51 protein-coding genes (2 of these 51 cut by a window edge) are annotated in these 57,671 nt (G+C 63.0%); 31 read left to right on the top strand and 20 right to left on the bottom strand.

Translation table 11 applies throughout. The features are described 5' to 3' along the window. The 3 genes in view from AC04SF_RS30365 to lpxK are tightly spaced (at most 1 nt apart) and all read left to right on the top strand, a layout consistent with a single transcriptional unit that may run on beyond the window. Positions 1-652: the 3' portion of a lysophospholipid acyltransferase family protein gene (locus tag AC04SF_RS30365; RefSeq protein WP_488480786.1), read on the top strand. The gene continues 140 nt to the left of window position 1, outside the view; 652 of the gene's 792 nt are visible here — the last part of the coding sequence; its start codon lies off the left edge, out of view; its stop codon occupies positions 650-652. Beyond that, positions 649-1,965: a lipid IV(A) 3-deoxy-D-manno-octulosonic acid transferase gene (gene waaA, locus AC04SF_RS30370; RefSeq protein WP_488480787.1), complete on the top strand. Its 1,317-nt coding sequence runs from the start codon at positions 649-651 to the stop codon at positions 1,963-1,965. The genes AC04SF_RS30365 and waaA overlap by 4 nt, the downstream gene beginning before the upstream one ends. Position 1,966: 1 nt before the next feature. After that, entirely contained in the window at positions 1,967-2,992 is a 1,026-nt protein-coding gene (gene lpxK / locus AC04SF_RS30375) for a tetraacyldisaccharide 4'-kinase (protein ID WP_488480788.1), read from the top strand. A gap of 122 nt (positions 2,993-3,114) precedes the next feature. Here lpxK and AC04SF_RS30380 read toward each other — a convergent pair whose 3' ends face one another. Beyond that, entirely contained in the window at positions 3,115-3,348 is a 234-nt protein-coding gene (locus tag AC04SF_RS30380) for a DUF2093 domain-containing protein (RefSeq protein WP_096456798.1), read from the bottom strand. Positions 3,349-3,534: 186 nt separating this feature from the next. Here AC04SF_RS30380 and AC04SF_RS30385 point away from each other — a divergent pair, with 186 nt between their 5' ends. Continuing rightward, a complete protein-coding gene (locus tag AC04SF_RS30385) occupies positions 3,535-4,062 on the top strand; it encodes a hypothetical protein (RefSeq protein ID WP_488480840.1) in 528 nt (175 codons plus the stop codon). A 38-nt stretch (positions 4,063-4,100) separates the two neighbouring features. Here the strand turns inward: AC04SF_RS30385 and AC04SF_RS30390 are convergent, their stop codons facing one another. After that, a complete protein-coding gene (locus AC04SF_RS30390; protein WP_096456802.1) occupies positions 4,101-5,027 on the bottom strand; it encodes a LysR substrate-binding domain-containing protein in 927 nt (308 codons plus the stop codon). Between the two features lie 90 nt (positions 5,028-5,117). On the opposite strand from AC04SF_RS30390, the gene AC04SF_RS30395 reads away from it, so the two are divergent. After that, on the top strand, positions 5,118-6,011 hold the full coding sequence (locus tag AC04SF_RS30395) for a DMT family transporter (RefSeq protein ID WP_488480789.1): 894 nt from the start codon (positions 5,118-5,120) through the stop codon (positions 6,009-6,011). A gap of 109 nt (positions 6,012-6,120) precedes the next feature. Continuing rightward, positions 6,121-6,873, top strand: a complete 753-nt coding sequence (locus tag AC04SF_RS30400; RefSeq protein ID WP_488480790.1) for a hypothetical protein — start codon at positions 6,121-6,123, stop codon at positions 6,871-6,873. Between the two features lie 6 nt (positions 6,874-6,879). Here AC04SF_RS30400 and mutL read toward each other — a convergent pair whose 3' ends face one another. Beyond that, entirely contained in the window at positions 6,880-8,772 is a 1,893-nt protein-coding gene (mutL, locus tag AC04SF_RS30405; RefSeq protein ID WP_488480841.1) for a DNA mismatch repair endonuclease MutL, read from the bottom strand. Positions 8,773-8,831: 59 nt separating this feature from the next. Then, positions 8,832-9,734: a LysR substrate-binding domain-containing protein gene (locus AC04SF_RS30410; RefSeq protein WP_488480791.1), complete on the bottom strand. Its 903-nt coding sequence runs from the start codon at positions 9,732-9,734 to the stop codon at positions 8,832-8,834. Between the two features lie 91 nt (positions 9,735-9,825). Between AC04SF_RS30410 and AC04SF_RS30415 the strand changes: the two genes are divergently transcribed. The 5 genes from AC04SF_RS30415 to AC04SF_RS30435 all read left to right on the top strand — a co-directional run bounded on the left by AC04SF_RS30415 (position 9,826) and on the right by AC04SF_RS30435 (position 15,720). Beyond that, on the top strand, positions 9,826-11,376 hold the full coding sequence (locus tag AC04SF_RS30415; RefSeq protein WP_488480792.1) for a trimethylamine methyltransferase family protein: 1,551 nt from the start codon (positions 9,826-9,828) through the stop codon (positions 11,374-11,376). A gap of 44 nt (positions 11,377-11,420) precedes the next feature. Then, a complete protein-coding gene (locus AC04SF_RS30420; protein WP_488480793.1) occupies positions 11,421-13,070 on the top strand; it encodes an ABC transporter substrate-binding protein in 1,650 nt (549 codons plus the stop codon). A 96-nt stretch (positions 13,071-13,166) separates the two neighbouring features. Continuing rightward, complete coding sequence (locus AC04SF_RS30425; protein WP_202350655.1) at positions 13,167-13,646, top strand: DUF3828 domain-containing protein; 480 nt, start codon at positions 13,167-13,169, stop codon at positions 13,644-13,646. A 299-nt stretch (positions 13,647-13,945) separates the two neighbouring features. After that, entirely contained in the window at positions 13,946-14,911 is a 966-nt protein-coding gene (locus AC04SF_RS30430) for a right-handed parallel beta-helix repeat-containing protein (protein WP_488480794.1), read from the top strand. Positions 14,912-15,096: 185 nt separating this feature from the next. Beyond that, a complete protein-coding gene (locus tag AC04SF_RS30435; RefSeq protein ID WP_488480842.1) occupies positions 15,097-15,720 on the top strand; it encodes a hypothetical protein in 624 nt (207 codons plus the stop codon). A gap of 8 nt (positions 15,721-15,728) precedes the next feature. On the opposite strand, the gene queF is transcribed toward AC04SF_RS30435, so the two are convergent. Continuing rightward, the gene (queF, locus tag AC04SF_RS30440) at positions 15,729-16,190 is read right to left on the bottom strand and encodes a preQ(1) synthase (RefSeq protein ID WP_488480795.1); all 462 of its coding nucleotides are present in this window, start codon (positions 16,188-16,190) and stop codon (positions 15,729-15,731) included. A gap of 137 nt (positions 16,191-16,327) precedes the next feature. Between queF and AC04SF_RS30445 the strand changes: the two genes are divergently transcribed. Continuing rightward, positions 16,328-18,373: an oxidoreductase gene (locus tag AC04SF_RS30445; protein ID WP_488480796.1), complete on the top strand. Its 2,046-nt coding sequence runs from the start codon at positions 16,328-16,330 to the stop codon at positions 18,371-18,373. 12 nt (positions 18,374-18,385) lie between these two features. Here the strand turns inward: AC04SF_RS30445 and AC04SF_RS30450 are convergent, their stop codons facing one another. Continuing rightward, on the bottom strand, positions 18,386-19,405 hold the full coding sequence (locus tag AC04SF_RS30450) for a LacI family DNA-binding transcriptional regulator (RefSeq protein WP_488480797.1): 1,020 nt from the start codon (positions 19,403-19,405) through the stop codon (positions 18,386-18,388). A gap of 113 nt (positions 19,406-19,518) precedes the next feature. On the opposite strand from AC04SF_RS30450, the gene AC04SF_RS30455 reads away from it, so the two are divergent. Then, the gene (locus AC04SF_RS30455; RefSeq protein WP_488480798.1) at positions 19,519-20,712 is read left to right on the top strand and encodes a phytanoyl-CoA dioxygenase family protein; all 1,194 of its coding nucleotides are present in this window, start codon (positions 19,519-19,521) and stop codon (positions 20,710-20,712) included. A 139-nt stretch (positions 20,713-20,851) separates the two neighbouring features. Here AC04SF_RS30455 and AC04SF_RS30460 read toward each other — a convergent pair whose 3' ends face one another. Beyond that, on the bottom strand, positions 20,852-21,259 hold the full coding sequence (locus tag AC04SF_RS30460) for a hypothetical protein (RefSeq protein WP_488480799.1): 408 nt from the start codon (positions 21,257-21,259) through the stop codon (positions 20,852-20,854). 118 nt (positions 21,260-21,377) lie between these two features. Here AC04SF_RS30460 and AC04SF_RS30465 point away from each other — a divergent pair, with 118 nt between their 5' ends. After that, positions 21,378-21,806 (top strand): MarR family winged helix-turn-helix transcriptional regulator, encoded by a 429-nt coding sequence (locus AC04SF_RS30465; RefSeq protein WP_488480800.1) that lies wholly within the window; start codon positions 21,378-21,380, stop codon positions 21,804-21,806. Between the two features lie 18 nt (positions 21,807-21,824). Here AC04SF_RS30465 and AC04SF_RS30470 read toward each other — a convergent pair whose 3' ends face one another. Further along, complete coding sequence (locus AC04SF_RS30470; RefSeq protein WP_244734154.1) at positions 21,825-22,529, bottom strand: polysaccharide deacetylase family protein; 705 nt, start codon at positions 22,527-22,529, stop codon at positions 21,825-21,827. Positions 22,530-22,633: 104 nt separating this feature from the next. Next, a complete protein-coding gene (locus AC04SF_RS30475; RefSeq protein WP_488480801.1) occupies positions 22,634-24,706 on the bottom strand; it encodes a putative bifunctional diguanylate cyclase/phosphodiesterase in 2,073 nt (690 codons plus the stop codon). A gap of 319 nt (positions 24,707-25,025) precedes the next feature. Between AC04SF_RS30475 and AC04SF_RS30480 the strand changes: the two genes are divergently transcribed. Continuing rightward, positions 25,026-26,213 (top strand): glycine C-acetyltransferase, encoded by a 1,188-nt coding sequence (locus AC04SF_RS30480; protein WP_488480802.1) that lies wholly within the window; start codon positions 25,026-25,028, stop codon positions 26,211-26,213. A gap of 52 nt (positions 26,214-26,265) precedes the next feature. After that, complete coding sequence (tdh, locus tag AC04SF_RS30485; protein WP_488480803.1) at positions 26,266-27,300, top strand: L-threonine 3-dehydrogenase; 1,035 nt, start codon at positions 26,266-26,268, stop codon at positions 27,298-27,300. A gap of 11 nt (positions 27,301-27,311) precedes the next feature. Here the strand turns inward: tdh and AC04SF_RS30490 are convergent, their stop codons facing one another. Next, entirely contained in the window at positions 27,312-27,770 is a 459-nt protein-coding gene (locus AC04SF_RS30490) for a hypothetical protein (RefSeq protein ID WP_488480804.1), read from the bottom strand. Positions 27,771-27,849: 79 nt separating this feature from the next. Continuing rightward, the gene (locus AC04SF_RS30495) at positions 27,850-28,314 is read right to left on the bottom strand and encodes a MarR family winged helix-turn-helix transcriptional regulator (RefSeq protein WP_488480805.1); all 465 of its coding nucleotides are present in this window, start codon (positions 28,312-28,314) and stop codon (positions 27,850-27,852) included. A gap of 76 nt (positions 28,315-28,390) precedes the next feature. Here AC04SF_RS30495 and hmgA point away from each other — a divergent pair, with 76 nt between their 5' ends. The 5 genes from hmgA to AC04SF_RS30520 are packed head-to-tail and all read left to right on the top strand — an operon-like array spanning position 28,391 to position 32,463. Continuing rightward, positions 28,391-29,704 carry a homogentisate 1,2-dioxygenase gene (hmgA, locus tag AC04SF_RS30500; protein ID WP_488480806.1) on the top strand — a complete coding sequence of 438 codons (1,314 nt, stop codon included), beginning with the start codon at positions 28,391-28,393 and terminating at the stop codon, positions 29,702-29,704. Positions 29,705-29,715: 11 nt separating this feature from the next. Continuing rightward, positions 29,716-30,603, top strand: a complete 888-nt coding sequence (locus tag AC04SF_RS30505; protein WP_488480843.1) for an MBL fold metallo-hydrolase — start codon at positions 29,716-29,718, stop codon at positions 30,601-30,603. Beyond that, positions 30,600-31,613 carry a fumarylacetoacetate hydrolase family protein gene (locus AC04SF_RS30510; protein ID WP_488480807.1) on the top strand — a complete coding sequence of 338 codons (1,014 nt, stop codon included), beginning with the start codon at positions 30,600-30,602 and terminating at the stop codon, positions 31,611-31,613. Before AC04SF_RS30505 ends, AC04SF_RS30510 begins: the two co-directional genes overlap by 4 nt. A 15-nt stretch (positions 31,614-31,628) precedes the next feature. Next, on the top strand, positions 31,629-31,922 hold the full coding sequence (locus tag AC04SF_RS30515; RefSeq protein ID WP_488480808.1) for a hypothetical protein: 294 nt from the start codon (positions 31,629-31,631) through the stop codon (positions 31,920-31,922). A 4-nt stretch (positions 31,923-31,926) separates the two neighbouring features. Further along, positions 31,927-32,463 carry a DinB family protein gene (locus tag AC04SF_RS30520; protein WP_488480809.1) on the top strand — a complete coding sequence of 179 codons (537 nt, stop codon included), beginning with the start codon at positions 31,927-31,929 and terminating at the stop codon, positions 32,461-32,463. Positions 32,464-32,479: 16 nt separating this feature from the next. Here the strand turns inward: AC04SF_RS30520 and AC04SF_RS30525 are convergent, their stop codons facing one another. The 3 genes from AC04SF_RS30525 to hppD all read right to left on the bottom strand — a co-directional run bounded on the left by AC04SF_RS30525 (position 32,480) and on the right by hppD (position 34,264). Beyond that, positions 32,480-32,857, bottom strand: coding sequence for a type II toxin-antitoxin system VapC family toxin (locus tag AC04SF_RS30525; protein WP_488480810.1), 378 nt, complete (start codon positions 32,855-32,857; stop codon positions 32,480-32,482). Further along, positions 32,854-33,078 (bottom strand): type II toxin-antitoxin system Phd/YefM family antitoxin, encoded by a 225-nt coding sequence (locus tag AC04SF_RS30530; RefSeq protein ID WP_488480811.1) that lies wholly within the window; start codon positions 33,076-33,078, stop codon positions 32,854-32,856. Before AC04SF_RS30530 ends, AC04SF_RS30525 begins: the two co-directional genes overlap by 4 nt. Positions 33,079-33,148: 70 nt before the next feature. After that, a complete protein-coding gene (gene hppD / locus AC04SF_RS30535) occupies positions 33,149-34,264 on the bottom strand; it encodes a 4-hydroxyphenylpyruvate dioxygenase (RefSeq protein WP_488480812.1) in 1,116 nt (371 codons plus the stop codon). A gap of 137 nt (positions 34,265-34,401) precedes the next feature. Between hppD and AC04SF_RS30540 the strand changes: the two genes are divergently transcribed. Then, entirely contained in the window at positions 34,402-34,869 is a 468-nt protein-coding gene (locus tag AC04SF_RS30540; protein WP_488480844.1) for an Lrp/AsnC family transcriptional regulator, read from the top strand. Here the strand turns inward: AC04SF_RS30540 and AC04SF_RS30545 are convergent. The 4 genes from AC04SF_RS30545 to aztA form a co-directional block, all read right to left on the bottom strand. Next, positions 34,866-35,204, bottom strand: coding sequence for a protein tyrosine phosphatase family protein (locus AC04SF_RS30545; RefSeq protein WP_488480813.1), 339 nt, complete (start codon positions 35,202-35,204; stop codon positions 34,866-34,868). The genes AC04SF_RS30540 and AC04SF_RS30545 overlap by 4 nt on opposite strands. Before the next feature lie 227 nt (positions 35,205-35,431). Then, a complete protein-coding gene (gene aztC / locus AC04SF_RS30550) occupies positions 35,432-36,373 on the bottom strand; it encodes a zinc ABC transporter substrate-binding protein AztC (RefSeq protein WP_488480814.1) in 942 nt (313 codons plus the stop codon). Positions 36,374-36,403: 30 nt separating this feature from the next. After that, positions 36,404-37,279, bottom strand: a complete 876-nt coding sequence (gene aztB / locus AC04SF_RS30555; protein ID WP_475434429.1) for a zinc ABC transporter permease AztB — start codon at positions 37,277-37,279, stop codon at positions 36,404-36,406. Beyond that, positions 37,279-38,103, bottom strand: coding sequence for a zinc ABC transporter ATP-binding protein AztA (aztA, locus tag AC04SF_RS30560; protein ID WP_488480815.1), 825 nt, complete (start codon positions 38,101-38,103; stop codon positions 37,279-37,281). The genes aztB and aztA overlap by 1 nt, the downstream gene beginning before the upstream one ends. Positions 38,104-38,325: 222 nt before the next feature. Between aztA and AC04SF_RS30565 the strand changes: the two genes are divergently transcribed. Next, positions 38,326-38,670, top strand: coding sequence for a RidA family protein (locus tag AC04SF_RS30565; RefSeq protein WP_019857529.1), 345 nt, complete (start codon positions 38,326-38,328; stop codon positions 38,668-38,670). A gap of 169 nt (positions 38,671-38,839) precedes the next feature. Here the strand turns inward: AC04SF_RS30565 and hutC are convergent, their stop codons facing one another. Next, on the bottom strand, positions 38,840-39,586 hold the full coding sequence (gene hutC / locus AC04SF_RS30570) for a histidine utilization transcriptional repressor HutC (protein ID WP_488480816.1): 747 nt from the start codon (positions 39,584-39,586) through the stop codon (positions 38,840-38,842). 5 nt (positions 39,587-39,591) lie between these two features. Beyond that, positions 39,592-40,947, bottom strand: a complete 1,356-nt coding sequence (locus AC04SF_RS30575) for a formimidoylglutamate deiminase (RefSeq protein WP_488480817.1) — start codon at positions 40,945-40,947, stop codon at positions 39,592-39,594. A gap of 97 nt (positions 40,948-41,044) precedes the next feature. Here AC04SF_RS30575 and hutI point away from each other — a divergent pair, with 97 nt between their 5' ends. The 8 genes from hutI to AC04SF_RS30615 all read left to right on the top strand — a co-directional run. Continuing rightward, on the top strand, positions 41,045-42,274 hold the full coding sequence (gene hutI, locus AC04SF_RS30580) for an imidazolonepropionase (protein WP_488480818.1): 1,230 nt from the start codon (positions 41,045-41,047) through the stop codon (positions 42,272-42,274). Further along, complete coding sequence (gene hutH / locus AC04SF_RS30585; RefSeq protein WP_488480819.1) at positions 42,271-43,812, top strand: histidine ammonia-lyase; 1,542 nt, start codon at positions 42,271-42,273, stop codon at positions 43,810-43,812. Before hutI ends, hutH begins: the two co-directional genes overlap by 4 nt. Continuing rightward, positions 43,812-44,630 carry an N-formylglutamate deformylase gene (hutG, locus tag AC04SF_RS30590; protein ID WP_488480820.1) on the top strand — a complete coding sequence of 273 codons (819 nt, stop codon included), beginning with the start codon at positions 43,812-43,814 and terminating at the stop codon, positions 44,628-44,630. Before hutH ends, hutG begins: the two co-directional genes overlap by 1 nt. A 23-nt stretch (positions 44,631-44,653) precedes the next feature. Then, positions 44,654-45,028, top strand: coding sequence for a hypothetical protein (locus tag AC04SF_RS30595; protein WP_488480821.1), 375 nt, complete (start codon positions 44,654-44,656; stop codon positions 45,026-45,028). Next, positions 45,025-46,698: a urocanate hydratase gene (gene hutU, locus AC04SF_RS30600; protein WP_202350641.1), complete on the top strand. Its 1,674-nt coding sequence runs from the start codon at positions 45,025-45,027 to the stop codon at positions 46,696-46,698. Before AC04SF_RS30595 ends, hutU begins: the two co-directional genes overlap by 4 nt. A gap of 4 nt (positions 46,699-46,702) precedes the next feature. After that, positions 46,703-47,281, top strand: coding sequence for a HutD/Ves family protein (locus AC04SF_RS30605; RefSeq protein ID WP_488480822.1), 579 nt, complete (start codon positions 46,703-46,705; stop codon positions 47,279-47,281). Positions 47,282-47,569: 288 nt separating this feature from the next. Beyond that, the gene (locus tag AC04SF_RS30610; protein WP_488480823.1) at positions 47,570-56,173 is read left to right on the top strand and encodes a glycoside hydrolase family 94 protein; all 8,604 of its coding nucleotides are present in this window, start codon (positions 47,570-47,572) and stop codon (positions 56,171-56,173) included. Between the two features lie 372 nt (positions 56,174-56,545). Then, a protein-coding gene (locus tag AC04SF_RS30615) for a glucan ABC transporter ATP-binding protein/ permease (protein ID WP_096456869.1) crosses the window boundary here: on the top strand, positions 56,546-57,671 show its 5' portion. The gene runs 647 nt beyond the window's last position; only the first 1,126 of its 1,773 coding nucleotides appear in the window; it begins with the start codon at positions 56,546-56,548; the stop codon falls past the right edge of the window.

Consider the following 57,671-nt stretch of genomic DNA (forward strand, 5'->3'; position numbering starts at 1 on the left):
CCTGCTGGCGCAGTTCGTGCGGCTGGTTCGCCTGACCAGCCCTTTGGTCGCCGGATCGGCACGCTTTTCGGGCGGCGCCTATGCCGAATTCGAGCCCGGCATCATCGCTTTGTGGCACGGCCAGCATCTTTTGACGCCGGCCTATTATCCCAAGCGCAAACCGCTGGTCGCCATGGTGTCGCGCAGCGCCGATGCCGAACTCAATGCGCTGATGCTGGAGAAATTCGGTATCGAGGCGGTGCGCGGTTCGGGCGGGCGTGACAATGCCAGGCATCTCGACAAGGGTGGGGCCAAGGCCCTCATCGCCCTCAAAAAGTCGCTCACCGCAGGCAAGAACGTCGCCATGATCGCAGACATTCCGCACGGCACCCCGCGCGACGCAGGGCTCGGTATCGTTCTCCTAGCGCGCCTCTCGGGCCGGCCGCTGCTGCCGGTCGCCATCGCCACCTCCCGCCGCAAGGTGCTGGAAAAGAGTTGGGACAAGACCACCATCAACCTGCCGTTCGGCCGTTCCGCCGTGACCATCGGCGTGCCGATCTTTGTCGCGGCGGACGCCGACGACGCCGAAATGGAGCGCAAGCGCCAGGAAGTCACCACCGCGCTCAATGCCGCGACCGCCGAGGCCTACCGTCTCGTGGATGGCCGGCGATGAGCGGTCGCTGGGCGCGCACCATGCTGACGGCATACCGTTTCGCCGGTGCCGCGGCCTATCCGCTGGTCGGGCCCTATGTCGCCTGGCGCACCTCGCGCGGCAAGGAGGACCGCAACCGCCGTCGCGAGCGCTACGGCGTCGCCGGCCGGCCGCGCCCCGAAGGGCCTGTCATCTGGATCCATGCCGCAAGCGTTGGCGAGACCATTGCCGTCGTGCCGCTGGTCGAGAGCATTCTCGACTATGGCGTCAACATCGTGCTGACCACAGGCACGGTGACATCGGCCCAGGTTGCCGATGAGCGGCTCGGTGACCGCATCATCCACCAATATGTGCCGCTCGACCTGAAGCCGGCGGTCAGCCGGTTCCTCGACCACTGGCGGCCGGATCTGGCGATCATCGCCGAATCCGAGATATGGCCGATGACCATCCTCGAGCTTGGCGCGCGCCATGTGCCGCAGGTGCTGGTCAATGGCAGGCTTTCCGATCGCTCGTACTCTTCGTGGAAGAAGCGCGCCAACATCGCCGAAGCGCTGTTCGAGAACCTGGCCCATGTCGTTGCCCAGTCCGACGTCGACGGCGAGCGTTTTCGCGCGCTTGGTGCCCGGCCGGTCACCGTGTCGGGCAATCTCAAGGTCGACACCAACCCACCGCCGGTCGACGAACGGGTACTGGCCACCTTGCAGCGGCAGATCGGCGGCCGCCCGACCTGGGCGGCGATCTCGACTCATGATGGCGAGGAAGTGGTCGCGGCGGAAGTCCATGCGACGCTGCACAAGCGTCACCACGGCCTGCTGACGATCGTCGTTCCGCGCCATCCCGATCGTGCCGAGGCGCTTGCCGCGCAGATTTCCGGCATGGGGCTGAAGGTCGCGCGGCGCAGCAAGGGCGACCGCATCGGGCCCGACACCGATATCCTGCTCGGCGACACGATCGGCGAGATGGGGCTCTATCTCCGACTGACCGAAATCGCTTTTGTCGGCCGCTCGCTGACCTCCGAGGGCGGGCAGAACCCGCTCGAGCCGGCCATGCTCGACACCGCGGTCCTTGCCGGCCGCAATGTGCAGAATTTCCGCGAGGCCTATCAGCGCCTGATCGACAGCGGTGGCGCCAAGCTGGTGCGCGATCGCGACATGCTGGCCGGTGCCGTCAATTTCCTGCTGACCAACGAAGTCGCGCGGCATGAGATGATGGCGGCGGGGATCGCGACCGTCGATGAGATGCGCGGCGCGCTGGCGCGCACGCTGAAATCGCTCGAACCCTATATCCAGCCGCTGGTCGTCAAGTCGCGCCTGAAGGGCGCCAACGGGCGCTAGCGTGGCCTCCGAAGCACCACCATTCTGGTGGGAAGAGCCGGACTGGAAAGTCCTGGCGCTGTCGCCGCTATCGGCCGTCTATGCGCTTGTCGCCGGCCGCGGCATGCGGCGGGCACGGCGCGAGAAGATCGAGGCGCCGGTTCTGTGCGTCGGCAATTTCACCGTCGGCGGCACCGGCAAGACGCCGGTCGCCATCGCGCTCGCCGAACAGGCCAAGGGCATGCAGCTGAAGCCCGGTTTCCTGTCGCGCGGCCATGGCGGCTCCTTCGCCGAGCCGCATGTCGTCGATGCCCATCACGATGCCGCCAAACATGTCGGCGACGAACCGCTGCTTTTGGCCGAACACGCGCCGGTAGCGGTGACGCCGAACCGCGCTGCCGGCGCCCGGCTGCTCATCGAAAAGCACGGCTGCGATTTCCTGATCATGGATGACGGCTTTCAGAGCGCGCGCATCCACATCGACTACGCGCTGATCGTGGTCGACGCCCGCTACGGCATCGGCAATGGTCGCGTCATTCCGGGCGGCCCGCTAAGGGCCAAGATCGTCGACCAGTTGGTCTTCACCAGCGGGCTGTTGAAGATGGGCGAGGGCACCGCCGCCGACGCCGTGGTGCGCCAGGCGGCGCGCGCCGGTCGGCCGATCTTCGAGGCGCATACGGAGCCCAGCAGCAAGACAGGGCTTGCCGGCAAGCGGTTCCTGGCCTTTGCCGGCATCGGCCATCCCGACAAATTCTTCGACACGGTGAGGGCGGCCGGCGGCGAGGTGGTTCTCTCAAAGCCCTTTCCGGACCATCATTTCTACGCTGAGGACGATCTCGCCGAACTGGCGGCGACGGCGCGCGCCGAAGGCCTTGGCCTCATCACCACGGCCAAGGACGCTGCCCGGCTGCGCCATGGCGCCTCGCAGGACTTTCTCGACAGGTTCGAGGTGCTGGAAATCGACACGGTTTTCGAGCTCGACCATGTTCCCGAGCGAATCATCGACGAGACGCTGGATGCCTGGCGGCAGCGCAAGCTGAGAGGCTAGAGCAATTCCAGGAAAAGTGTGAAGCGGTTTTCCCGGGAAAAGCGTGTAGCGCTTTCCCTTGGGAATTGCGTCAAAACAAAGAGCTGGAACGGTTCGGCGTTTCCGTGAAACGATGAACCGTTCTAGCTACGCTTGCGCAGCTCCGGATGCATTTCGATTTCGCGGCGCAGCGAGGCGGTGGCGTTGGCGTAAGGCTCCTGCCTGGCGACGCTCCAGTATTTCAGCTCGTCCAGGGGGATGTTTTCCCCGGTCACCGCGCAGCGCACGAACGAGCCGGGGCTGGTGACCTGGAAATCGCCATCGAGATAGCGGATGCGGGCTTCCTTGCCGCCCGGGCCTTCGAAACGGTTCATCATGCGGTGGTGCCGAGGTTCATGCTGATTTCATCGCCACAAATCGCCGGCCAGGTCAAGCATGCGACAAGCCTCGGACAATGCTGAGGCACTACGACAGGTATGAAAAGCGCTTTTATCGGGGGCACGATGGATATTTCTTCCGCCCGCCTGGCTTCCCTGCTCAAGGAGGCGATGACGCCGCACCCCGTGCCGTTGGCGAAAGCCGATCCGGTCAGGACGGCGCTGGTCAGGGAACTGGTCCAGCCCGCCGCGCCCTCTCTGTTCGCCCAAAGGACGGCGCCCGCCTTGATGGCGATGCCTGCCGCACCAATGGCCGTCAAATCGCAGCAGATAGCTTCGGCGGGCATCGTCGAAGCCTATCAGGCCCAGCTCGACACGCGGGACGAGGCGGTGCTGGCAACGTTCGTGGCGAGGAGAGCTGCCCCGCCCGAGGCCGAAACGCAGCGCGGCGCCATGCCGCCTTCGGCGACGGCCAATGACAACGCGCCGGCCAGGCCCGCGGGTGTGTCCTTGCTGTCGTTTATCCCGCCGCAGGCTCCGGTTCCGCAAAACGCCGCCCTGGCAATGCCGGCGGGACGGCATAGGCCCGCCAATCAATCCTACGGTGCGGCGCCGAATCCCGAACGTCTTTTGATGAAGATCGGCTTTGTTTCGATAACGCTGGGTTTATTGGGAATCTTGACCGTTGGCTTCGTTCTGCTGCTGCTTCGTTGAGTCTGTGAATCGACTGATCTTGGGCGGGGGCAGGAGACCTATCGCTCGGCTTCGATAAACGCCTCGATCTTGTCCGGCGCCAATCCGGCCTGCTGCGCGATGCGGCGGGCAAGGTCGGCGGCGGCCGTGCGTGGCCGTCCCAGCGGCCGGTCGAGCCAATAGGACACCGGACTGAGCGCGGTGCGCTCGTCGACCGCGGTGATGCGGCCCGACTGCAGCTGATGCCCGGTCAGCGGCGGACGCGCCAATGCGATGCCGAGCCCATAGGCTGCGGCATCCAGCACCAGATTGTAATCCTCGAATCGCCGGTCCTGTGGGCGTGGCCGGTAGTCCATGCCTTGCGCGGCGAACCAGGCACGCCAGGCGGAGGCGTCGGAATCGTTGATCAGCGGAAATTTGAGCAGCCTGGCCGGGTCGCCCCGCCCGATTTCGCGTGCCAGCTCGGGCGAAGCGACCGGGAAGACATGCTCTTCGAACAGCTGCACCGAAACACGGCCCGGAATGCCGCCACGGCCGCAGCGGATCGACAGATCGATGCCTTCATCGGCAAGGTCGGCCTGGCGGATGTCGACATCGAGCACGATGCGCAGCTTGGTGGGATTGTTTTCCAGCGCCGCCATGCGCGGCATCAGCCACAGTCCGCTCACCGAGGGGATAGAGGTCAGCCGCACCACCGCCGTGCCGCGTGGCTCAACCCAGCGGTCGGAATGGCTCGATATCAGCGCGAAAGCCTCCGATGTGCGCAGATGCAGCCGGTTGCCTTCGATCGTCAGCGTCACGCCGCGCGCGCCGCGATCGAACACTTTCAACCCGAGCCAGTCCTCCAGCTTGGCGATCTGCCGGCTGACGGCGCCATGGGTGATGTTGAGCTTTTCGGCCGCCGCAGAAAAACTGCCGGTCCGCGCCGCCGCGTCGAAGGCGCGCAGGGTTTCCAGCGGCACCATTGTCTCTGAGCTGTGATCCATAGTCACAGCTGATCCTCGATTTGGTCGTTTGTCAACGGCGCCGAAAAGACGTTTTCTGCATTCAAGGGCGGAAAACACGAGGACAGCAAGATGAGCGCGATCACGGGAACGTCGAATCAGACACAGCGGATGGACACCACGGCAGCGATCGCGGTCGCGCTCACGGTGGTGGGCTGGGCGTCGGCCTTTCCGGCGATCCGTGCCGGCCTCGCCGCCTTCGGCCCCCTGGAACTCGGTGCGCTACGCTTTGCCATCGCTGCCGTGCCGGCAGCGATTTTCCTTGCCGCCAAGCGTCCGGCATTGCCCAGGCTCGATGAATTGTGGCGCCTCGCCTTTGGCGGCGCCATTTTCGTCGCGCTCTACACCGTCATGCTCAATTTCGGCGAGTTGACCGTCTCGGCCGGGGCCGCCGGCTTCATCATCAATGTCAGCCCGATCTTCACCGCCATTATGGCTATGGCATTGCTCGGCGAGCGCTTCTCAGGGTGGGCCTGGTTTGGCACGGCCATTTCTTTCGCCGGCATCGGCATCATCGCCGTGGCCGACGGCAATGGCCTGCACTTCAATGCCGGCGCGCTGTTGGTTCTTGGCTCCGCGCTATGCTCGGCCGTCAACACGATCGTCCAGAAGCCGCTGTTTGCCCGCCATCATCCACTGACCATCTCAGCCTCGAATATGATCCTTGGCGCACTTTGCCTGTCACCCTTTCTGCCAAGCGGCTTTGCACAGGCAGCGGTCGCCAACACAGCCGGCCTCGGCGCCGTGATCTTTCTCGGCATCGTGCCCAGCCTGATCGCCTATGCCGCTTGGGCAACCGCGCTGTCGCGTCTCCCGGCGGCGCGCGCTTCGAACTTCCTCTATTTAGTCTCGCCGGTGTCCGCCTTGATCGGCTTCTTCTGGCTAGGCGAAGTGCCGACCCTGCTCGGCATCCTCGGTGGCGCGCTGGCGCTCGGCGGCGTCATCGTGGTCAATTTGAAGCGGTAAAACAAAAGATTAGAGGCATTTCTGGACTCAAACCGAGAACCGTTTCCAGCAGCATGCAGACACCCGGCGAAAGGGCCGCTATGGTGAACCGTCTTCGCTGGGGGACCAAATGGAGCGACTCTTCGTATCGATGGTTTGCTGGCTGTTGCTGCTGACCGGACAAGCTGCGGCGGGCTGGTATCAGGTAAAGAATTTCGAAGGCTCCATCGGATCGAGGCCGGTTCATCTGTCCCTCCAAAGATATGACGGCTTCGGCAGCGGGATCACGGTCGAGGGAAGCTACTTTTATGACGCCAAGCAGAGCCCCATCGCGCTCTACGGGAAAGCTGAAGGAACCAAACTCACGCTTTGTGAGATCGCGGACGACAAGGAATTGGATCGAGTGTTGGTGGTGGGATCAAAGACGCCCATCGATACCACGGGATGCCCGCTTTCGCTCGACATCAGCGAAAGTGGCGCGACGGGGGGCTGGGTCAAGGGAGCGGAGAAGTTCCCGGTCGTGCTCAAGCAGGTTGCGGGCCTCGACGATACGGCCGAGGGTAAGATCAATGGAATCGTCGAGATTTCCTTTTGGGCGCAGACCGCGGCCCATAGATTTGCTGGCATCTTCACCAAAACCGACGCCGGCATCTGCATGACCACACTGCAGGTCATCAGCAAGAAGACAAAGAGAGCCGTCCAGAGCATCCGGTTCGACGACGATGACTGCAATGCAGGCATGTTGATGACGCCGGTCTATATGAACGTTCAACAGCAGGGCGAAGAGATTATTTCCGTGAATTTTCGCGGCGGAAACGGCGGCCACGCGATGGAGTATGGCTACTCTCCCAAAACCAGGAAGTATCACCGATTGGTGAATTGAGCGAACTCACCGCCGTCCGAACAACCGCTCGATATCGGCGAGCTTCAATTCGATATAGGTAGGCCGGCCATGGTTGCAGGTGCCGGATCCCGGCGTCGCTTCCATCTGGCGCAGCAGCGCGTTCATCTCCTCGGCCTTGAGCAGGCGGCCGGAGCGCACCGAACCATGGCAAGCCATGGTGGCAGCGATCTTGTCCAGCCGCCCTTTCAGCGTTTCGACCGTGTCGTTGTCGGCGATCTCGTCGGCGAGGTCGTGCACCAATTGCCGGACATTGGTCTCGCCCAGCATGGACGGAGTCTCGCGCACCGCCACCGCTCCGGGGCCGAAACGCTCGATGCCGAGGCCGAAGCGGGCGAGTGTCTCGGAATGCATCGCGAGCCGCTCGGCGTCCTCTTCCGGCAAATCGATGATCTCCGGCAGGAGCAGCATCTGCGAAGGCACGGGTCGCGAGTGCAGGGCGTTCTTCAGCGCTTCGTAAACCAGTCGCTCATGCGCGGCATGCTGGTCGACGATGACGAGCGAATCCCTGGTCTGCGCCACGATATAGTTCTCATGCACTTGGGCCCGTGCCGCGCCTAGCACCGTGCCGAGGAGGGTCTCAGCCGCTTCGCTCAGCCCCGCGCGCGCATCGGCGCTGGCAAGCTCACCGGCATCGAACGCCGCCTGGCCGGGCTCGCCAAAGCCACTGCCATTCCTTGCGCCGGCGCGCTCAAAGCCCGCACCTTCGAAACCCATGTCGAGCGGGCGCTGCGGTGAGTGCGAGGGGTCGAAACCGGCGGAGCCGGACGCGCGATAGGCCGCGTCGTAGCTGCGATGGCCGTTGGCCGGGCCGCCGTGACCGTAGGATGCCGCACCTGGCCGGAACGCCGCCATCATGCCGGCGGCTCCCGTCGTGGCTGAACGGATGCCGGCATCGGCCAGTGCCTGCCGGATGGCGCCGACGATCAGCCCGCGCACCAGGCCCGGATCGCGGAAGCGCACATCGGCCTTGGCCGGATGGACATTGACGTCGACGATGGCCGGATCGAGCGTCAGGAACAGCACCGTCACGGCGTGGCGGTCGCGCGGCAGGACATCGGCAAAGGCGCCGCGGATGGCGCCGGCGATCAGCTTGTCGCGCACCGGCCTGCCATTGACATAGGCGTATTGCTGCAGCGCGTTGGCGCGGGTGAAGGAGGGGATCGACACATGGCCGGTCAAATGCACGCCTTCGCGCATCGCGTCGATGGCAATGGAATTGTCGGGAAACTCGGCCCCCATCACCTGGGCGACGCGGCGCAGGCTGCCTTCCGGACTGTCGTCGGTCGCCGGCAATTCCAACGTCGAGCGGTCGGAACCGGCCAGCGTGAAACGTACCGTCGGAAAGGCAATCGCGATGCGCTTGACGACATCGCTGGTCGCCGAGCTTTCGGCGCGCTCACCCTTCATGAATTTCAGCCGCGCCGGCGTTGCGAAGAACAGGTCGCGCACCTCGACGGTCGTGCCGCGGTTGGCCGCCGCCGGCCTGACGGGGAGCACGCGGCCGCCCTCTATGCCGATTTCGGCGGCGCTGTCGCCCAAAGCCGTGCGCGACCGGATCGACAGCCGCGACACCGAGCCGATCGACGGCAGCGCCTCGCCGCGAAAGCCGAGCGAGCGGATGTCGTTGATATCCTCGGCGAGCTTGGAAGTGCAGTGGCGCGCGATCGCCAGCGCCAGTTCTGGTTCGGGGATGCCGGAACCGTCATCGGTAACACGGATCAGGTTCAGCCCGCCGCCTGCCGTGACGATTTCGACGCGCAATGCACCGGCATCGAGCGCATTCTCGACCAGTTCCTTCACCACGCTCGCCGGACGCTCGATGACTTCGCCGGCGGCGATCTGGTTGATCATCGTTTCGGAAAGCTGGCGAATGGGCATGACGGCAGTATAGGCGGATTCGTGTCGTGCGGGCGAGGGCGAACTGCGGCGGAACGGCTTTATGCCTGCGCCGCCAGCCAATCCCTTACCTTGCGGGCATTCTCGCTCAGCTCCCGGTTCTTCGGCCAGACGATATAGAAGGCCTTGCCGGTCTTGAGCACATGATCCGTCACCTGCACCAGCAGTCCCGTCGCCAGCAGTCGCTCGGCGAGGTGCCGCCAGCCGAGCGCGATGCCTTGCCCCTCCATGACGCCCTGGATCACCAGGCCGTAATCGTTGATGCGCAGGCCGCGCGCGGTGTCGCCAAGGCTGCCGCCGGCTGACTGGAACCATTCGTCCCAGCTCGCCGCCTCGCGATACGGCTCCTCGAGATGTATAAGCCGGTGCGTGGCCAACTCGCCAACCGTCCTCGGCATGCCGAACTTGGCCAGATAGCTGGTGCCGGCGACGGGGAAAATCTCCTCATCGGCAAGCGGCAGCGAATGGTAATCCGGCCAGTCCCGCGGCTCGCCGCCGCGTACCGCCAGCGGTATGCCTTCAGCGATGATGTCGAGGTCGCGGTCGGCGGTCTGGATGCGCAGGTCGATGCCCGGCAATCCGTCACGGAACTGCTGCAGGCGCGGCATCATCCAGAACGAGCCGAACGCGGTCGATGCGGCAAGCGTCACATGACCGCCCGTCGCTTGCAGGCGCAGATCCTCGGCCGACTTGCGGATGTGCGACAAGCCGAGCGAGACATCGGCGTGGAAGCGCTCGCCGGCCTCTGTCAGGCTGACCTGCCGGTGGCGGCGCTGGAACAGCTTGGCGCCGAGCTGTTCTTCCAGCCCGCGCACCGCGTAGGAGACGGCGGCCTGCGTCATGCCGAGCTCCCGCCCGGCGGCGGTGAAGCTCGACAGCCGGCCGGCGGCCTCGAAGACGATCAGGCTGCCGGCGGAGGGCAGGAGGTGGCGCAGGCTTCGCATAAGCACAGCTTATACAAGAGATCAGGATTTTCCAGCGTCACAGCCATGTGCGGTCTGACTAAATTGACGCAGATGAAAAGACGGAGTTGTCATGAACGCGCCGGCCGCTGAGTTGACCGAAAACACCAGCCGCCGAAGCGGCGGCCGCCTGGGTCGAAAGGCCCTGCGAGGGGCGCCCATAACCTCGTTCCCGACCCTTGTGCGCAAGATTCCCGTCTATCAGATGGTTCCGGACGAGGCGGTGGAACTGATCCACGAGGAATCGCTCAAGATCCTCGAGGAGGTAGGCTGCGAATTCCGCGACGACGGCGCGATCGCGCTCTGGAAGGCGGCCGGCGCCGATGTCAGGGAGACGCGTGTCCGCATCGACCGCGCGCTGCTGATGGAGCTGGTCTCGAAGGTTCCGTCGGAGTTCACGCTCCATGCGCGCAACCCCGAGCGCACGGTGCGCGTCGGCGGCAACAACTCGATTTTCGTGCCGATGTATGGCGCGCCCTACGTCCGCGACCTCGACAACAACAGGCGCTATGGCACGCTCGCCGACCTCAACAATTTCCACAAAATGGCCTACATGGCGCCGGCGCTGCATTCATCGAGCTCGGTCATATGCGAGCCGATGGAAATCGCGGTGCCGAAACGGCATCTGCACATCATCCACTCTGCGTTGAAACATTCCGACAAGCCGTTCATGGGCATCGTGACGTCGAAGGAGCGCGCTGAGGACACTATGGCGATGGCTGGCATCGTGTTCGGCGAGGAGTTCGTCCGCGACAACCCTGTGCTGGTGGCGATCACCAACTGCAATTCGCCGCTGGTATGGGACGCCACCATGATTGACGCCATGCGCGTCTACGCGAGCCACAATCAGCCGCTGATCCTGGCGCCTTTCGCGCTGTGTGGGGCTTCGACCTCGGCTTCCGCCGTCGGCGCTGTGGCGCAGGTCAACGCCGAGGCGCTTGCCGGCGTGGCGCTGACCCAGCTCATCCGCCCAGGCTCGCCGCAGCTCTACGGCCAGTTCATGGTCACCGTCGACATGAAGACCGGCGCGCCGATGGGCGGTACGCCGGAGGCCGCCCAGATGATGTACCTGATGGGGGCGCTGGCGCGGAAATACCGCCTGCCGTGGCGCACCTCGGGCTTCCATGTCGGCTCGAAGCTGAACGACGCCCAGGCGGGCTACGAATCGAACATGCTCATGCATGCCGCGATCCTATCGGGCGCCAACTACATCTGGCATTCCGCCGGATGGCTGGAAGCGGGGCTCACCTGCGGCTATTCGAAATTCGCCACCGACTGCGAGCAGCTTGTCGGCTGGTACAAATATGCCGGCGGGCTGTCCTTCGACGATTTCAAGGAAGCCATGGCGGCGATCCGCGAGGTCGGGCCGCAGGGCCATTTCCTCGGCACCCAGCACACGCTCGAACATTTCGAGTCCGCCTTCTTCATGCCTTCGATCATGGACTTCAATTCCTACGAGCAATGGAATGCCGAAGGGGCGAAGGACCACGACACGCGCGGCCGCGAGAAGGCGCGCAACATGCTCGCAGACTACGAGGAGCCGAAGCTCGATGAGGGTATTGCCGAGGGTCTCAGGGATTTGATCGCGCGGCGCGAGGAGAAACTGCCGGACACCGTCAGTTGACCCAAAGGGCGAAGACCCGACGGGAACCATAAGGGAGGAAGAAAATGACGCTTTTCAGAAGCAATGGCGACCGAGTCCCCGCCACCATCGAGGCGATGGCGGAAGAAGCGCGTGCTGGCCGCATGGACCGGCGTGAGTTCCTGGCGCTGGCAAGCGCCTTCGGCGCGTCGACCGCGCTTGCCTATGGCATGATCGGCGTTGCCGCGCCGACAAAGGCCCTGGCCGACGAGCCGAAGAAGGGCGGAACGCTGCACGTCGCGATGTCGGTGAAGGCGCAGAAGGATCCGCGCACTTATGACTGGACGGAAATGGCAAACGTCACCCGGACATGGCTGGAGCCGCTCGTCCGCTACACGCACCAGTTCACGTTCGAGCCGGTCCTGCTCGAAAGCTGGGACGTCAATGACGACGCCACCGAATATACGCTGCATCTGCGCAAGGGCGTGACCTGGAACAATGGTGATGCTTTCAACGCCGACGACGTGGTCTCCAATCTGAACCGCTGGTGCGAGAAGGGTGCGTCCGGCAATTCCATGGCGGCACGCGTCGGCGCGCTGATCGACTCGAAGACCGGCAAGGCCAAGGATGGCGCCATCACCAAGGTCGATGACCTCACGGTCAAGCTGAAGCTGGCCGAACCCGACATCGCGATCATACCGGGCTTCACTGACTATCCGGCACTGGTCGTGCATCGCGACTTCGACAAGGATGGCGCCGACCCGCTCAAGAAGCCAATCGGTACCGGACCTTTCGAATTGGTGTCTTATGCTGTGGGCTCGAAGGCGGTCGTCAAGCGTCGAGAGAACGGCAAGTGGTGGGGTGGTGAAACGCCGCTCGACGGTGTCGAATTCATCGACTACGGCACCGACTTCAACGCAACGCTGAATGCCTTCGAATCCGGCGAGATCGATCTCGATTTCGAAACACCGGCCGACTTCATCGACGCCCTCGATAAAATGGATCTGGTGAAATCGGAGGTCGCGACGGCGACCACGCTCGTTGCCCGCACCAACATCACCCACAAGCCCTATGACGATCAGCGGGTGCGCAATGCGCTGCAGATGGCCGTTGACAACAATGCCGTCATGCAGCTCGGCTATGCGGGGCTCGGCACGGTCGGCGAGAACCATCACGTCGCCCCGATCCATCCTGAATACTATCCGCTGCCCAAGAAGACACGCGATGCCGCCGCCGCCAAGAAGATGATGGCGGATGCCGGGCAGGCCGACTTCGAGCACGAACTGATCACCGTCGAGGACGAATGGCAGAAGAACACCGGCGATGCGATCGCTGGCCAGTTGCGCGATGCCGGGATCAAGGTCAAGCGTACGGTGCTGCCGGGCTCGACCTTCTGGAACGACTGGACGAAATATCCGTACTCGATGACCATCTGGTACATGCGCCCGCTCGGCGTTCAGGTGCTGGCGCTCGGTTATCGCTCCGGCGAGGCCTGGAATGAGACGGCCTATTCCAATCCGGACTTTGATGCCAAGCTCAAGCAGGCGCTTTCGCTGGCCGACCCAGCCAAGCGCAAGGAGGTGATGAAGGATGTCGAGCAGATCCTGCAGGACTCCGGCGTCATCATCCAGCCGTTCTGGCAGAAGCTCTACTGCCACATGAACAAGAAGGTGAAGAACTACAGGATGCACCAGACCTACGAAATGGACTTCCAGAACGTCTGGCTCGACAGCTGAAAGGAGGCCGGGCAGGGGCTTCATGAGCCGCAAAAAAGCCGGTATGCAGGATGCGTGGCGTGGATTGATTCAAGCCACCAAAAGCGGAGATTCTGCATGCGACGGACAGTGCTGCTTGCCGCCCTATCGACAGCCTTGCCCGCGGCCGCCTTGGCCGGACCGGCGTCCGACGCCGTAAAGTTCTTCTATGTTCCGGCGGTCAAATTCGAGGCTGACGCACAATATCGGGATCGCTTTACCGACCCGGTGACGAAACTCTTCGATCTCAACGACCAGGCGACCAAGAAGAATCCCGATCAGGTCGCCTGCATCGACTTCGATCCCGGTTTGGATGCGCAGGATTTCGACCAGAAGACCGTCTCCAAGACCTTGAAACTGTCCGAGACGGTGGATGGCGACACCGCGCAAGTGGTGGCGAGCTTCAAACTTTTTCCGGACGGAGACGATGCGCAGCGTGAAATGCACTGGTCGCTGAAGAAGCTCGATGGCAAATGGAAGGTATCGGACATCGCCTCGAAGACCAGCGACTGGACGCTGAGCCAACTCGAATGCATGGCGGGGCAGGATCCGGAGTGATGCCGTGAGGCTCGGTTGCTCCAGCTGGGGCGTCGAATCGGCCGGTTCATGTCGCTGCTTGCCGTCGTCACGCGCGAGGCCTGCTAAATTTCGTGGAACGTCAAGCACTTCGACTGTAGTGTGAAGGCGATGTAACAAAACTACGAAGGCGGCTGCGTAGCTTGGCGCGTCGCCGCGCTTCGGAGAAATACAAATCGGCGATCCGGTTTTGAGGTCGCGTTGCTTTTGACAGGGCAACGCGCTAAACTTCTTGCGCTTGGTTGTGAACGAATCTCTTGTTCCATTTAGGGGGAATGATCATGAAAATTCTAGTTTACCTATTATCATCGCTGTTTCTCGCTTTGGCGATGGCGGTGATCGCTACTCCGGCTTCCGCACAGGCAACCCGGACATGGGTTTCCGGCGTTGGTGACGACGCCAATCCCTGCAGCCGCACTGCGCCTTGCAAGACCTTCGCCGGCGCGATTTCCAAGACCGCCGCCGGCGGTGAAATCAACTGCATCGATCCAGGTGGTTTTGGCACGGTGACGATCACCAAATCGATCACCATCGCATGCGAGGACGTCGAGGCAGGTGTGTTGAACGCAGGGGTAAATGGCGTCATCGTCAATGCGTTGGCCACTGACGTTGTCGTTCTTCGTGGTCTCGATATCGACAGCACGCCGACTTCGCCCGGCCTCAATGGGGTGCGGTTTCTTGTCGGCGCCGCATTGTTTATCGAGGACTGCGTCATTCGCGACAACACGGGTGCCGCGCCGAATGGCATGGGTATCAACTTCGCTCCGTCCGTGGCGGCTGAGCTCTATGTCAACAACACCACGATCACCGGCAACAATGACGGCATCCATGTCCAGCCGACCGGCACCGGATCCGCGAAGGTCGTTATCGAAAACTCTTCGATCGAGAACAACAATCTTGCCGGGGTGAAGGCCGACGGCACCGGCAGCACCGGCGGCATGAACATAACCGTCGTGAGCAGCAATGTGTCCGGCAATACCAACTCCGGCATCAGCTTGTTCAATACGGCGGGTGGTGCAGCAATCAACATCATGGTTGATCGCGTCGCTGCGGCCAACAACGGGGCGAACGGGGGCCTTCGGGCCGATGGACCGAACACCCTGCTGCGGGTCGGCAATTCTACGGTCAGCGGCAATACCACTGGCACGGCGATCAACAATGGTGGCTTGATCCAGTCTTACGGCAATAACCAGATCAACGGCAACACCAGCGATGGGCCAAATCCGCCTGTCATTGCACTGAAATAACCTGATGTGGCTCGCCTGGCGCGATACCGATCGCGCCAGGCAAGCAATTTGAGTGGCGTGGCCTTGTCTACGCCAACAAACTCTGCATGGTTCTGGATCAGGCCCGAAGGTTGTGTGGCTGGATGTCCAGCCAATCGAATGCATGCCCATCGAAAGGCATGACTGGCCAAAGCCTTGGTGACGTTATGGCCCGTATTTGTCTTCTGGCATTCTCGGTTTTTTTCATACTGGCGTCGGGTTTATGTGGCGTGGCTGCGCAAGGGTTGTTTGGCGCGCCCCCCGCAAACCCTCCCGCCGACGGCGCGCCCTCGGCTGGCGCTCCTTCCGACAGCGGGGCACCTCCCGCCAATGCGCCGGGCGGCGCGGCGGAGCCGGCAACGCCGCCGGTCGCCTGGCCGCCCAGCGAACCTGCCGCACCCATCCAGCCGGGATCGCCGACGGCGGTGGTGCGGCCGTTCTACGATCAGGTTGGCCTGGAGATCGATCCGGCGCAGCGCAGCCATTTCATCGATCCGGCGAAGACCGTGCTCGACAAGAGCGACGCGTTGCGCAAATCCGGGCAGGGCGAATGCCTCGACCCCAACATGGCGCTGGACAATGCCGATTACAACAAGGACGAGATCGACAAGAGCCTGAAGACGCTCGAATCGATCAATGGCGACCAGGCCAAGGTCGTCGTCGCCTTCGTCGTCGCCAGCAACCCGCATCGGCTTGAATGGAAGCTCAAGAAGGTCGACGGCGACTGGAAGATATCGGACCTGCTTTCGGTGACCGGCGAGTGGGCGCTCAGCCAATATCAGTGCGAATGAGGGCCGGCTCAGCCGCGGCCGCGATACGGCGCAACACCGGTTTCCGGCAGCCAGGCGCCTTCCGGTGGCGCGCCGGTTTGCCAGAACACATCGATCGGAATGCCGCCGCGCGGATACCAATAGCCGCCTATGCGCAACCACAGCGGCCTGGTTGCTGCCACGATGCGGTGGCCGATCATCACGGTGCAATCCTCATGGAAGGCGCCATGGTTGCGAAATGAGGTCATGAACAGCTTCAGCGATTTCGATTCCACCAGAGCCGCATCGGGTGCGTAGTCGATGACGATATGGGCGAAATCCGGCTGGCCGGTCACTGGGCACAGCGAGGTGAATTCCGGGCAGGTGAAGCGCACGATCGCCGGCGGACCGTCGCCACGCGTGAACGGCACAGTCTCCAGGACTGCCTGTTCAGGGCTCTGTGGCGTCTCGACGTGCGCGCCGAGCTGGGTGAGAGTTTTGGTATCGATCATGAGCGGGATCTCTTTCAAATTTCGCCGCTCCTTAGCACCGGACCGAAAGGTGCGCAGCCGTTTTCGGACGAATCCGATGCTTAAATAGGAACTGGAGCAGCGTGCTGCCCCACATAATTTGAAACAGCAGGAAGACGATGACCAGCAACGACCCGCTTCTCCAGCCCTACCAGCTCAAGCATCTGACGCTCAAGAACCGGGTGATGTCGACCAGCCACGAGCCGGCCTATTCCGAGGACGGCATGCCGAAACAACGCTACCGACTCTACCATGCCGAGAAAGCCAAAGGCGGTATGGCGCTGACCATGACCGCCGGCTCGGCCATCGTTTCGCGCGACAGTCCTGCCGCTTTCGGCAATCTGCATGTCTATGACGACCGCATCGTGCCGTGGCTCAGCGAACTCACCGAGGCCTGCCACGAGCACGACTGCAAGGTGATGATCCAGATCACCCATCTTGGCCGCCGCACCGGCTGGAACAAGGCCGACTGGCTGCCGGTGCTTTCCGCCTCGCCGGTGCGCGAGCCGGCGCACCGCGCTTTCCCGAAAACCATCGAGGACTGGGACATCGAACGCATCGTCGCCGACTATGCGTCGGCCGCCCAGCGCTGCCAGGCCGCCGGCCTCGACGGCATCGAGTTCGAGGCCTACGGCCATTTGATGGATGGCTTCTGGTCGCCGGCCACCAATCATCGCGACGACGAATATGGCGGCTCGCTCGACAACCGCCTGCGTTTCACCAACATGGTGCTCGATGCCGTGCGCGCGGTGGTCGGCGAAAAATTCGTCGTCGGCATCCGAATGGTCGCCGACGAGGACTTCGAGAAAGGCCTGTCGAAGGAAGAAGGCATCGAGATAGCCAGGTGGCTGGCCGGCTCCGGCAAGGTCGATTTCCTCAACATCATCCGCGGCTCGATCGAAAGCGACGCGGCACTCACCAAGGTCATTCCGGTGACCGGCATGCGGTCTTCGCCGCATCTCGATTTCGCCGGCGAGGTGAGGGCGGCGACGAAATTCCCGACCTTCCATGCGGCGCGCATTTCCGACGTCGCCACCGCGCGCCATGCGATCGCCACCGGCAAGCTCGATATGGTCGGCATGACCCGTGCGCACATCGCCGATCCGCACATCATCAAGAAGGTGATGGAAGGCCGCGAGCACGAGATCCGCCCCTGTGTCGGCGCCACCTACTGTCTCGATCGCATCTATGAAGGCGGCGAGGCCCTGTGCGTCCACAATGCCGCGACCGGCCGTGAGGCCGAGATTCCGCACATCATCGTCAAGACCGAAGGGCCGAAGCGGAAAGTCGTCGTCGTCGGTGCCGGCGCCGGCGGACTGGAGGCGGCGCGTGTTGCGGCTGAGCGCGGCCATCAAGTCACGATCCTGGAGGCATCGTCGCAAGCGGGCGGCCAGGTGCGGCTGGCGACCCAGAATCCGCGCCGCAAGGAATTGATCGGCATCATCGACTGGCGGCTGGCCGAACTCGACCGGCTCGGCGTCGAAATCCGCTACGACACCTGGGCGGAAAAGGAAGATGTTCTGGCGCTGGCGCCTGATGTGGTCGTCGTCGCCACAGGCGGCCTGCCGCAGAACCCGCCGCTGACGGCGGGCGACAATCTCGTCACGTCGAGCTGGGACATCATGGCCGGCAGCGTCAAGCCGGCCGAGAACGTTCTGCTCTTCGACGACAATGGCGGCCATCAGGGCATGGGCGCGGCCGAGTTGATCGCCAACAGCGGCGCGAGGTTGGAACTGGTTTCGCCGGAGCGTTTCTTCGCCCCCGAAATGGGCGGCATGAACCACGTGCCGTATATGCGCGCTTTCCAGGAAAAGGGCGTCATCATCACCATCAACACGCGCCTGCGCTCGGTGCGGCGCGAAGGCAATCAACTGGTCGCCGAACTCGCTTCGGATTTTGCCGATGGTTGGCGCGGCGAGCGACGTGTCGACCAGGTGGTGGTCGAACACGGTACGGTGCCGCTCGACGATCTCTACTTCGGCCTGAAGCCGCTGTCGAAAAACGGCGGCGCGGTCGATTACGAACGCCTGGTGGGCGGCGGCGACATTTTTCCGGCACGCAATCCAGGAGCTAGCTTCGTGCTGCTACGCATCGGCGATGCGGTCGCTTCCCGCAACATCCACGCCGCCATCTATGACGGGATAAGGTTCGGCTTGCGGATCTAATCCACCGCCCGCTCAGCCTGGCATGTTGAACGGCGTGATGATCTGGATGTTGGATGCGCCCGGGGCGATCGATTTCGGCAATGCTCCCTGTGCCCGCATGATGTGGATGCAGGCCGTCCGCATGTCTTGCCCGAGGTCATGATGCAGCACCGCCGAGATGCGTCGGCTTCGCAGTAGTTCGATATTGTCGGCGTCGAGATCATGGCCGATGAACACAAGGCAGGGCCGTTTCATCTCGGCGAATGCCTGCACAATGGAGGCGTTTCCGCCGCCGATGGAATACACCGCCGCAATGTCGGGATGGTGTGTCAGTGCGCTGCGGACAAGCGCGCCCGTCGTGCGATCGATGCCGTGCCCTTCGCTGACATCGACAATTCCGAGGTCGGGAAAGTTTTCGCGCAAAGCGCGGCGAAAGCCGATTTCGCGCTCCTCTTCGCCCCGGAAGCGACTGCTGCTCAAGGTGACAAGGACATCGGCACGACGTCCACCTAGCCATGCGCCGATCAGATAGGCAGCCGTTTCGCCGGCGGCGCGGTTGTCGACGCCGACATAGGCCAGCCTTCGGCTGTTCGGCAGATCGGTGACGAGTGTCACGACGGGTATTCCCGACTGAACGACCCGATCCACCGCGACCGCTATCTCCGGAATATCAGGTGCCTTCAGGAAAATGCCGTTGCTGCCGCGGCGGGCAATCGCGTCGAGCAGGGAGACGGTGTTCGCAGCCGCCCGCATTTCGGCAAGGTGGTAGCGTGACCGGAACACGGCCGGATGCAGGCCTGGCATTTCTGCCTCCAGCGCGGCGCGCACCGCTTCCGTGAAGCGCAGCGGAGCTTCCATGACAAGGTCGAGAATGAATTTGCGGCCCGACAGGCCGAGCTGGGAGCGTTGCGTTTCCAGTTCGCGGATCGCCTGCTCGACGCGGCGAACGGTGTGCTGACGCACGCCGCTGCGCCCATGCAGGACACGGTCGACCGTGGCGATGCTGACGCCGGCCTGCTGGGCGATGTCCTTCACCAGGAATGGATGCGACATCAGCCGTCTCGGTCAATCCTGAGGTGTTTTTGAGGTGTTTCAGCCGTATGCCACCTCTCACTCAAAGCTATACTTCCCTCATCCAGTCGAAACAAGACCATAGGGAGGATGCCGTGAAGGCCGACAATTTTGCCAAGCTCAGATCCGATCGTGTCTGGCTAACCGCCGATATGTGCAGCATCGACGATTTTGCGGCGTCGACGCAGCGGATCACAAACCTTGCGGACTATCCGTCCGCGTCCGAGGTGCAGAAGAACATCCTGATCTACGATGGTGCCGCGATTCGCGCGGCCGCTGCCGATCCGGCCCGGCGCAAGGTGCTTCTCGCCGAGTGGGTCGAGGCGATGACCGACGGCCCGGGTGTCGTCGTCTTTCGCGGCGCTTTCGAGGATGTGGCGCCAGTCGACGCGGCGACGGAAGCCTTCAACGCCATCATCGCTGAGGAGCGCGCGGCCGGGGCAGGCGGCGGCGATCATTTCGCCAAGCCAGGCGCCAACGACCGTGTGTGGAATGCGCTGGAAAAGCTTTGCCTGCGCGATCCCGCGACCTTTGCCGCCTATTATGGCAACGACATTCTCGCATTGATATCGGAAGCTTGGCTTGGTCCAGCTTATCAGGTCACATCGCAGGTGAACAATGTCAGGCCGGGCGGCGCATCGCAGTCGGCACACCGGGATTATCATCTCGGCTTCCAGACGGCGTCGGTCATCGAACGCTATCCGGTGCACGTCCATCGGATTTCGCCGGTGCTGACGCTGCAGGGCGCCGTGGCTCATTGCGACATGCCGGTGGAAAGCGGCCCCACGCTTTACTTGCCCTATTCGCAGACCTACCTGCCGGGATACCTGGCGATGAATCGCCCCGAATTCCAGGCCTATTTCAGCGAGCATCATGTTCAACTGCCTCTGAAGAAGGGCGATGCGGCGTTCTTCAATCCAGCGCTGTTCCACGCCGCCGGCACCAACCGGTCGGCTGATATCCAGCGCATGGCGAACCTGTTGCAGGTGTCATCGGCCTATGGCCGCGCCATGGAGAGCGTTGACCGGAGCCGCATGAGCGCGACCCTCTATCCCGTAGTCCGACGCATGCTCGGCGACGGCAGCCTCACCAGGCAGGCGGCCGACAACGTCATAGCATCGTCAGCGGAAGGCTATTCCTTTCCGACCAATCTCGATCGCGACCCACCGCTTGGCGGTCTTGCACCGGAAACACAGCAGGCGCTCTTCCACCGGGCGCTCGATGCGGGGTGGGAACCTACCGTCTTCGTGGAGGCACTGGAAAAGCAGGCGCGCAAGAAGCTGACCTGAGGCCGCGGCAACGATCTGCATTGGTGGCGCGCGGTCGGACCTGCATACGAGAGCCCGTGTATACCGGCCCGGCCGCGCGCCCGCACGTCATTGGCTCATCGCCTGATAACGTGCGATCTCGGAGTTTGCGGTGGGATGTTCAGACCATCCTGGCGATCGCCATGCACAGCACCGTGACCACCAGCAGCCATGCGGCGATGCGTTCGCCCATGGCCATTCTGGCGCGCAGTTGCGTTTCGATTTCCGTATTGGCGCCGGCGAGCTGTCGGCTGGGCGCCCTGACCATTGCGCCGAGCACGCCGGCGGCGGCGAAAGCCGCCAGTATGCCGAGTGCAAGCACCATTTCCATCGAGCCAAAATAGGCGCCGTGGAAGAAATACCACAGCAGCGCCCCGGTCAGGAAAACCATGCCGGCCGCGCCCATCTGCGGCTGGATGAAGCGTTCCGCCTTGATCTCGGGATCGCGGGCAAGCGTGATGGTGGTGCCAGCCCAGAACACCCCTGCCATGACGTGAAGACCGATAACCACGATGTAGACATATTGCATGCCGGCTCTCCTCTTTCGCCTGCTGGTACATCTAATAGTTAGATATCTAACTGTTAGATGTCAATGTATAAGGGAGGAGTCAGTTCCATCCGAGAAAAACACCGTCTAGTGTCCTGCGATGACGCCTTTTGAACGCCCGCCAGTCGGCATGAATCTCGGCCGCACCGCCAAGCTTGTTGCCCAGGCCTTCGACGCCGCTTTGGTCGAAGCGGGCGGGACATTGCCGGTCTGGCTCACGCTGCTGTCGGTCAAGTCGAGCAAGCTCGCCAATCAGCGCGAACTCGCCGGCATGATCGGCATCCAGGGCGCGACGCTGACCCACCACCTGAACGCGATGGAAGCGCAGGGCCTGCTGACGCGCCGCCGCGATCCCGTCAACCGCAGGGTCCATCTGGTCGAATTGACAGAAGCGGGAGAAGCGCTGTTCGAGACATTGCGACAGGCCGCGCTTGCCTTCGACAAGCGGCTTCGCACAGGACTGCCCGACGAGCGTCTGGCGGAGTTTGCGCAGGTGCTGGAGGCGCTGCGGGACAATGTCGAAAGCTAGGAGTACCGAACCTTTGGCTCAGTTGTCATAGCTCGGGATCGTTCCAAAGGCGTAATGGCGCAACTTCAGCGCGGTGATCAGGTTGGTCAGCTTCGTCTTGCCGTCAAAGCCGTCCTGGAACATCTCGTCATGCATCAAGAGGATCAACTTGCTCGGCTTGGCGAAGTGGCCATAGCCGAACAGGTGGTCGATCTCGCTGACCAGATGGTCGACGCTCTGGACCGGCTCGCCGCTGTCCTTGTGCACCCATTCGTGGTCCCAGCCATAAAGATAGAAGCCGGAAGCGGCGACGAACTCGTAGTCGGGATCCTCACGGCCGGCTTGTGCGGGGCCGAGCGAGTTGTCGTCCTTTGACATCGAAGGCAGCCGGAACACATCGCGTCCCGGCAGGCGCGCATGCACCGCCGGCTTCAGGCCCAGCACGGCATTCGCCATGAGCATATCGGCGACCACCCCTTCCGTATCGCTGTAGAAGTACCGGTAGTGATTATAGGCGTGGCTGTAACTGTGGTTGCCGATCGTCACCAGCGGCATCGCCTTAGCGCGCCGCACCAGCGCCTTGTTGGACGCGCTGGCCTCGGCATGCATGCCGACCATGAACAGCGTTGCCGGAACCTGTTCCGCCGCCAGCACGTCGAGGATGTTGCTGGTGCCGCTCAACGGGCCATCGTCGAAGGTGAGATAGATGGTGCGATCCGCCCCATAGGCGGGCCACGCGGACATCAGCATGGCCGCCAGGACAAACCGCAAGAATGTCATAAGCCGCACGATCCGGTTGTTACCGTGACAGTGCCGCCATTTCGGTGGCTGGTTGTCAAGCCGGGCCGTTACGCCAGGCTGCCCTGCAAGACCCGCAGTTTGGCCTTCTTCGGCATGCGGGCGGTCAGCCATTCCAGCGCCTTGTCCTGCGGCATCGGGAAGGCGATCGAATAGCCCTGCACCTGGTCGCAGCCGATCGCCATCAGCGAGTCGAGTTCGGCCTCGGTTTCAGCGCCCTCGGCGACGATGGAGATGCCGAGGCCGCGGGCGAGCTCGGTGATGGCGCGCACGATCTTCGAGTTGTCACCGTTCTCATGGATGTTCTGGACGAAGCGGCGGTCGATCTTGAGCCGGTCGATCTCGTTGGGATTTACGTGGCTGAGCGAAGCATAACCGGTGCCGAAATCATCGAGTTCCAGATGCACGCCGGCGGCCCGGATGTGACGCAGCTTCGCCGCGATGCCTGTCTTCTCATCGTCGAGAATGACGGATTCGACGATTTCCAGCGACAATTTCTGTGGCGGCAGCCCGGCCTTTTCCAGCGTCTCGAACAGAAACGCATCGAAATCGTGCTCGCGCAGCTCGGTGCCCGAGACATTGACGGCAAGCCGGCCGAAGGCAATCCCGGCTCGGTTCCATTCGGCTGCTTCGTTGATCGCCTTGCTGATCACGATGCGGCCGATCTCCGGCATGAAGCCGCATTTCTCGGCGACCGGAATGAATTCGCCCGGCGAGATCATGCCGCGCTCGTGATGGTTCCATCGCACCAGGGCTTCGATGCCGCTGATCGTGCCATCGGTCAGGGAGACCTGCGGCTGGAAATAGGCCTGGAATGCCCGCTCGGCGATGGCGACTTTGATGTCGTGCTCGAGCTGCTTGCGGTAGTCGAGCTCGCGGCGCAGCTCCTCCGAGAAGAACGAGAAGTTGCCGCCGCCCATTTTCTTGGCGGAGTAAAGCGCCAGATCGGCATGGACGAGCAAGTCCTGGGCATTGTCGGCGTCGATCGGATAGACGGCGATGCCGCCGCTGGCGCCCGGAAGAATGGTGGTGCCCTGGAAGACGATCGGCTCGTTGATGTGCGCCAGGATGCGCCGTGCGAGCATATTGATGTCTTCGGTGGTGCCTGCGCCGTTGAGGATCATCACGAATTCGTCGCCACCGAGCCGCGCGCACAGATCCGACGCCCGGCAGGAATCGCGCATGCGCTGTGCCGTGACGACCAGCACATAGTCGCCGGCGGCGTGGCCGAGCGTATCGTTGATCTGCTTGAAGCGGTCGAGGTCGAGCTGGACGACAGCCAGGCGTTCGCGCCGCCGGTGTGCGCCCTTGATCAGCGTGTCGAAATGATCGGTCAGGAAGGTGCGGTTGTGCAGGCCGGTCAGGCCGTCATGAACCGCGATGAAGGCCATCGAATTGCGCGCGTCGACCAGTTCACGCGTCTTGCGCAGGATCGCGTTTGACATCGGCCTGAAGATGAACAGCGCCACCAGCAGGATGACGCCGAGTGTGGCGTAGAACAGCGTGCGGTGGAGGGCCAGCAGCTTTTCGGAGCGCTCGTCGGCCTCGGCGCTGATACGCTGGCCAAGTGCCGCATAGCCCGACAAGGTGGCATTGGCGACCGAGGCATCGAGGTTGACGCGCTCGGCGCCGCCTTTGTAGCCTTCATTGTCGACATGGTTGAGTTGTGATTCAAGGGCCGAGATCAGACGGTCGCCATTGGCGATCAGCCCGACCGAGAAATAGTCGAGATGGAACGGTTTGGCGAAAAGCACGCTCTCGATCGATTTCGGATCGAGCTTGGCTTGCGATTGCGGATCTGCCCCCGTCTGCTTGAGCAGCAGATCGTAGTTGATCTCGAACTCCGCCGTAGCCTGCTTGAGCGCGCTGACCAGCGCCGGCTGTTTGTCGCGCGAGGCGGCACCCGTTGCGCTGGCAAGGAAGACGATGCGCTGTGACAGCGTCTTCTGCGTGCCGACGATGTCGAGCAAGGTGTTATTCTGCTGTTGCGTGGCCATTGTCTGCTGCAGCAGGACGAAGGAGGCCGCGACCATGGCGGCAATGATCAGCAGCGCCAGCCAGTAGCCGGCCTTGATCAGCAGAATAAGCTTGCCTGAAACGGTATGCACCGGCTGCTGCGACATGTTCGGGGGCGGCCCTCTCGCCAACGGATTCCTGTACGAGCACCATTGAACTGGAAACGTTAACAGGACTGGAAATCGACAGCGGACCGACAAGGGGGAGACGCGGAAAGATCGCGAAATGGTTATCGGCTCCTTTCGCTGCCGGCCTGTATTTGAGCATTCGTGGGCCTGTGCGTCCCGGGCGGTCGCTTGAGCGATGCCCATGGCGTCTCGTTTGATGCCGCTTTGATGCTGCCCGGCCACCCGTTCCGGTCGCTTTTGCGATGGATTTTTTGCGCGGGCGGGACGACAGTCTGCCCACGTCAAACGAGGCCTGATCATGACCGCAGCATTTCTCTCCCACATCGACAGCGAGCTTGCCGGGCTCAAAACGGCCGGCCTCTACAAGTCCGAGCGGGTGATTTCCTCGATGCAGTCGGCGCAGATCGAGGTCGGCGGCGAGAAAGTGCTGAATTTTTGCGCCAACAACTATCTTGGCCTCGCCGACAGCGCCGACCTGCGAAAGGCGGCAACCCAGGCCCTCGACCGCTATGGCTACGGCATGGCGTCGGTGCGTTTCATCTGCGGCACGCAGGAGGAACACAAACAGCTCGAGGCGACGATTTCGTCTTTCCTCGGCCTGGAAGACACCATTCTCTACGGCTCGTGCTTCGACGCCAATGGCGGACTGTTCGAGACGCTGCTCGGCGAGGAAGACGCGATCATCTCGGATGCGCTGAACCACGCCTCGATCATCGATGGTGTCAGGCTGTCGAAGGCCAAGCGCTTCCGCTACGCCAACAACGACATGGCCGATCTCGAAGCACGGCTGAAGGAAGCCAGGGATTGCCGGTTCCGGCTAATCGCCACCGACGGCGTGTTTTCGATGGACGGCATTATCGCCAACCTGAAAGGCGTCTGCGACCTTGCCGACAAATACGATGCCATGGTCATGGTCGACGACAGCCATGCAGTTGGCTTCGTCGGCAAAAATGGCCGCGGCTCGGCAGAGTATTGCGGTGTCGAGGGCAGGGTGGACATCATCACCGGCACGCTCGGCAAGGCGCTTGGCGGCGCTTCCGGCGGCTACACCTCAGGCAAGAGCCAGGTGGTCGACTGGCTGCGCCAGCGCTCGCGGCCCTATCTCTTTTCCAACACGCTGATGCCGGCCATCGCTGGCGCCTCGATCAGGGTGTTCGACCTGATCCGCAATGGTGACGCCTTGCGCGAACGCCTCTATGCCAATGCGGCGCGGTTCAGGTCGCAGATGGGTAAGCTTGGCTTCACGCTTGCCGGGGCCGACCATCCGATCATTCCGGTGATGCTGGGCGACGCGACGCTGGCGCAGGAGATGGCGGCGCGCATGCTGAAGCGCGGCATCTACGTCATCGGCTTTTCCTTCCCCGTGGTGCCGAAGGGGCAGGCGCGGATCCGCACGCAGATGTCGGCGGCGCATTCCAGCGCCGACATCGACCGCGCGGTGGAGGCTTTCGCTACGGTCGGCAGGGAGCTGGGCGTGGTTTCCTGAACGGCCGGCGCCGAAAAGCGATTCCGGATCAAGAGATTCAAGGGACAAAAGAATGTCGAACATGATGAAGGCGCTGGTGAAGGCCAAGGCCGAACCGGGCATCTGGATGGAAGAGGTGTCGGTGCCGGAGATCGGCCCCAACGATGTGCTGATCAAGGTCAAGAAGACGGCGATCTGTGGCACCGACGTCCACATCTACAATTGGGACCAGTGGGCGCAGAAGACTGTGCCGGTGCCGATGGTGACCGGCCACGAGTTCGTCGGCACCGTCGCCGATTTTGGCGCCGCGGTGACCGAATACAAGGTCGGCCAGCGCGTTTCGGGCGAAGGCCACATCGTCTGCGGCCATTGCCGCAACTGCCGTGCGGGGCGAGGGCATCTCTGCCGCAACACGCTGGGCGTCGGCGTCAACCGGCCCGGCGCCTTCGGCGAATATCTGGCGATCCCGCAGCACAATGTCGTGCCGATCCCCGACGACGTGCCTGACGAAATCGCCGCGATTTTCGATCCCCTGGGCAATGCGGTGCATACGGCACTGTCCTTCGACCTGGTCGGCGAGGATGTGCTGGTCACTGGCGCCGGGCCGATCGGCATCATGGGTGCGCTCGTCGCCCAATGCGTCGGTGCGCGAAAAGTGGTCATCACCGACATCAATCCGGTGCGGCTGGCGCTGGCCAAGAAGCTAGGCGTCCAGCATGTCGTCGATGCCTCGAAGGAAAAGCTGCGTGACGTGATGCCGGCGCTTGGCATGACCGAGGGTTTTGACGTCGGCCTCGAAATGTCGGGCGCCGCACCCGCCTTCCGCGACATGATCGACACCATGAACAATGGCGGCAAGATCGCCATTCTCGGCATCGCCCCGACCGGCTTCGAGATCGACTGGAACAAGGTCATCTTCAAGATGCTGCATCTCAAGGGCATCTATGGCCGCGAGATGTTCGAGACCTGGTACAAGATGATCGCGCTGGTTCAAGGCCCGCTCGACGTGACCGGCCTGATCACCCACCGTATCGGTGTTGATGATTTCCAGACGGGTTTCGATGCGATGAGGAGCGGCAGCTCCGGCAAGGTGGTGATGGATTGGTGAGGGCCGCCTAGCTAGCCATCTTTGCAGATGCTGAATGTGTTTGTGACCTTCATATCAAGCTTTGCATCCCAACTGGTGATCATCAGATTGCGGGCGATATGCGCCAATTCGTAAGATGCTGTCCGAAGTTTGTCGAATGGTAGCGGTGGTAATTCAGCCTGCGTCGGAGCCGGTATCATCTCCCCCAACTTTACCATGCAGCTCTCGACGCGAACGTCTTCGACTAAGCTGAGTGGACCCCAGTAAAGAGTCCAGAAGCGTAAGCGAGCCTTCTTCCAGTCGCCGGTGTCAGTTGTATTTGCGAGTGTCGAAACAGTTTCAGTTGCCTCAAAGAGAAGTCTGGTTTGCTCTTTGAGAAATGGTTCGCGATTTGCCTGAGCCTGTTTGTCGGAGTACTCCAAGATGCCGACAAAAACAGTGACGATGCTTATCACCCAGGGGATAAGTATTTTCCAATCAAATCGGTCCATCACGCACCATCCAATTAGGAAATAGTTTTCCAAGTTATAGTTGCGTGAGTGAGAGCCTAAATCAATTTCTGTTTCTTGGTTAATTCAAAAATAGCGCTTCAAGGCTGGTAAAGGTTGCAAGAATGAGCGAGCGGTCTGCTGGATCAAGGCGCTCAAACAGCTGCCCCTCAAACGCCTTCGCCAGCGGCACCATCTCTCGATAGGCGGCAAGCCCTGCCTTGGTCAGCGCAAGGTGTTCGACACGCCGATCATTCTCGTCCGGCGTACGCGCCAGCCAGCGCCGGCGCTCTAGCTCCGCCACTGCGCGCGAGACCTTGGTCTTGTGCATGGCCGATTGCTCGCCAAGTTCCGTTGCCGTCATCGTGCCGCGCTGCCCGAGCCCGGAAAGCGTGCGCCACTCCGGCCGCGTCAGGCCGTGGCTGTCCTTGTATATTCGGGAAAATTCACGGCTGACGACATCTGCGAGCCGATAGAGACGGTAAGGCAGGAAATTCTCCAGATCGAGAATTTCAGGCTCGGTGGAGGTTTCGTTATTCTTCGCCATTTTTCGAAGTCGCCATTGATGGTTACATTTTCGATGGTTACAAATGAAACCAGTTTGGTCAATCCGGGAGGAAGCGATGGCCTTGTCCTACATGCCGGGCTTCGGCAATGATTTTGAGACCGAGACCTTGCCCGGCTCGCTGCCGCAAGGCCGGAACTCGCCGCAGCGGCCGGCCTACGGCCTCTATGCCGAGCAGCTTTCCGGCTCGCCCTTCACCGCCCCGCGCGGCACCAATGAGCGCTCCTGGCTCTACCGCATCCGGCCAAGCGTGAAACACACCGGTCGCTTCAAGGCGGCAAACTATCCCCTCTGGAAGACCGCGCCCAACGTCGGCGATCACGAACTGGCGCTTGGCCAGTATCGCTGGAATCCGGTGCCGATGCCGAAAGAGCCGACCGACTTTGTCGCTGGCATGCGCACGATCACCACGGCCGGCGACGTGCTCGGGCAGAGCGGCATGGCAGCCCATGTCTATGTCGCCAACACATCGATGGTCGACGATCATTTCTTCAATGCCGATGGCGAGTTGCTGGTCGTCCCGCAGGTCGGCGCCTTGCGCCTCGTCACCGAGATGGGCGTCATCGAGCTTCGGCCCGGCGAGATCGCCGTTTTGCCGCGCGGTCTCGTCTTCAAGGTCGAACTGGTCGACAAAGAAGTACGCGGCTATGTCTGCGAGAACTACGGCGCCAAGCTGACCTTACCCGACCGCGGCCCGATCGGCGCCAATTGCCTGGCCAACCCGCGCGATTTCAAGACGCCTTGCGCCTGGTTCGAAGAGAAGGAAACGCCGTGCCGGCTGATCGTGAAATGGTGCGGCAATTTCCACGTCACCGAGATCGGCCATTCGCCGCTCGACGTCGTCGCCTGGCACGGCAATTACGCGCCCTACAAATATGATCTGACAACGTTTTCGCCGGTCGGCGCATTGCTGTTCGACCATCCAGATCCGTCGATCTTCACCGTGCTGACCGCTCCGAGCGGCGAGGAAGGCACCGCCAATATCGATTTCGTCATCTTCCCGCCGCGCTGGCTGGTGGCGGAAGATACGTTCCGGCCGCCCTGGTACCACCGCAACATCATGAGCGAATTCATGGGGCTGATCCACGGCCAGTACGACGCCAAGGAGGAGGGGTTCGTGCCCGGCGGCATCAGCCTGCACAATCTGATGCTGGCCCATGGTCCGGACGCGCCTGGCTTCGAAAAGGCCTCGCGCGCGGAGCTGAAACCGGTCAAGCTCGACAACACCATGGCCTTCATGTTCGAGACGCGTTTCCCGCAGATGCTGACCCGCTATGGCGCCGAACTGGAAACAAGGCAGGACAATTACATCGACTGCTGGGCCGACCTGAAGAAGCGCTTCAATGGCACGCCCGAGGGCGACTGGTCTTGAGCGGCAAGCCAATGCCGGATCGGTTGGTGCTGCTGGGCTCGAAGGGTGGCCCGGCGCTGCGGCCGGGCGGACCGTGGCCGAGCTCGTCGCTGCTCGAGATCGGGGGGCGAACCATCGTTGTCGATTGCGGGCTTGGCGTAACGCGTGGCCTGGTCGATGTCGGGATCACCCTGAAGGCGCTCGACCTGATCTTCATCACGCATCTGCATTCCGACCATGTGCTGGAACTGGGGCCTCTGCTCCACACCGCCTGGACGGCGGGGCTTGCGACTCCGGTCACCGTGTTCGGCCCGCCCGGCACCGGCCGCTACTGGCGGCGCTTTTGCCAGGCGACGGAGTTCGACATCGAAATCCGCATTGTCGATGAGGGCCGGCCTGATATTCGCGAACTGGTTTCGATCGACGAGTTCGGCGAAGGTGCGTTGCTCGAGCAAGGCGGCCTGAAGGTTTCGGCGCTGCGCGTCGACCATCCGCCGGTGACCGACTGCTTTGCCTTGCGCTTCGGGCATGGCGGCAAAAGCGTGGTCTTTTCCGCCGACACAGCCTTCTTTCCGCCGCTCGCCGATTTCGCCGAAGGTGCCGACATTCTCGTCCACGAAGCCATGCTGGAGGAAGGCATAGAACGGCTGGTTGCCAGAACCGGCAATGGCGCTCGGCTCAAGGAGCATCTGTTCGCCAGCCACAGCCTTGCCGAGGACGCCGGGCGCATCGCCAGCGATGCCGGCGTGAAGAGACTGGTGCTCAACCACCTCATTCCCGCCGACGATGCCGAGATCGGCGAGGCGGACTGGATCGCTGCCGTCAGGAAAACATGGGCCGGCGACTTGACGATCGCCCGCGACGGCCTTGTTGTGGAATTAAGCAGTGTGAAAGCTGCACAAGGAGAGGAAACCGCATGAAGCTTGCCACATTGAAGGACGGGACGCGCGACGGAAAACTCGTCGTCGTCTCGCGCGATCTGACGCAGTACACCGACGCCTCGTTCCTGGCGCGCACGCTGCAGGCGGCACTTGATGACTGGCGCAGGATCTCGCCGCATCTCGGCACAATCGCGGAATCGCTGGAGAACAATGCGGTGCCGTCGGCTCGCTTTCATGAGCACGACGCGCATTCGCCGTTGCCGCGCGCCTATCAATGGGCTGACGGGTCGGCCTATGTGAACCATGTCGAACTGGTGCGGAAGGCGCGTGGCGTCGAGATGCCGGCGAGTTTCTGGACCGACCCGCTGATCTATCAGGGCGGGTCCGACTCCTTCATTGCGCCGCGCGATCCCATCCGCATGGTCGACGAAGCCTTCGGCATCGACATGGAAGCGGAAGTTGCCGTCATCGTCGATGATGTGCCGATGGGCGCAAGCCTCGATGAAGCGCGCGCCGCGATCCGTTTGGTCATGCTGGTCAACGATGTCACGCTGCGGGCGCTGACCGGGCCGGAACTGGCCAAGGGGTTCGGCTTTTTCCAATCAAAGCCGTCCTCGGCCTTTTCACCTGTAGCGGTGACGCCGGATGAGCTGGGCGATGCCTGGGACGGCGGCAAGGTCAGCCTGCCGCTGCTTGCCGATCTCAACGGCAAGCCCTTCGGCCGCGCCAATGCCGGCATCGACATGACCTTCGATTATCCGGCACTGATCGTGCATGCCGCCCGCACAAGGCCGCTGGTATCCGGCACCATTATCGGTTCGGGTACGGTATCCAACAAGCTCGACGGCGGGCCGGGTAAACCGGTCTCGGCGGGCGGCGCCGGCTATTCCTGCATCGCCGAGCTGCGCATGATCGAGACCATCGAGGCGGGTGAACCCAAAACGCCGTTCCTGCGTTTCGGCGACACGGTGCGCATCGAGATGAAGGACAGAGCCGGCCATTCGATCTTCGGCGCCATCGAGCAGAAGGTCGAGAAATACCAGGGATAACAGCGGGGGTGTGGAATGACGGGGGAGGTGTTCTATCCGCTGGCCGGTATCTGGGCGCTCGCCATACTGGCGGTGTTCATCCTGGCGATCCGGCTGAGCTATCGCATCGAGGCGCGCTCGCCGGACCTGACCAACCGCAGCGGCTTTCCGCGCAAGGCGATGATGTTTCACACCATCACCAACATGAAAGTCGCACGGGACGAGGAAACGCAGGCCATGCGTCGCCGCATGAACGGGCTGCTGCTGATCTTTCTCGCCGGATTCGCGATTATGGGGCTAGGCCTGCATCTGGTGCGGTCAGGGGGATGATCTCATGACCCTGCTGGATCATCTGCGCCGCATGGCCGGCAACAATCTCTGGTCGAATGACCGGCTCTATCGTGCCGTGCTGGCGCTCAAGCCTGGTGAGTTCGAGTCAGAGCGCACCAGCTTCTTCCCATCGCTCAAGGCGACCCTCAACCACATCCTGGCGGTCGATCACCTCTATCTCGATTTCCTGGAAGAGGGAGGCATCGGTGCTGCCGCCTATGACAATTACTTGCCGTTCGATGAGCCGCAGGCGCTGTTTGCCGCCCAGGTCGCGGCCGACCGGCGCTTACTCGAATTCTGCGATGGCCTGTCGGAGGCCGATCTCGATCGCCGTGTCATCACTGACCGGCGCGAGGATGGCATGATTCCCGAAAAGATCGGCGACATCCTCGCCCACGTCTTCCTGCACGATATCCATCACCGCGGCCAGGTGCACGCCATGCTCTCCGGCACCTCTGTCGCGCCGCCGCAGCTGGACGAGTTCCTGCTCGACTATGACATCAAGCTGAGGAAGGCGGAGGTCGAGAGGCTGGGATTGTGAGCCGGATTTTCGTCTATCAGGCCCGAGCGACGCCGTAGCGGGCGAAATGCGGGTCGGATGTCAGAATGGTCAGGTTCTCCACCTGCGCCTGCGCAATCAGCAGTCTGTCGAACGGATCACCATGGTGGTGGGGTAGACCGGTTACGGCGTTCGCATGTTGTAAGGTTACGGCGAGCGGCTGAAATCGCATCCTTGGAAGCAGCGTTGGCAAATCGTCCGGCGCGTTGAGCTTTCCGATCGAGCGTTTGATGGCAATTTCCCAAACACTTGCCGCGCTTGCGAACACCACCGCCTCCGAAGCCAGGATAGCGCGGTGGTGCTCGCTGAGACGTCGGTCGTCCGAAATCGACCAGAGGATGATATGGGTGTCGGCGAGAAACGGGCCGATCGTCATTTCACGTACTCGTCCCACTCGGGACCGAGTTCGTCAAAATCGTCCGCAATCCAAATCTTGCCCTTCAGTGCGCCGATACGCGGCAGGGGTTCTGCCACCGCCGGCGGTACGATGCGCGCGGCTACCTTGCCGTGGCGTGTAAGTATGATCTCCTCGCCGGCTTCCGCGCGGCTGACGAGCTCCGACAATTTGGCCTTGGCCTCGGCGATGGAAACATTCATAGCTCGATCCTTTATGACCATAATTTAGGTCATAATTGATCGCGCCGCAACAAGGCTGATTGGGGCGCTCCTACGCCGCTTTGCCGTCCACCCTGATCACGCCGCGCTTGATCTGGTCCTGCTCGATCGATTCGAACAAAGCGCGGAAATTGCCTTCGCCGAACCCTTCGTCGCCCTTGCGCTGGATGAACTCGAAGAAGATCGGGCCGATCACGGTTTTGGAAAAGATCTGCAGCAGGATCTTGGTCATGCCACCATCGACCACACCTTCGCCGTCGATCAGGATGCCGTGCTTCTTCATCCGCTCGATCGGCTCGTCATGGCCGTTCACCCGGTCGTACGACATGTCGTAATAGGTCTCCGGCGGGCCGGGCATGAACTTCAGCCCATTGTCGGCCAGCTTGTCGGTGGCGGCGTAGATCTCGTCGGTGCCGACAGCGATGTGCTGGATGCCCTCGCCATTGTACTTCTTCAGATACTCGGCGATCTGGCTGGTCTCGTCCTTGGATTCGTTGAGCGGAATGCGGATCTTGCCACAGGGCGAGGTAATTGCCCGGCTGACCAGGCCGGTGATCTTGCCGTCGATGTCGAAGAAATGGATCTGCTTGAAGCCGAACAGATTGCGGTAGAAATCCCACCATTTGTCCATCTGGCCGCGATAGACATTGTGGGTGAGGTGGTCGAGGAAATAGAAGCCGACACCCAGCGGCCGCGGATCGCGCGCGCCGAGCCACTCGAACTCGGCATCGTAAGCCGAACCCTTCGTGCCGTAGGTATCGATGAAATAAAGCAGCGAGCCGCCGATGCCAACGATCGCCGGCACGTCGAGCGCCTTGTCGTCGCTTTCATAAGGCGTGGCGCCTTTCGACACAGCATGGTCGAAGGCATGCTTGGCATCGACCACCCGCCAGGCCATCGAGGCCGCGCACGGGCCGTGCTTGTCGGCAAACTTCATCGCATGCGAGCCGGGCTCGGCATTGACGACATAGTTGATGTCGCCCTGGCGCCAGACGGTGATGTTCTTGGTGCGATGCTTCGCCACCGCCACATAGCCCATGCGGGTGAACAGCTCGGCGAGCTTTTGCGGCTCCGGATGCGCGAATTCGACGAATTCGAAACCATCGGTGCCTGCCGGGTTGTCCTTGCTGATCGTGGCGGGCGCAGCGTCGTGCGGGAAGGGACCCATGATAATCCTCCAAAGCTGGCTCGGCCTGAAAAGGCCATCTAACGCCATCATAGCGCGGAGTGGGCGCATGGTGCTTGCATTCAAACGCTTGAAATGGTCATATCATGCGCGAAACATGCATGATGAGAGACAAAACCATGGATGAGATGCGCATCGATCAGTTTGACCGCAAGATAATGGCGCTCCTGCAGGGTGATGCGCGGCTCACCAACAGCGATCTCTCGGAGCGGGTAAACCTGTCGGCCTCGCAATGCTCGCGCCGCCGCCAGCGGCTCGAGGAAGACGGTTTTATCAAGGGCTATCGGGCGGTGCTCGACCGCGACAAGCTCGGCTTCTCGCTGGTCAACGTCATCTCGGTGACCTTGGCCACCCACAACCGTGACAACGCCCGGCGTTTTGGTGAGTTGGTGGCGCGGTTGCCGGAGGTGCAGGAGGCGCACGCGCTGACCGGCGAGATGGATTACATCTTGAAGGTGGTGACGCCCGATCTCAAATCACTGTCGGAATTCGTCAACGGCGTGCTCCTGCCGCACGAATCGGTGCAGCATGTGAAGACGGCGATCGTGCTGGAGACGCTGAAGGAGACGGGCGCGCTGCCGATTTAACCCTTCGACTGCTGGATCAGCCCGTACAGATTGGTGCAGCGCGCACCCGAGCGGCAATAGGCAAACACCGGGCCTTCCAACTCGTCCAGCGCCTCAGCCTGGTCCTCGACATTCTCCGCGGTGATCTGGCCGCTGATGACGGGGATGTAGCGGAAGGCAAGGCCGGCGGCTTCAACCGCCGATCCGATGCTCTTGGCCGAAGGCTGGCCGGGCTGCTCATCGTCAGGCCGGTTGCAGATGACGCTCTTGAAGCCGGCTTCCTTGATGGCGGCAACGTCTTCGGGCTGGATCTGGCCAGAGACCGAATAGTCCTCGCTGATTTCGCGGTATTCCATGGCAGCATCCTCGCAATCTGGTTTGTCGAGGAGTCTTGCCACTCCCCGACGTGGCCGGCAATCCGCGCCGACGGAAATCATTCAACTGAGATAGACGCATCCAGCAGAGAATCCAACTCAGGCCGCCCAGACCGGGAACGGATCGGGTAGCGCTCGCCACAGTTCGGGCTGAAAATCCTCGGCCAGAAAGGCGGAGACTGGCTCCGCCTTTCCGAGCACGGCGCTTCTCAGCTGCCGAGGATCGCGCCTTTGATCTGGCGGATGTTGTTGTTCATCATGTCAATATAGGTCGATCCCGGGCCATCGGGCTGCGACAGCGCATCCGAATAGAGCGTGCCGCCCACCTTGATGCTGGTCTCGCTGGCAATCTGTTCGATCAAGCGCGGGTTGGTGATGTTTTCCACGAAGATCGCCGCCGCCTTGTCCTGCTTCACCTGCTCGACCAGCTTGGCGACGTCAGCGGCCGACGGTTCGGAGTCGGTCGAAATGCCTTGCGGAGCGAGGAAGGTCAGGCCGTATTCGTGCTCGAAATAGCCGAAGGCGTCGTGCGAGGTGATGACGACGCGCTTGGCCTCGGGGATCGACTGGATCGCAGCCTTCACTTCGCCTTCCAGCGCGTCAAGCTTCTTGGTGTAGGCGGCGGCATTGGTCTGGTAGCTGACGCAGCCATCGCTGTCGGCCGCGCAAAAAGCCTCGGCGATGTTCTTCACATAGATCTTGGCATTGGCGATCGACTGGAAGGCGTGCGGATCGGTAACGGTCTTGCCGCCGCCGGTGCCGGCACCTTCGGCCGCGTCCGCGTCGGCGAATTCAGGCTTGAAGTCGATCGGCGTCACGCCCTTGGTCAAGGTAACGATCGAGGCCTTGGTGGCGCTGGCATCGACCAGCCGCTGCAAAAAGCCTTCGAAATGCAGGCCGTTGACCAGAACGATATCGGCCTTGGCCATGGCGACCGCGTCGGCCGGGCTCGGCTCATAGACATGGGCGTCGCCATCCGGGCCGACGATGGTGGTGATATCGACACGGTCGCCGCCGACATTTTTGGCGAAATCGGCAATGACCGTGAAGCTGGCGACGACTTTCAGCGGCGCCGCGAAAGCCGACGATGCGCAAAAGGCTGTTAATGTTATAACGCTCATCGCTAGGGCGGCACGGATGGATCTCAGCATAGGCGGGGTCTCCTTTCGAGGGGCGGGGGATCAGGCCGTTCTGTGGCGGTGATGGATAATGCGGGCGCGCAGGATGCCGCGCGTGCCGAACAGGATCGAGGCGAAATAGACGACGCCTGCCGACAGGATGATGGCCGGGCCGGACGGCAGCGAGGCGTGGTAGGACAAAAGCAGCCCGGCGATGCAGGAGGCAAAGCCGATCAGCACGGCCAGCATGCACATCGGCTCGACGCGCACCGTCCAGAAGCGGGCGGCCGCCGCCGGCAGCATCATCAGTCCGACGGATAGAAGCGTGCCGAGCGCCTGGAAACCGCCGACGAGGTTGAGCACGACCAGGCCAAGGAAGATGAAATGAACCGGGCTGCCCATCCGGCTGACCGAACGCAGGAACAGCGGATCGAGGCATTCGGCGACCAGCGCCCGCCAGAAGATAGCGAGGCTGACCAGCGTCACCGCGACGATGCCGCCGATCAGCGTCAGCGCTTCGTTGTTGAGCGCCAGCACCGTGCCGAACAGCACATGCATGAGATCGACGCTGGAGCCGCGGATCGACACCATCAGCACGCCGATGGCGAGTGAAATCAGATAGAAGGCCGCCATCGAGGCGTCCTCTCGCTGGATGGTGAAGCGCGAGACGGCGCCGGCGCCGAGCGCCACGATGATGCCGGCGATCAGCCCGCCAATGGTCATCGGCAGGATTTCCAGCCCATAGAACAGGAAGCCGGCGGCCGCACCCGGCAGGATGGCATGCGCCATGGCATCGCCCGACAGGCTCATGCGCCGCAGCATCAGGAAGACGCCGATCGGGCAGGCGCCAAGCGACAGCATCAGTGAGCCGAACAGCGCCCGCTGCATGAAGCCGAAATCGGCGAAGGGTGCGATGAACAGACCGTAGAGCGCGTCCATCAGGCAGCCCTCGGTCCGGCGCCATGATGATGGTCGTGATCGTGGCCATGAGTATAGTCATGATGGTCGTGATCATGGCCATGGGCATGCTCGTCCGGCTCGCACCAGGGCGCATTCTCTTCCCAGGCTTCGTGAAAACGGCGGGCGCGCAACAGATTCTCCGGCTTCAGCGTTTCGCGCGTTTCGCCCCAGGCGATCGGCTGGCGGGCCAGAAGCAGGGTTTCGGGGAAATTCTGACGGACCAGATCGAGATCATGGACGACGACCATGATGGTGCGTTCCTCGCCATGCCAGCGCTTGATGAGCGCGATCAGGTCGCCGACCGTCTTGGCATCGACAGCGTTGAACGGCTCGTCGAGCAGGATCAGGTCGGCGTCCTGCAACAGCACCCGGGCAAACAGCGTGCGCTGCAACTGGCCGCCTGACAGCGTGTCGATCGGCCGCTTCTCGAAGCCGCCAAGGCCGACCGCCATCAGCGCCTGGCTGACGGACTCGCGATCTTCCTTGGTATAGCGGCCGAGCATGCCGCGCTTCGGCCAGAGGCCGAGCGAGACCAGGTCGACGACGCGGGCGGGAAAGGAGCGATCGAGTTCCGATTGCTGCGGCAGGTAAGCGGCGCGCACGCCTGGCGCGCGGACAACCTCGCCGGCCATCGGCTTCAGCACGCCGACAATACCCTTCATCAGCGTCGATTTGCCGGACCCGTTGGCACCGACAACGGCCGTCAGCGAACCCTTGCGGATCGCACCGTCAAGATGATGGATCGCCGGGTGGCTGTTGTAGCCCAGCGTCAGGTCACGGAATGTCAGGCAGGTCTGGGTCATGTCGTTCCGTCGGACAGCCAATTTCGGCTGCGGGCAGGGGTCGATTGGATATGTGATGTTATTACATTAGTCAACAAGCCAGTCGGGCGGAATTACGACCGGCAGCTCAACTTGCCGTGAATCTCGCCACTCGCTGGTCCAAGGGGATTTGGCCCCGGCGGCCTTGCCCGATGCGAACCGCAACTCTAAACAGGCGCCACCCATAACAGGAAGGAACCTCCCATGAGCATTCGTCGCATCGATGTTGGCCCGCGCATGAGCCAGATCGTCATCCACGGCAACACCGTCTATCTGGCCGGCCAGGTCGGCGAGCCCGGCGGCAACGTCGCCTCGCAGACCCGCGATATTCTGGCGGCCATCGACGAATTGCTGGCCAAGGCCGGCACCGACAAGACCAAGATCGTTCAGGCGATCATCTGGCTGGCCGACATGGGCACCTTCGCCGAGATGAATTCGGAATGGGACAAGTGGGTCCCGCAGGGCCACACCCCCGCCCGCGCCACCGGCGAAGCCAAGTTGGCTGGTCCGGAATATCTGGTCGAGATTATCGTCACGGCGGCGATTTGAGGCGTCGACTCTCCCTTCTCCCCTTGTGGGAGAAGGTGTCGCCGAAGGCGACGGATGAGGGGTGCTCCAGGGAACGCCAACGTCTCACTCCGCTGGAACGCCCCTCATCCGTCTCGGCGCTGTCGCGCCGATCCACCTTCTCCCGCAAGGGGAGAAGGGAGCGTCGGCGCTACCCCTGCGATGGCGTGAACCTCGCCACCAGCGTGTGGCTTTCCGCGGGATAGATAAACCGCACATGCGTCACCGGGTGCTCGGCACTCCAGGTGCGGCGCTCGACCACAAGGCAGGGCGCGCCCGGGTCGATGTCAAGCGCGTCGGCAACAGTCTCGTCGGCGGCCATGGCGCGGATACGGTGCTCGGCCTCGCTCCACGGCACGCGGCCGATAAGCCAGGGCCCGGCGGCGATCTCCAGAAACTCTTCGTCCCCGGCTTCCGGAACCGCGGTAAGATTGATCAGGCGCTGCTCGAGTGCGAATGGCCGTTCGCCGGCGAAATGCAAGCCTTCGACCCATAGCACCGACCCGGCGGCGGACAGCCCGAGCAGCGTCCTGTCGTTCGCATTGCTGCGCCGCTTCAGGTGTTCCAGCCGCTCGTAGCGATAGGGCAGGCCAAGCGCCTCGACCTCGATCCTGATGTCGTGAAGTTCCAGCACCGCCGCCTGCGACTGCGGCCGGCGGACAAAGCTGCCGGAGCGGCGGCGGCGTTCGATCAGCCCGGCCTTAGCCAGTTGCGACAGCGCCTTGTTCACCGTCATGCGCGAGCAATTATACTCGGTCGTCAGTTCGTGCTCGAACGGAATGCGATGTCCGGGCGCCCACGCGCCGGACAGGATTTTTTCGCGGATGTCGGACAGGATGCGCTGATGCAGCGAGACCGTCTCGCCGCCGTCAATGTCATCTGTCTCGATCAGGCTCATCGGCTTCAGTTCTGCGACAGCGCGGTCATGACTTTGCGGAATCGTTCGGCAATGGCCTCGCGCTTCGCATGCCTGCCGCCGCTGACCTGCTTCTTGCCATGCACCCAGACGCAGTCGACCTTGCTGCCATTGGCGAAGATCCAGGCGTCGAGGATCGCGTCGCCGGCCTTGCCGGCCAGCGAGGGGGTCTTGGCGTCGAGCGAGACAAGATCGGCGGCTCTCCCGACGGCGATCTGCGAAGCGCCGGCGCCAAGCGCCACGCCGCCACCGTCAAGCGCGGCATCGAACAGCGCGCGCCCGGTCGAGCCGCCGGCCACCGCCAGCACATTGCGGGCGCGGTGGGCGAGGCGCTGCGAATATTCGAGTTGGCGCAATTCGTCGGGCAGGCCGATCAGCACGTTGGAATCGGAGCCGATACCGAAGCGGCCGCCATGCTCGGTGAATAGCGGAGCGGCAAATGTGCCGTCGCCGAGATTGGCTTCGGTGATCGGGCAAAGGCCGGCAATGGTGCCGCTCTTGGCCATGCCGATGGTTTCGGCATCGGTCATATGGGTGGCATGGATCAGGCACCAGCGCTGGTCGACCTCGGCGTTGGCCAGCAGAAATTCGACCGGCCGCGCGCCGGACCAGGCAAGGCAGTCCTCGACTTCCTTTACCTGCTCGGCGACATGGATATGGATCGGCCCATTCGGTGTCAGAGCAGCAACTTGCGCGAGTTCCTCCGGCGTCGCGGCGCGCAGGCTGTGTGGCGCTACACCGACGACAGCTTGATTCAACGCGCGAACAGATTCGCGGCTCTTCTCAACAAGCCGGGAGAACCGATTCACATCGTTGATGAATCGCCTTTGGCCATCGTTGGGAGTTGCGCCACCGAAGGAGGCGTGCGCATAAAACACCGGCAGCAGTGTCAGGCCGATACCGGTTTCGCCGGCCGCAGCTGCGATGCGCTCGGCCATCTCGGCAAGGTTGGCGTAAGGTTTTCCATCGCGATCGTGGTGCAAATAGTGAAATTCGCCGACGCGCGAGAAACCGGCCTCCAGCATCTCGACATAGAGCTGTGCGGCAACCGCCTCGACCTGATCGGGCGTCATCGACAGTGCGAAGCGGTACATCACCTCGCGCCAGCTCCAGAAACTGTCGGCGGAAGGCCCGCGAAGCTCGGCAAGGCCGGCCATGCCGCGCTGGAAGGCGTGGCTGTGCAGATTGGTCATGCCAGGCACGAGAATGGCGTGGCGCTTGTCGCCGGCCCGCGGAACCGCACCCGCTTCGACGGAAGCGATGTGGCCTCCATCGAGCGCGATCCTGACATTGCCTTGCCAGCCCTCGGGTAGCAGCGCCTGTTCCGCAAAGATCGCCGTCACGTCCATCTCCGAATCTGCATGCCTGAACGACGATATCACTTGCGTCGCGTTTCAATATGTATATACATAATCGCCATCCTTTCAAATGGAAAAGATGATGGGTGGAGCAAACAAGAAGAGCGGCCTTCGTGTCTGGCGCAATGCGCGCCTGGCGACCATGGCCGACGGCGTGGCTGGCCTCGGCATTGTCGAGAAAGGCGCGATCGCCGCGCGCGACGGTGTCATTGTATATGCTGGCGCGGAGGCTTTGATGCCGGCTTCGGCAGGGCAGGGCGCCGAGACCATTGATTGCGAGGGCCGCTGGATCACGCCGGGCCTGATCGACTGCCACACCCATCTGGTCTATGCCGGCAACCGCGCCAACGAGTTCGAGATGCGGCTGGCCGGCGCCACCTATGAAGAAGTCGCCCGCGCCGGCGGCGGTATTGTTTCCTCCGTCAAGTCACTGCGCGCTGCCAGCGAGGATGAACTCGTTGCCCAGACGCTGCCGCGCCTCGATGCGCTGATGGCCGAGGGTGTCACCTCAGTCGAGGTCAAGTCGGGCTATGGGCTCGATCTCGACAATGAGAAGAAGTCGCTGCGCGCCGCCCGCCGGCTGGGCGGTGAACGGGCGGTGACGGTCCGCACGACCTGTCTGGCTGCCCACGCCTTGCCGCCCGAGGCCAAGGGGGACAAGGACGCTTTTATCGATCTGGTCGCCAGGCAGATTGTTCCGGCGGTTGCCGCCGAAGGACTGGCCGATGCCGTCGACGGTTTCTGCGAAGGCATAGCGTTCTCGCCCGAACAGGTGACGCGCGTTTTCGATGCCGCCAAGGCCTTAGGCCTGCCGGTGAAGCTTCACGCCGACCAGCTGTCGAACCTGCATGGCGCCGCGCTTGCCGCCAGCTATGGTGCGTTGTCCGCCGACCATCTCGAATATACGGATGAGGCGGGCGCTGCCGCGATGGCCAAGGCTGGCACGGTGGCGACCATCCTGCCCGGCGCCTATTACTTCATCCGCGAGACCAAGAAGCCGCCTGTCGACCTGTTCCGCCGCCATGGCGTGAAGATGGCGGTGGCGACGGACAGCAATCCCGGCACCTCGCCGCTAACCTCGCTGCTGCTCACCATGAATATGGCCGCGACGCTCTTTGGCTTGACCGTCGATGAATGCCTCGCCGGCGTCACCCGCGAGGCTGCGCGTGCGCTTGGCCTTCTCGACAAGGCCGGCACACTGGAAGCCGGCAAATCCGCCGATCTGGCGATATGGGACATCGAGCGTCCCGCCGAACTCGTCTACCGCATGGGCTTCAACCCGCTCCATGCCCGCATCTGGAGAGGACAATGACCGAACTGACCTTGAAGCCCGGCAGTGCGACGCTGGCCGACTGGCGCGCCATCTATCGTGGCGCCGTGCCGAAGCTGGATGATGCCTGCCGTCCAAAGATCAAGGCGAGCGCCGAGGCCGTTGCCAGGATCGTTGCCAAGGGTGAGCCGGTCTACGGCATCAACACCGGTTTCGGCAAACTGGCCAGCGTCCGCATCCCGGCAAGCGATCTCGAGACCTTGCAGCGCAACATCGTCCTGTCGCATGCCGCCGGCGTCGGCGAGCCGATGCCCGTCGCTGTCGCCCGGCTGATGATGGCGCTGAAGCTGGCCAGCCTGGCGCAGGGGGCGTCCGGTGTGCGCCCCGAGACCATCGAGTTGCTGGAAGCAATGCTCGCCAACGACGTCATCCCGGTGGTGCCGGCGCAAGGCTCGGTCGGCGCTTCCGGCGATCTCGCGCCGCTGTCGCATATGACGGCTGTGATGATCGGCGTCGGCGAATGCTTTACCCCGCATGGCCGCTTCCCGGCCAAGGTCGCCTTTGTCTCGCATGGCCTGGAGCCGGTGACGCTTGGCGCCAAGGAAGGTCTGGCCCTGCTCAACGGCACGCAGTTTTCCACCGCCTATGCGCTGGCTGCTTTGTTCGAGGCCGAAGTGCTCTACCAGTCGGCGCTGGTCGCCGGCGCCCTATCGACCGACGCGGCAAAGGGTTCCGACGCCCCCTTCGATCCGCGTATTCATCTCTTGAGAAAGCACCGTGGCCAGATCGAGACGGCGGATGCGCTGCGCAATCTGATGGCCGGCAGCGCTATCAGGGAATCGCACCGTGTCGGCGACGAGCGCGTACAGGATCCCTATTGCCTGCGTTGCCAGCCACAGGTCATGGGTGCGGCACTCACCGTGCTGCGCCAAGCGGCCGACACGCTGGGCACCGAGGCCAATGGCGTCACCGACAATCCGCTGATCTTCGCCGAGGATGATACCGCGCTCTCCGGCGGCAATTTCCACGCCGAGCCGGTGGCCTTCGCCGCCGACATGATCGCGCTTGCCGTCTGCGAGATCGGTTCGCTGTCGGAACGCCGCATCGCCATGCTGGTCGATCCGGCGCTGTCCGGCATGCCCGCCTTCCTGACGCCCAAGCCCGGCCTCAACTCCGGTTTCATGATCCCGCAGGTGACGGCGGCGGCACTCGTTTCGGAAAACAAGCAGAAAGCCTATCCGGCCAGCGTCGATTCCATCCCGACCTCGGCCAATCAGGAAGACCACGTTTCGATGGCCGCGCACGGCGCGCGCCGGCTGATCGGCATGGTCGAGAATGCGACGGCTGTGATCGGCATCGAATTGCTGGCCGCCGCGCAAGGCTGCGATTTCCATGCGCCATTGGCGTCGAGCGACGCCTTGGAGGCAGTGCGCAAGCTGGTGCGGGCCGAAGTGCCGCATCTCGACAATGACCGGCACTTCCACCCCGACATGGAAAAGGCAATCGCCATGGTGCGCAGTGGTGCGACCGTCAGGGCTGCCGGCGCGGTGGCGCTGCCGTCGATTTCGGGAGCGGCGTGATGGCCGCCACACCCTGGCTCACCGTTAGCCAACGCACAGCACCCCTGCTGGTGTCGATCCCGCACACCGGCATCGACCTTGCCGGCCTCGAAAACCGGCTGGTTTCGCCCTGGCTCGGCCGCCGCGATTGCGACTGGTGGATCGACAATCTCTACGATTTTGCCGCCGGCCTTGGTGCGACTGTCGTGCACACGTCGATCTCGCGCACCGTCATCGACGTCAACCGCGATCCCTCCGGCGCATCGCTCTATCCCGGCCAGGCGACGACCGGCCTGTGTCCGACCGAGACTTTCGATGGCGATCCGCTCTACCGCGAGGGCGAAGAACCCGGGCCGTCGGAAGTTGACGAGCGCCGCGAGAAATTCTTCGTGCCGTACCATACCGCCTTGCAGGCCGAGATCGACCGGCTGCGAGGCCTGCACGACAAGATCGTCCTTTATGACTGCCACTCGATCCGCTCGGTGCTGCCGCGACTGTTCGAAGGCACGCTGCCGGTGTTCAACCTCGGCACCAATGACGGCAAGAGCGCTGATCCGAATCTGCAGGCAATGGTCAGCCAGATCATGGCCGAAACCGGCGAAACCTCTGTCGTCAACGGTCGCTTCAAGGGCGGCTGGATCACGCGCCATTTTGGCCAACCGCAGCAAGGTATCCACGCCTTGCAGATGGAGCTCGCTAACCGCGGATACATGCCCGAGCCCGAGGAAAAGGGTGAGCCGGACAATTGGCCGGTACCCTATGACGCCGATTTCGCAGCGCCGATCCGCGCGACGCTGGAGACCATTCTGAAAACCGCGATTGCCTGGGCGCACGGCTGATCGGCAATTTTCGGAGGAACGCAATGGCCGTATATGTCAGGACATTCCTTCTCGCCGCTGGGCTGCTTTCAGCTGCGATTGTTTCCGCAGCCGCCGCCGAAGTGGCGATGAAGGGTCCGGAAATTCTTGCCGATCTGAAAGGGGCACATGTCCAGGGTGACGGCTGGTCGCAAGACTTCGATGACGGTGGCGCCACCAGCTATGCCAGAGGCGACAGTCACCAGATAGGCCGCTGGGACGTGCGGGGCGATCAGTACTGCTCGCTGTGGCCGCCTTCCGATGCCTGGGCTTGCTACGATATGACCATCGATTCCTCCAATCCTGACCACGAACAAGTCACCTGGATCAGCGCCGAAGGCTCTCGCAGCACCGCGCATCTCATTCGAAAGGGACAATGATGAACAATCCTCGCCACAACATCCGTGAAGTCCGTGCGCCCCGCGGCGACAAGCTCAACGCCCGCTATTGGACGACCGAAGCACCGCTGCGCATGCTGATGAACAATCTCGACCCCGAGGTTGCCGAAAACCCCAACGAATTGGTCGTCTACGGCGGCATTGGCCGCGCCGCGCGCACCTGGAACGATTTCGACAGCATCGTCGCCTCGCTGAAGACGCTTGGCGAGGACGAGACGCTTTTGGTGCAGTCAGGCAAGCCGGTCGGCGTGTTCCGGACGCACGCCGATGCGCCGCGTGTGCTGATCGCCAACTCCAATCTGGTGCCGCACTGGGCAACCTGGGATAAATTCAACGAGCTCGATAGAAAGGGTCTGATGATGTACGGCCAGATGACGGCCGGCTCGTGGATCTATATAGGCACGCAAGGCATCGTGCAGGGCACCTACGAGACCTTCGTCGAGGCCGGCCGCCAGCACTATGGCGGCAATCTCAAGGGCAAGTGGATCCTGACCGGCGGCCTCGGCGGCATGGGCGGCGCGCAGCCGCTCGCAGCCGTCATGGCCGGCGCCTGCTGCCTCGCCATCGAATGCAATCCGGACTCGATCGACTTCCGCCTGCGCACCCGCTATGTCGACGAGAAGGCCGAGACGCTCGATGAGGCGATGGAAATGATCGAGCGCTGGACCAAGGCCGGCGAGGCGAAGTCGGTCGGTCTGCTCGGTAACGCGGCAGAGATCGTGCCGGAAATGTTCAGGCGCGGCATCCGCCCCGATATGGTCACCGACCAGACCTCGGCCCACGACCCCATCAACGGCTATCTGCCCAAGGGCTGGACCATGGCCGAGTGGCGCGAGAAGCGCGTCAGCGACCCGAAGGCGGTCGAGAAGGCGGCCCGGGCTTCCATGCGCGAACATGTCGAGGCGATGGTGGCGTTCTGGAACGCCGGCGTGCCGACGCTCGACTATGGCAACAACATCCGCCAGGTGGCCAAGGACGAAGGCTTCGAGAACGCTTTCGCTTTCCCGGGCTTCGTGCCGGCCTATATCCGTCCCCTGTTCTGCCGCGGCATCGGCCCGTTTCGTTGGGCCGCGCTCTCCGGCGATCCCGAGGACATCTACAAGACCGATGCCAAGGTGCGCGAACTCACCCCCGGCAACACCCATCTGCACAATTGGCTGGACATGGCGCGCGAGCGCATTGCCTTCCAGGGCCTGCCGGCGCGCATCTGCTGGGTCGGTCTCGGCGACCGCCACCGGCTTGGTCTCGCCTTCAATGAGATGGTGGCCAAGGGCGAACTCAAGGCGCCCGTCGTCATCGGCCGCGATCACCTCGATTCCGGCTCGGTCGCCTCGCCGAACCGCGAGACCGAAGCAATGAAGGACGGCTCGGACGCCGTCTCCGACTGGCCGCTTCTCAATGCTTTGCTCAACACCGCGTCGGGCGCCACCTGGGTGTCGCTGCATCATGGCGGCGGCGTCGGCATGGGCTTTTCCCAGCATGCAGGCATGGTCATCGTCGCCGACGGTACGCAGGACGCCGCAAGGCGCCTGGAGCGGGTGCTGTGGAACGACCCGGCGACTGGCGTCATGCGCCATGCCGATGCCGGCTACGACATCGCCATCGAGTGCGCCAAGGAGCACCAGCTCAATTTGCCCGGCATTCTCGGCTGACGTCATGCGCATCCTTCGTGCCGCCGACTACCGCGTCATGCCGTGGAAGAACGGCGGCGGCACGACGACCGAGATCGCCGTCTCGCCCGACGGCGCCGGCCTTGACGCGTTCGACTGGCGCGTGTCGATGGCTCGCGTCCAAGGCAGCGGGCCCTTTTCCAGCTTTGCCGGCATCGACCGCACGCTGTCGGTGCTGGAAGGCGAGGGGATCGTACTTGATGTCGCCGGCCAACCTGCGGCCCGGCTGACGCCGGTTTCCCAGCCTTTTACCTTTCCAGCCGACCTGCCGACCAGTGCCGCGCTGATCGCCGGCCCGATCGCCGACCTCAACGTCATGACGCGCCGTGGCCGCATGCTGCATTCGGTCGAGCGCATGGCGATTTCGCGGCCCGTGGACATCGCGACCCCAGCCGGTTCGACCCTCATCCTTTGTCACAAGGGCGAGGCTGTTTTTCCCGAGGCTCAGTCAATTCGCCTCGGGCCGCTCGACACGTTGCTGCTCGGGCCGGATGCTTCCGTCCTGCGGGTTGAGCCGGCTCGGGATGCGACGCTGTTCGTGGTCCGCATAACCACCGCGGGCTGATGCTTTCGCGCCAACGGTTACCGCCTGTTTCCAAACATGATCGCAACGCCGGCGAAATATAGCGTAAGCTCCTGCCGGCATCACGAAAAAGCCCGAATCCTCTCCGTCGATCGATCCCGACGGGAGCGAGGGGCGCTCGTCTTTGAGTTTGGTCGAAAGATGACGCCCTGTCGTGGTGCGGAAACAAACTTTCGGCATAGGGGTTGATGCAACCAATTGCATTTGAACCGGTTTTAGGGCCATTGCCGTGGCGGTGACGCCGCTGAGTGCCCGCTTACGGAATTTTCAATGAATATTCAGACGAATCCTGCCCAGATCGAGAAGACAAGCGCGAGCTTTCCGGCCATCACGGAAGAGCCGATACGGTCGACATTCCTGCCGGAGGAGCGCCTGAGGCTGCTCGGCGAAAGCCTGGCAAAAGGCGATCTCGCCGACCTGTTCGGCCTGATCCCGTTCGATTTCCAGGCCCGTATCCGCGACAGCGCCAAGAAGATCCTCGAAGTCTACCGATCGACCAATGCGGCGCAGGCCAAGGGCGAGACGATCACCCCGGCCGCGCAATGGCTGCTCGACAACAACTATTTGGTCGAGGAGACCATTTTCCAGGTCAAGCGCGACCTGCCGCGCCGCTTCTATCGCCAGTTGCCGACGCTGAAACTGCCCAATGGCGGCACCGTTCCGCGCGCTCTTGCGCTGGCCTGGACCTATGTGGCGCATTCGGACAGTTCCGTCTCGGCGACCATGTTCAAGGCGATCGTCCAGGGGTTCCAGTCGGTCGAGCCGCTGAAGATCGGTGAACTCTGGGCGCTGCCATCGCTTCTGCGTTTCGTGCTGATCGAAAATCTCCGCCGGCTGGCCGTCAGGGTCAATCGCACCCGCCAGATGCGCCAGATATCCAACGATGTGGCTGACAAGGTTCTAGCAACCGACGACAGCGCCGACCGGCAGGCGATCCTGGCCAATTTCAGTGCGCATGCGCAGGACACCACCTTTGCCACGCAGCTTCTCTATCGCTTGCGCGATGGATCGCAGAATGCCGGCAAGGCTCTGGAGTGGTTGGAAGGCGAGCTCGAAAAGACCGGCTCCGATGCCGAGGAGATCATCATCTCCGAGCATCACACGCTGTCCAGCGGCAACGTGACGACCGGCAACATCATCCGCGGCCTGCGCCTGATCAACGACGTCGACTGGACCGTGTGGTTCGAAGGCGTCAGCCGCATCGACACCGTGCTGCGCGAGCGCACCGATTTCGCCGCGCTCGACTTCTTCTCGCGCGATCAATACCGCACAGCGATCGAGGAACTGGCGCGCCGCTCGAACCTGTCGGAATACCGCGTCGCCGAGAAGGCGATCGAACTGGCCGGCCAAGCCGTTAGTGAACACGCCGCGAGCGAACACGCATCGGCTGGCGATGGCGACGATTCCTCTCCGGCTCCGTCCGCGCATACCGATGTCGGCTTCTTCCTTGTCGGCCCGCGCCGGCTGGAACTGGAAAAGGCGATCGACTATCGGCCGACGATCAGCCAGACGGTCAAGCGGACCTTCGCCAAGACCGGATGGCTGGGCATCGTCCTGCCGGTTTTCGCCCTGACGGCACTGCTTCTTGTCCTCACCGGCAATGCCTTGGCCCATCTCGGCCTGTCGGTGACCTCGATCGTCGTGATGCTGGCGCTGTTTGCCGTGCCGGCGAGCGAGGGCGCGCTGGCCTTCTTCAACACCGTGGTCTCGCTGTTCCTCAAGCCGACACGCCTGATCGGCTACGACTACAGGCACGGCGTGCCGCCCGAGGCGCGCACGCTGGTGGTGGTGCCGTCGCTGATTGGGTCGCGCGACGATGTCGAGGAAAACATCCGCAACCTCGAAGTGCACTACCTTGCCAATCTGGTGGACGAGATCCATTTCGCGCTGCTGTCGGACTGGCCCGACAGCAAGATCGAGATCGATGCGGCCGACACCGAGATCCTTGAATACGCCCGTGCCGAGATCGCCCGTCTCAACGCCCGCCATCCCTCCGAAGGTGCGCCGCGCTTCTACATCCTGCACCGCCGCCGGCTCTTCAATGCCGCCCAAGGGGCTTGGATGGGCTGGGAGCGCAAGCGCGGCAAGCTGCATGAGCTTGACCTTTTGCTGCGTGGCGACAGCGACACCACTTTCCTGCCGCTGGAGGTGCCGCTGCCGGAAAAAGTCGTCCATGTGATGACGCTCGACGCCGACACGCGTACCACCCGCGATGCGGTGGCGAGCCTCGTCGGCAAGCTCTGCCACCCGCTCAACCGCCCGCATTTCGACGCCACCAAACGTGTTGTTACCGCCGGCTACACGATCCTGCAGCCGCGCATCACCGCGTCGCTGACATCAGGCGACGAGGCTTCGTTCTTCCAGCGTGTGTTCTCGGCCAATCGCGGTCTCGACCCCTACGTCTTTGCCGTCTCCGACCTCTATCAGGACGTCTTCAGCGACGGGTCCTTCACCGGCAAGGGCCTCTATCACGTCGATGCCTTCGAAGCCGCCCTGCAAGGCCGCATCGAGGAAAACACCGTCCTCAGCCACGATCTGCTCGAAGGTGCGCTGGCGCGCGCAGCACTTGTCACCGACGTCGAACTGGTCGAGGACTACCCGACGCGCTACTCGGTCGACGCCTCGCGCCACCATCGCTGGGCACGCGGCGATTGGCAGCTGCTGGGCTTCATCCTCGATCCGCGCTCCGGCGTTCCGGCCCTGTCGCGCTGGAAGATGGTCGACAATCTGCGCCGCTCGCTGACGCCGATCTTCTGGGTGATGGCGGCGATCGCCGGCTGGACCTTGCTGCCCTTCACGCAGGCCGCGCAATGGCAGGCCCTGCTGATCCTCAGCCTGTTCATGGCGCCGACCTTCGACGTGGTCAACGCCATCCTGCCCAAGAGCGGCGACCAGACGCCGCGCGGCCATTTCTCCGCACTGGCGCGCGACGTTGCCTTCGGCACCGCCATGGTGGCGCTGAAGATCGTGCTGATGGCGCACAATGCCTGGATGATGGGCGACGCCATCGTGCGCACGCTCTACCGGTTGTTCGTCAGCCGCCAGAACCTCCTGGAATGGCGCACCGCATCGCAGGCGCACAAGGCCGGCGACAATGATGTCGGTTCGTACTACGGCATGATGTACGGCGCCGTGATCATCGGCTTCGTCGGCCTCGCCATTCCGGTGCTGGCCGATTCCACCGGCGCCTTCGTCGCCTTCTTCTTCGCCCTGTTCTGGATCGGCTCGCCGGCGATTGCCAGCTGGATCAGCCGCTCGGCCGAAACCGAGGACCGGCTGCGCATATCGCAGGCCGACATCCATGCACTGCGCACCGTGGCGCGGCGCACCTGGCACTATTTCGAGAGCTTCGTCACGGCAGAGCATCACAACCTGCCGCCGGACAATTTCCAGGAAAGCCCGGCACCGGTCGTGGCGCCGCGCACCTCGCCCACCAATGTCGGTGTCTATCTTCTGTCGGTGGTTTCGGCGCGCGATTTCGGCTGGATCAGCCTGTCTGACGCCATCACCCGCATCGACGCCACCATGACGACCATCGAGAGCATGCCGCGCCATCGTGGCCATCTCTTCAACTGGTACGACACCACGACGCTGAAGCCGCTCTACCCGCTCTATATTTCGGCCGTCGACAGCGGCAATCTCGCCGGCCACCTGGTAGCGGTGGCGGCTGCCTGCGCCGAATGGGCGGAAGCGCCTTCCGTGCACCTCCAGGGCGATTTCGAAGGCATCCTCGACACGGTCACCATTCTGAGCGAAAGCCTCGATCAGCTGCCCGACGACCGTCGTCAGCTCAGGCCTCTGCGCCAGCGTCTCGTCGATCGCCTGGACGGCATGCGGCGCGCCGTCGAAACGATCAAGGCGCAGCCGGAAATGGCCTCGATCCGCACCATCAACCTCGCCGTGCTGGCGGGCGAAATTCGCAAGCTCGCGACCGCCATCCACACCGAGGCGGCATCGGCCCAGAGCGATGTCATCGTCGACTGGGCAGCGAGGCTCGAGGCTACCTGCGAGGCGCATGTTCACGACGCCCACAGCGACGACAATGCCGTCGAGGCGTTGCGCGCCAAGCTCCTGACCTTGCGCGAGCGCACGCGCCGTTTCGCCTTCGAGATGGAATTCGCCTTCCTGCTGCGGCCGGAACGCAAGCTGTTGTCGATCGGCTACCGCGTCGAGGAGCACCAACTCGACGAAAGCTGCTACGACCTTCTTGCTTCCGAGGCGCGGCTGACCAGCCTGTTCGCTATCGCCAAGGGCGACCTGCCTACCGAGCACTGGTTCCGGCTTGGCCGCCCGATCGTCGAGATCGGTTTCCAGGGCGCGCTGATGTCCTGGTCGGGCTCGATGTTCGAGTATTTGATGCCGCCGCTGGTGATGAAGGAGCCGCAAGGCTCCATCCTCAACCAGACCAGCAAGCTGATCATCAAGCGCCAGATGCAGTACGGCCGTCAGAAAAACGTGCCGTGGGGCATTTCGGAAGCGGCGTATAACGCCCGCGACCGGGAACTGACCTATCAGTACACCAATTTCGGCGTGCCTGGGCTTGGGCTGAAGCGCGGTCTTGGCCAGAACACGGTGATCGCGCCTTACGCGACCATCCTCGCAGCGCAGTTCAACCCGCGTGAAGCCGTGCATAATCTTGAGCGTCTGCGCGAGATCGGTGCGCTAGGCCCGCATGGCTATTACGATGCGGTCGATTTCACGCCGCAGCGCGTGCCTGAAGGTACCAACCACGCGGTCGTGCTGAATTACTATGCGCACCATTCGGGCATGTCGATCGCGGCGGTCGCCGACGCGATCTTCGAGGGTCGCCTGCGCGACCGTTTCCACAGCGATCCGGTCATTGAATCGGCCGAACTCTTGCTGCAGGAACGGGCGCCGCGCGACATTCCGACCGCGACCGTCAGAACCGAAGCGGACGAGCGCGCGAAAGACGAGACCGAGACCGAGAGCCCCGACACCCGCATCGTGCTCGATCCCCTGCGGGCGCTGCGTTCGACCAATGTGATGTCGAACGGCCGCTATTCGGTGATGGTCACCGCGACCGGCTCCGGCTACAGCCGCTGGGGCGATCTGTCGGTGACCCGCTGGCAGCCGGATCCAGTAGAGGACCGTCTGGGCTCCTACATCTTCCTGCGTGACGTCAGCACCGGAGACTGGTGGTCGGCAACGGCGGAGCCCAAGCGCGCCGCCGAAGAGAAGGTGCAGACCCTGTTCTCCGACGACAAGGCGAGCTTCGTCAAATCGGTCGGCACGTTGCGCTCCGAGGTCGAATGTATCGTCGTTTCCGAAGGCAATGGCGAAGGCCGTCGCATCACGCTCTACAATGAGAGCACATCCGATCGTCACATCGAAGTGACGTCCTTCGCCGAACTGGTGCTGGGCTCGGAGGCTTCCGACAACGCGCATCCGGCCTTCTCGAAGATGTTCGTGGAGACCGAAATCGCCGCCAACAACGGCGCGATCTTCGCCACGCGCCGCAAGCGTGAAACCAGCGAGCCCGATATCACCCTGGCGCATTTCGTCACCGATCCGTCCGGACCGGCGCGCGATGCCGAGGCTGAGACCGACAGGCGCGCCTTCATCGGCCGTGGCCGCTCGATCGCCGATGCCGCCGCCTTCGATCCGGGCGCCAGGCTCGGCGGCCATTCCGGCTTCACGCTCGATCCCATCGCCTCGCTGCGCCGTCAGGTGCGCGTGCCCGCCAACAAGAAGATATCGCTGACCTTCTGGACCGTGGTCGGAACCAACCGCCCGGAGCTGGAAGAGGCTATAAACCGCCTCGACCATCAGGAGAGCTTTGCCCGCCAGGCCATGCTTGCCTGGACGCGCAGCCAGGTGCAGACCCGCCATATGGGGCTCAGCCTGACCGATGCCGCCAATGTGCAGAAACTGGCGCGCTATCTGATCTATCCCGATGCGTTCCTGCGCCTGCCGGCAGAATCCATCGCTTCGGGCCTCGGTAAGCAGTCGAGCCTGTGGCCGACCAGCATTTCGGGCGATTTCCCGATCTTCCTGGTCAGGATCGGCGACGTCGCCGATCTGGAGATCGTTGCCCAGGCGCTACGCTTCCAGGAGTATATGCGCACCCGCGGCATGATGATCGACTTCGTCGTCGTCAACGAGCAGGCATCGTCCTACGTCCAGGACCTGCAGCGTGCGGTCGAGACGCTGTGCGAAAACAGCCGTTTGCGCGGCAAGGAGCTTGGCCCCCGGCAGCACATCTTCGCGGTGCGCCGCGACCTGATGGAAGAGACCACCTACAAGACGCTGCTCGCCGTCGCCCGGGTGGTGCTGCATACGCGCAACGGCACCATCTTCGATCAGATCGAGCGGGCCGAGGCGGCCGCCTTGCAGGCGCGCGACGCTCTGCTGCCCACCGGATTGCCGACGCTGCGCGAAATTCCAGCGCCGGCGTACACGGCGCATGCATTCGCCTCGCAGGCCGTGGCGGATGTCAGTGCCGATGGCACCGGCCTCAGCCAATGGAACGGCTTTGGCGGTTTCGACGGCGACGGACGGCACTATGTGGTCCGTCTGGCCGGCCGGCGCACCACACCCCAGCCCTGGATCAACGTCGTCTCCAACGCCTCGTTCGGCTTCCATACGTCCGCCGAGGGCGCGGCCTTCACCTGGAGCCGCAACAGCCGCGACTATCAGTTGACGCCGTGGTCGAACGATCCGGTCTCCAACCGGCCGGGCGAAGGCGTCTATATCTACGATCAGGCCAGCGGCAGGGCGTTCTCGCCGATCGCCGCGGTGGTGCGCGATCCCTCGATGACCTACGAGGCTTGGCATGGCCAGGGCTTCTCCACCTTCCGCTCGAAGCGTGGGCCGCTGTCGATGGACCTGACCCATGTGGTCGACCCCGTCGATCCGGTGAAGATCACGCGGCTGCGCATCCAGAATTCCGGCTCGGTGCCGGCGCGGCTGCGCGTCTATGCCTATGCCGAATGGGTGCTTGGCGGGCATCGGTCGCGCACGGCCGCTACCATCGTGCCGTCGCGCGACAGGGCGACCGGCGCGTTGCTGGCGCAAAACCCCTATGGGCTCGATTTCAGCGAGCGCGTGGCGTTCCTCGCCGCCGATGCCGCTGTTCATTCGGTGACAACGGATCGCTCCGAATTCCTCGGCTGGCATGGCTCCAGCGAACTGCCGCAGGCGGTGCTGACCGGCGCGGCACTGTCGGGCCGTGTCGAGGCGGGCGACGATCCTTGCGCGGCGATCGCCCGCGACGTCGAGATCCCGGCAGGCGGCGACGTCACGCTGCTCTGGTTGCTCGGCGATGCCGACACCTCCGCGCAGGCGAGCGCGCTGGTGCAGACGCATCGGGGCAAGGATTTCGACCAGCGCCTGGCCGACAACGAGCGCGCGTGGCGCGCGTTCCTCGATACCATCCAGGTCGACACGCCGGACAAGGCGCTCGACGCCATGGTCAATCACTGGCTACCCTATCAGAGCCTTGCCTGCCGCATCCGCGCCCGCTCGGCCTTCTATCAGGCAAGCGGCGCCTTCGGCTTCCGCGACCAGTTGCAGGACACGCTGGCGCTGCTGGCGCATGATCCGACGCTGGCGCGCGACCAAATCCTCAACGCCGCGCGGCGGCAGTTCCCGGAAGGCGACGTGCAGCACTGGTGGCTGCCGCGCACCGGAGCGGGCGTGCGCACCATGATCTCCGACGACGTGGTCTGGCTGGCCCACGCCACGGCGCGCTATCTCAGTGTCACCGGCGACGCCGCCATCCTGAAGGAGCAGCTGCCCTTCATCGATGGGCAGGCGCTGGGCGAGGGCGAGCACGATGCCTTCTTCACTCCGGAAATCTCGAAGAAGACGGTGTCGCTCTACGACCACTGCGCGCGTGCGCTCGACCTCGCCATCAAGCGCAGCAGCCCGGCCGGCCTGCCGCTCATTCTTGGCGGCGACTGGAACGACGGCATGAACCGCGTCGGCGAGCACGGCAAGGGCGAGAGCGTGTGGCTGGGCTGGTTCCTGCTGAAGACGCTTGGCGACTTCGCCGCCGTCGCCAAGAGCGAAGGCGACGGCAAGCGCGCGCAGGCCTGGGCAAAGCATGCCGAGGCGCTGAAGCGGGCGCTGGAGAGCACGGCATGGGACGGCGAATGGTACCGCCGCGGCAGTTTTGACGACGGCACGGCTTTGGGGTCGCGTACATCCGAAGAGTGCAGGATCGACTCCATAGCCCAGTCCTGGAGCGTGCTTTCGGGCGAGGGCGACCCGGCGCGGTCGACGACGGCGATGCAGCAGGCGACCAGCCTGCTAGTCGACGACAAGCTCAAGATCGTCAAGCTGTTCACGCCACCCTTCTCGAAGACGCAGAAAGACCCCGGCTATATCAAGAGCTATCCGCCGGGCGTGCGCGAGAATGGCGGCCAGTATACCCACGCGGCGACGTGGTTCGTCATCGCGCTGGCCGAGATGGGGCAGACCGACGAAGCCTATCGCTGCTTCTCGATGCTGAACCCGGTCAACCATGCGTACGACGAGGCTTCGGCCGAGCAATACCGCGTCGAACCCTATGTGGTCGCCGCCGATATCTATGCCGGAGACGACAAGGGCGGGCGCGGCGGCTGGACCTGGTACACCGGCTCGGCGGGCTGGCTCTATCGTGCGGCGGTGGAGGGTATTCTCGGCATCGAACGGCGCGGCAAGCAGATCACGTTCCGGCCGAAACTGCCCAGCCATTGGGACGGCTACCACGCCACTCTCAAAATGCTGGGTGCAGAGATCAAGGTTCAGGTCATTCGCGACAAAAAGACCAAGACGATCTCGCTAGAAGTCGATGGTTCGAAAACAAGATCCGCTTCATTCGAACCAAAAGCCGGCACTCAGACCGAGATCGTGGTCAAGATACCGGGGTAAAATCAACAGCTTGGGTTGCTTGTTCGCGCGTCCTTCGGGACGCGCGACTCTGCGTCTTGTTACTTGCGCGCGATACGTCACTGCGCCGGCAAGATGCCTCCCGATTAAGCCTTGCAATACGGTCGTGATTAAAAATGTGGCAGTGCTCGGCCACTGCCATGATTTTGCCGCAAGGCTGGCATTTCACCTTTTATCTCAAACCGTTAGGTGATCACGTCAGATTTCGCATCGTCGTCATGTTTTGTTCGCTAAATGGGAACGGAAGCGATAGACGGGCATTGTTTTGCGACGCATCAACCGTTACGTGTCAAGGAATGGTGCAGTGCACAATATTGGTATTGGGCACAATAGAGAGTTGGCGGAGTAGCTGAAGTGTCACTTCTGCAGATCTATTGGAGAGCGCTGGGGTATCTGGCCGCCGACAAGAAGCGCGTCGCGCTGATTTGCGGCGCCAATGTCGCGCTGGCCATGGTTGCCATCCTCGAGCCGATCATGTTCGGCCGGGTTATCGACGCCATCTCCGATCACGGTTCGGTGTTTTCGACGCTCGCCGTCTGGGCCGGCCTCGGCGCGTTCAATGTCTTGGCCGTCGTTCTGGTGTCGCGCGGCGCCGACCGTTTCGCGCATGCCCGCCGCAGCGAAGTGCTCTGCGAGTCCTTCGAGCGCGTGATCACCATGCCGCTCGCCTGGCACCACCAGCGCGGCACCTCCAACGCCCTGCACACGCTGTTGCGCGCGGTCGAGACACTGTTCAGCCTGTGGCTCGAATTCATGCGCCAGCATCTGTCGACAGCCGTGGCGCTGGTTCTGCTGGTGCCGACGGCTCTCGCCATGGACGTGCGCATGTCGATGGTGCTGCTCGTGCTCGGCGTGCTCTATGTCTGCATCGGCCGGCTGGTGATGAAGCGGACCAAGGCCGGCCAGGCGGCCGTTGAGCGCCACTATCACAAGGTGTTCGCGCATGTGACTGACTCCGTCAGCAACGTCGCCGTTCTCCAGAGCTACAACCGACTTGGCCATGAGGCCGAGACGCTGCGCCGCTACGTCAAGAATCTGCTCGATGCGCAAAACCCGGTGCTCGACTGGTGGGCCATCGCCAATGCGCTCAATCGTCTGTCGTCGACCATCTCGATGATGGTGGTGCTTCTGATCGGCGCTTATCTGGTCACCCATGGCCAGTTGCGGATCGGCGATGTCATCGCCTTCACCGGCTTTGCCACGCTGCTTATCTCGCGGCTGGACCAGATGTCGGCTTTCGCCAACCAGATTTCGGAAGCCCGCGCCAAGCTCGAGGAGTTCTACAAGCTCGAGGACTCAGCCGCCGATACCGCCGAGCCGGATGGCCTGCGCGATCTCACCAACGTCACCGGCCATGTCCGTTTCGAGGATGTCGGCTTCGAATTCGCCAATTCGGGGCAGGGCGTCAGCGACGTCTCCTTCGAGGTCAAGGCCGGCCAGACCGTCGCCATCGTCGGACCGACGGGTGCCGGCAAGACGA

The sequence above is a fragment of the Mesorhizobium sp. CNPSo 4671 genome (assembly GCF_057784245.1).

Bases quoted from the DNA above. Each gene is read 5' to 3' on its own strand.
- waaA (WP_488480787.1), top strand. From the start codon at position 649: ATGAGCGGTCGCTGGGCGCGCACCATGCTGACGGCATACCGTTTCGCC.
- AC04SF_RS30380 (WP_096456798.1), bottom strand. From the start codon at position 3,348: ATGATGAACCGTTTCGAAGGCCCGGGCGGCAAGGAAGCCCGCATCCGC.
- AC04SF_RS30390 (WP_096456802.1), bottom strand. From the start codon at position 5,027: ATGGATCACAGCTCAGAGACAATGGTGCCGCTGGAAACCCTGCGCGCC.
- AC04SF_RS30395 (WP_488480789.1), top strand. From the start codon at position 5,118: ATGAGCGCGATCACGGGAACGTCGAATCAGACACAGCGGATGGACACC.
- AC04SF_RS30400 (WP_488480790.1), top strand. From the start codon at position 6,121: ATGGAGCGACTCTTCGTATCGATGGTTTGCTGGCTGTTGCTGCTGACC.
- mutL (WP_488480841.1), bottom strand. From the start codon at position 8,772: ATGCCCATTCGCCAGCTTTCCGAAACGATGATCAACCAGATCGCCGCC.
- AC04SF_RS30410 (WP_488480791.1), bottom strand. From the start codon at position 9,734: ATGCGAAGCCTGCGCCACCTCCTGCCCTCCGCCGGCAGCCTGATCGTC.
- AC04SF_RS30415 (WP_488480792.1), top strand. From the start codon at position 9,826: ATGAACGCGCCGGCCGCTGAGTTGACCGAAAACACCAGCCGCCGAAGC.
- AC04SF_RS30420 (WP_488480793.1), top strand. From the start codon at position 11,421: ATGACGCTTTTCAGAAGCAATGGCGACCGAGTCCCCGCCACCATCGAG.
- AC04SF_RS30425 (WP_202350655.1), top strand. From the start codon at position 13,167: ATGCGACGGACAGTGCTGCTTGCCGCCCTATCGACAGCCTTGCCCGCG.
- AC04SF_RS30430 (WP_488480794.1), top strand. From the start codon at position 13,946: ATGAAAATTCTAGTTTACCTATTATCATCGCTGTTTCTCGCTTTGGCG.
- AC04SF_RS30435 (WP_488480842.1), top strand. From the start codon at position 15,097: ATGGCCCGTATTTGTCTTCTGGCATTCTCGGTTTTTTTCATACTGGCG.
- queF (WP_488480795.1), bottom strand. From the start codon at position 16,190: ATGATCGATACCAAAACTCTCACCCAGCTCGGCGCGCACGTCGAGACG.
- AC04SF_RS30445 (WP_488480796.1), top strand. From the start codon at position 16,328: ATGACCAGCAACGACCCGCTTCTCCAGCCCTACCAGCTCAAGCATCTG.
- AC04SF_RS30450 (WP_488480797.1), bottom strand. From the start codon at position 19,405: ATGTCGCATCCATTCCTGGTGAAGGACATCGCCCAGCAGGCCGGCGTC.
- AC04SF_RS30460 (WP_488480799.1), bottom strand. From the start codon at position 21,259: ATGCAATATGTCTACATCGTGGTTATCGGTCTTCACGTCATGGCAGGG.
- AC04SF_RS30465 (WP_488480800.1), top strand. From the start codon at position 21,378: ATGACGCCTTTTGAACGCCCGCCAGTCGGCATGAATCTCGGCCGCACC.
- AC04SF_RS30470 (WP_244734154.1), bottom strand. From the start codon at position 22,529: ATGTCCGCGTGGCCCGCCTATGGGGCGGATCGCACCATCTATCTCACC.
- AC04SF_RS30475 (WP_488480801.1), bottom strand. From the start codon at position 24,706: ATGTCGCAGCAGCCGGTGCATACCGTTTCAGGCAAGCTTATTCTGCTG.
- AC04SF_RS30480 (WP_488480802.1), top strand. From the start codon at position 25,026: ATGACCGCAGCATTTCTCTCCCACATCGACAGCGAGCTTGCCGGGCTC.
- tdh (WP_488480803.1), top strand. From the start codon at position 26,266: ATGTCGAACATGATGAAGGCGCTGGTGAAGGCCAAGGCCGAACCGGGC.
- AC04SF_RS30490 (WP_488480804.1), bottom strand. From the start codon at position 27,770: ATGGACCGATTTGATTGGAAAATACTTATCCCCTGGGTGATAAGCATC.
- AC04SF_RS30495 (WP_488480805.1), bottom strand. From the start codon at position 28,314: ATGGCGAAGAATAACGAAACCTCCACCGAGCCTGAAATTCTCGATCTG.
- hmgA (WP_488480806.1), top strand. From the start codon at position 28,391: ATGGCCTTGTCCTACATGCCGGGCTTCGGCAATGATTTTGAGACCGAG.
- AC04SF_RS30505 (WP_488480843.1), top strand. From the start codon at position 29,716: ATGCCGGATCGGTTGGTGCTGCTGGGCTCGAAGGGTGGCCCGGCGCTG.
- AC04SF_RS30510 (WP_488480807.1), top strand. From the start codon at position 30,600: ATGAAGCTTGCCACATTGAAGGACGGGACGCGCGACGGAAAACTCGTC.
- AC04SF_RS30515 (WP_488480808.1), top strand. From the start codon at position 31,629: ATGACGGGGGAGGTGTTCTATCCGCTGGCCGGTATCTGGGCGCTCGCC.
- AC04SF_RS30520 (WP_488480809.1), top strand. From the start codon at position 31,927: ATGACCCTGCTGGATCATCTGCGCCGCATGGCCGGCAACAATCTCTGG.
- AC04SF_RS30525 (WP_488480810.1), bottom strand. From the start codon at position 32,857: ATGACGATCGGCCCGTTTCTCGCCGACACCCATATCATCCTCTGGTCG.
- AC04SF_RS30530 (WP_488480811.1), bottom strand. From the start codon at position 33,078: ATGAATGTTTCCATCGCCGAGGCCAAGGCCAAATTGTCGGAGCTCGTC.
- hppD (WP_488480812.1), bottom strand. From the start codon at position 34,264: ATGGGTCCCTTCCCGCACGACGCTGCGCCCGCCACGATCAGCAAGGAC.
- AC04SF_RS30540 (WP_488480844.1), top strand. From the start codon at position 34,402: ATGGATGAGATGCGCATCGATCAGTTTGACCGCAAGATAATGGCGCTC.
- AC04SF_RS30545 (WP_488480813.1), bottom strand. From the start codon at position 35,204: ATGGAATACCGCGAAATCAGCGAGGACTATTCGGTCTCTGGCCAGATC.
- aztC (WP_488480814.1), bottom strand. From the start codon at position 36,373: ATGCTGAGATCCATCCGTGCCGCCCTAGCGATGAGCGTTATAACATTA.
- aztB (WP_475434429.1), bottom strand. From the start codon at position 37,279: ATGGACGCGCTCTACGGTCTGTTCATCGCACCCTTCGCCGATTTCGGC.
- aztA (WP_488480815.1), bottom strand. From the start codon at position 38,103: ATGACCCAGACCTGCCTGACATTCCGTGACCTGACGCTGGGCTACAAC.
- AC04SF_RS30565 (WP_019857529.1), top strand. From the start codon at position 38,326: ATGAGCATTCGTCGCATCGATGTTGGCCCGCGCATGAGCCAGATCGTC.
- hutC (WP_488480816.1), bottom strand. From the start codon at position 39,586: ATGAGCCTGATCGAGACAGATGACATTGACGGCGGCGAGACGGTCTCG.
- hutI (WP_488480818.1), top strand. From the start codon at position 41,045: ATGGGTGGAGCAAACAAGAAGAGCGGCCTTCGTGTCTGGCGCAATGCG.
- hutH (WP_488480819.1), top strand. From the start codon at position 42,271: ATGACCGAACTGACCTTGAAGCCCGGCAGTGCGACGCTGGCCGACTGG.
- hutG (WP_488480820.1), top strand. From the start codon at position 43,812: ATGGCCGCCACACCCTGGCTCACCGTTAGCCAACGCACAGCACCCCTG.
- AC04SF_RS30595 (WP_488480821.1), top strand. From the start codon at position 44,654: ATGGCCGTATATGTCAGGACATTCCTTCTCGCCGCTGGGCTGCTTTCA.
- hutU (WP_202350641.1), top strand. From the start codon at position 45,025: ATGATGAACAATCCTCGCCACAACATCCGTGAAGTCCGTGCGCCCCGC.
- AC04SF_RS30605 (WP_488480822.1), top strand. From the start codon at position 46,703: ATGCGCATCCTTCGTGCCGCCGACTACCGCGTCATGCCGTGGAAGAAC.
- AC04SF_RS30610 (WP_488480823.1), top strand. From the start codon at position 47,570: ATGAATATTCAGACGAATCCTGCCCAGATCGAGAAGACAAGCGCGAGC.